Origin of the sequence: Cupriavidus sp. P-10 (genome assembly GCF_003402535.2) — a bacterium.
In the GTDB taxonomy this organism is placed as follows: domain Bacteria; phylum Pseudomonadota; class Gammaproteobacteria; order Burkholderiales; family Burkholderiaceae; genus Cupriavidus.
The window spans coordinates 3,341,696-3,396,618 of record NZ_AP025170.1; the positions used below are offsets into that span (position 1 = coordinate 3,341,696).

Consider the following 54,923-nt stretch of genomic DNA (forward strand, 5'->3'; position numbering starts at 1 on the left):
AGCCCGTTCTTCTATCTGGTGCCGGCTGCAGGACTCGAACCCGCCACCTGATGATTACAAATCAACTGCTCTACCTGATGAGCTAAGCCGGCATGTCTGGTGCAGACCGCGATTCTACTGCATCGCAGCCAACTTTGGGATGGCTTACTTCACCACCTTCAACGCTGGCTTCTTGCCGCCGATGCGAGGCACCGGGGGCGGTGTTTCGTCGTCGCCCGGGCCGGAGTCGACGGTAGCTGCCGGGGTTTCGGCTTCTACCGGCGCCAGCTTGGGCGGCGGGTTGTTTTCGCGTTCGGTGGCGGCCTGCGTTTCCGGCAGGCTGCGCTCGACCGGGAAGGCCATGCCCTGCCCGTTTTCGCGGGCGTAGATGGCCAGCACGTTCTCGACAGGGACGTCGATCTTGCGCGAGACACCGCCGAAGCGCGCGCTGAAGGTGATCCACTCGTTGCCCATGTCCAGGCCGCTGGTGGCGTCGAAGCTCACGTTGAGCACGATCTCGTTGTTCTTCACGAACTCGCGCGGCACGTTGGTGTTGGCGTCGACGAACACGGCGACGTACGGCGTGAAGCCGTTGTCCGTGCACCACTCATAAATGGCGCGGATCAGGTAGGGCTTGGTGGAGGTTTCAGGCATTGTGCTTCCAGTGGCGCCGTGGTGGCCCGAGGGCGGTTGCCTTCGGGCCGGTGCCGGTTAGCGGCGCATCACCTTCTCGGACGGGGTGAGCGCTTCGATGTATGCGGGACGGCTGAAAATGCGTTCAGCATACTTCAGCAGCGGCGCGGCGTTCTTCGACAGCTCGATGCCGTAGTGGTCCAGGCGCCACAGCAGCGGCGCGATGGCGACGTCGAGCATCGAGAACTCTTCGCCCAGCATGTACTTGTTCTTGACGAAGATCGGCGCGAGCTGCGTCAAACGGTCGCGGATCGCGGCACGGGCGCGCTCGTGGTTCTTCTCCGCAGCCTTGCCCTTTTCGTTCTCGAGCGTGTACACGTGCGTGAACAGTTCCTTTTCGAAGTTGAACAGGAACAGGCGGGCGCGGGCGCGCTGGACCGGGTCGGCCGGCATCAGCTGCGGGTGCGGGAAGCGCTCGTCGATGTATTCGTTGATGATATTCGACTCATACAGGATGAGGTCGCGCTCGACCAGGATGGGTACCTGGCCGTACGGGTTCATCACCGAAATATCTTCGGGCTTGTTGAACAGGTCGACGTCGCGGATTTCAAAATCCATGCCCTTTTCAAACAGGACAAGGCGGCAACGTTGGGAAAACGGGCAAGTCGTACCCGAATACAACACCATCATGGTTGGATTCCTTGGGCTTAGCCGAAGCAGGGTCGGACGGTAAGGTCTGACATTCTGCCAAAATCGGGCACCGAAAAGCAAATAAGTGGCATTTGATGCACTTACTCGGAACCGGATCCAATGAAAAAGGCCAGAGCGATGCTGCTTTCGCAACCTCCGCATCTGGCCTTCGGGCAGTGGCGACCCGGGCCGGGCCGCCGACGACTTACTTCACATCCTTCCAGTAAGCCGCGTTCAGGCGCCACGCGAAGACGGTGAACACGCCCAGGAACAGCAGCACCCATACGCCCAGGCGCTTGCGGTGGTTCTGCGCGGGCTCGGCCATCCAGTCCAGGAAACTGACCAGATCGGCAGTGGCCTGGTCATACTCGACCTTGCTCATCTTGCCCGGGCTCAGTTGCTCGAAGCCGGCGAACTTGTGCACCTTCTCGCCATGCTCTTCCACTTCCGTGAACTTGGCGGCGCGCTGGCCCTGCAGTTCCCAAAGCACGTGCGGCATGCCGACGCTCGGGAACACCAGGTTGTTCCAGCCGGTGGCGCGGCTGTCGTCACGGTAGAAGGTGCGCAGGTAGGTATAGAGCCAGTCGTCGCCGCGGGCACGCGCAATCACCGACAGGTCCGGCGGCTGCGCGCCGAAGAAGGCCTTGGCTTCCTTCGGCTGCATGGCGATGGTCATGGTCTCGCCGACCTTGTCCGCGCTGAACAGCAGGTTCTGGCGGATCTGGTCGTCGGTGAGGCCGATGTCCTTCAGCCGGTTGTAGCGCATCATCGATGCGCCGTGGCAGTTCAGGCAGTAGTTGACGAACAGCTTGGCGCCGCGCTGCAGCGACGACAGGTCGGCAGTATTCACCGGTGCCGGCTCCAGCGGGAAGCCTCCCTCTGATGCCATGGCGGGCGCGCCGGCAAAGCAGGCGCCGGCCAGCGCGATGATCGAAAGCAGCTTTTTCATCTTGTGTCCTTGTGCTCTTGTCGGGGTTCGCGTCGCTCAGTGCGGATGGAACGTGACACGCTCCGGCACCGGCTTGAACTCGCCGGCACGGCTCCACAGCGGCATGGTCAGGAAGAAGGCGAAGTACAGCAGCGTACCGAGCTGCGACACCTTCTCACCAACCGGCGACGGCGGTTGCACGCCGAGATAGCCAAGCACCAGGAACACCACCACAAAGACGATCAGGATGGTCTTGTGGAAAGCAGGACGATAGCGGATGGACTTGACCGGCGAGCAGTCCAGCCACGGCAGGAAGAACAGGATCACGACCGAGCCGCCCATCACCAGCACGCCCCAGAACTTGGCGTCGATGAAGTAGAAGCCCACGGCCAGGATCACGGCGATGGCAACCGCACCGACCTTGACGCGTGCGTCCTTGCTGCGCAGGAACACCATGCCGAGCAGCAGCGCGAAGAACACCCACAGGATCGGCAGGAAGTTCGACGTGGTGGCGCGCAGCATCGAGTAGAACGGCGTGAAGTACCAGACCGGCGCGATATGCGGCGGGGTCTTCAGCGGATCAGCCGGGAAGAAGTTGTTGTGTTCCAGGAAATAGCCGCCCACTTCCGGGAAGAAGAAGATCACCGCCGAGAAGATGAGCAGGAAGCCGGCAACGCCCAGCGTATCGTGCACCGAGTAGTACGGGTGGAACGGGATGCCATCCAGCGGGATACCATTCTCGTCCTTCCTGGCCTTGATCTCGACGCCGTCCGGGTTGTTCGAGCCCACTTCGTGCAGCGCGATGATGTGCGCGATCACCAGGCCCAGCAGCACCAGCGGCACCGCGATGACGTGGAACGAGAAGAAGCGGTTCAGCGTGGCATCGCTCACCACGTAGTCGCCGCGGATGAACAGCGACAGGTCCTGGCCGATCACCGGAATCGCGGAGAACAGGTTCACGATCACCTGCGCGCCCCAGTAGGACATCTGGCCCCACGGCAGCAGGTAGCCCATGAAGGCTTCCGCCATCAGGCACAGGAAGATCAGGCAGCCGAAGATCCAGACCAGCTCACGCGGCTTGCGGTACGAACCGTACAGCAGCCCGCGGAACATATGCAGGTAGACCACGACAAAGAAGGCCGAGGCACCGGTCGAATGCATGTAGCGCACCAGCCAGCCCCACGGGACTTCGCGCATGATGTATTCCACGCTGGCGAAGGCCACGGGAATGCCGGCGGCGTTGAGCGTGCCGTCCGGCTTGTAGTTCATCACCAGGAAAATGCCCGTGACGATCTGGATCACCAGCACCAGCAGCGCGAGCGAACCGAAGAAGTACCAGAAGTTGAAGTTCTTCGGCGCGTAGTACTTGGAAAGGTGGTCTTCCCACAGTTGCGTTGCCGGGAAGCGGGCGTCGATCCAGCCCATCAGGCCGGTTGTCTTGACTTGTTTTTCGGCCGCCATGATCAGGCTTCTCCTTTCTCATCCTTGCCGATCACGATCTTGGTGTCAGTCAGGAATTGGTAGGGGGGAACATCGAGATTTTGCGGAGCCGGCTTGTTCTTGAAGACGCGCCCGGCCAGGTCGAACGTGGAGCCGTGGCAAGGGCAAAGGAAACCGGGATCGGCGCCGAGCTGGGGGTTCGCACCGGAAGCAAAGGGGCCGGAAGGCGAGCAGCCGAGGTGGGAACAGATGCCGACCACGACCAGGACGTCCTTGTGTTCTGCGCGCGAACGGGTTTCGTTCCTGCAGTAGTCCGGCGTCTGCATGGTGAAAGGAATCTCGGAATTCGGATCGGCCACCTCGCCGTCCGTCTTCTTCAGCGAGGCCAGCTGTTCGTCGGTCCGCTTCATGATCCAGACCGGCTTGCCGCGCCATTCGACAGTCATCATCTCGCCCGGCTTCAGCGCACCGATATCTGCTTCGACTGGCGCACCCGCGGCCTTGGCTTTCTCCGATGGTGCAAAGGTACTGACGAAAGGAACCGCTACCGCCACGCCTCCGACGCCGCCAGCGACGGATGTCGCGATCAACCAATTGCGGCGACCTTTATCCACGCTCTTCACGTCTTGCTGGTCACTCATTCCAAACCCCAGGGGAAGTCAATTTAGATTTTGCGTCAACCATAAAGTGTACCTTAGACATCTGCGCACTAGATAGGCGCAAATTGCCTTATCCATGCGCGATAATCGGACATGCATGCCGGAAATCCGCCTCCAGACTTGCTTTCCGGGCAGTGATGCGGCAGGCTGATAGCTTGATACCGTTCATCGCTAGCAACAAGAAGGAGAACCCCCCATGGGCATGATCTCGGAATTCAAGACCTTTGCAATGCGCGGCAACGTCATCGACCTCGCGGTCGGTGTGATCATCGGCGCTGCATTCGGGAAAATTGTGGATTCTGTGGTCAATGACCTGATCATGCCGGTAGTGGGCCGTATAGTCGGCAAGCTGGACTTCTCTAATATGTTTGTCACGCTGGCCGATCCGCCGCCTGGAACGCCAATGACATTGGATGCGCTGAAGAAGGCTGGCGTGCCCGTATTTGCCTATGGCAATTTCCTGACTATCGTTGTCAACTTTCTAATCTTGGCCTTCATCATCTTCATGATGGTGCGCGCGTTCAACAAGATGCGGGAGAAGGAACCGCCCCCCCCGCCAGCCGCACCGCCTGAGGAAGTTGCGCTGCTGCGCGAGATCCGCGACGCCCTCAAGACGCGCTGAGTCCAGAACGATAAAACGGCCCCGATGGGGCCGTATTGTTTTGCGTCAGACAGGATTGGGAATATCGATGAATGTGTGCCGCAATCCGAAGCGTTGCGCCACATGCTCGCCCAGTGAGCGGATGCCGTAGCGCTCGGTTGCGTGATGGCCGGCGGCGAGATACGCCACGCCGCTCTCACGCGCGAGGTGCGTGGTCTGCTCCGAGACCTCGCCACTCAGGTAGGCATCGACGCCCGCCGCCACCGCCGCATCGAAGTAGCCTTGCGCCCCGCCCGTGCACCAGCCAATCGTGCGGATCATCTGCTCCGGCTCGCCAATGGCCAGCGGCTCTCGCCCGAGCACGCCACCAACGTGCGCCGCCAGCGCGGACAGCGGCATCGGCGCGGGCAAGGTGCCGGTCCAGCCGAGCTGGTCATCGCTGAAACGCCCGGTCGGCGTGAAGCCGAGCTGCAGCCCGAGCTGCGCGTTGTTGCCGAATTCCGGATGGTTGTCCAGCGGCAGGTGGAAGGCAAACAGGTTGATGTCTGCGCCCAGCAGCCGCTTCAGGCGTGCGTGCTTCTGCCCGACCACACGCGCATCCTCGTTTTTCCAGAAATAGCCGTGATGGACGAGGATGGCGTCGGCGCCGGCTTCGGCCGCGGCCTCGACCAGTGCCAGGCTCGCCGTGACGCCAGTGACGATGTGAGTGACTTCCGGGCAACCTTGCACTTGCAGCCCGTTGGGACAATAGTCCTTGTAACGGGAAACTTCCAACAGGTCGTTCAAGTACAATTCAAGCTCTTTTGTTTTCATTTTCTGCTCAAAACTCCAATATGTTGCGGCGCTTTTGGCTGTTCTTTGCCCAGGCTGTCACCGTCGTGCTGGCGGTCTGGTTCGTCGTGGCAACGCTCAAGCCTGATTGGCTGCAGAGGGGGCGCGTCGCGGTCCAGTCGGGCTCGCCTATCGTCGCGCTCAAGGAAGTGGTGCCCAACGTTTCCGGCCCCGCCGCCGAGGGGTCCTACAGCGAAGCCGCGCAGCAGGCCATGCCGGCCGTGGTCAATATCTTTACCAGCAAGAACGGCAACAAGCGCTCGCCCAACCCGCAAGCCGAGGACCCGTGGTTCCGCTTCTTCTTCGGCGACCGCCTGCCTGAGCGGCAGGAGCCGGTGTCGAGCCTGGGATCGGGCGTGATTGTCAGTGCCGAGGGTTACATTCTAACCAACCACCACGTGGTGGATGGCGCTGACGAGATCGAGATTGCGCTGACCGACGGCCGCAAGGCCAACGCCAAGGTGGTCGGCTCCGACCCGGAGACCGACCTGGCCGTGCTGAAGGTGACGCTGAAGGACCTGCCCGCGATCACGCTGGGCCGGCTGGAGAACGTGAAGGTCGGCGATGTGGTGCTGGCCATCGGCAACCCGTTCGGCGTCGGCCAGACGGTGACGATGGGCATCGTGTCCGCGCTGGGGCGTAGCCACCTGGGTATCAACACCTTCGAGAACTTCATCCAGACCGACGCGGCGATCAACCCGGGCAATTCAGGCGGGGCGCTGGTTGACGCACAGGGCAACCTGCTGGGCATCAATACAGCGATCTACTCGCGTTCGGGCGGCTCGCTCGGGATTGGCTTTGCGATCCCGGTTTCCACGGCCAAGCAAGTGATGGAGTCGATCATTTCCACTGGCAGCGTCACACGCGGCTGGATCGGCGTCGAGCCGCAGGATATGACGCCGGAGATTGCCGAGTCCTTCGGGCTGGATGCGAAGGAAGGGGCACTGATCGCCGCGGTGGTCCAGGGCGGTCCGGCGGACAAAGCGGGAGTAAAGCCGGGGGATGTGCTGACGAAGGTGGATGGCCTTTCAATCACTGACACGACGGCCCTTCTCAATGCCATTGCACAGCTCAAGCCTGGCGTGGACATCAAGATGACCGTGATCCGCCGGGGCAAGCCGACGGACCTGACGGTGACGATCGGCAAGCGGCCACCGCCGCCGCGTCGCGCGTTGCCGTTTGATGAGGAAGAGTGAGGCTGGTCCCATTACAACCAGAGAACCAGAAACCCGCCAGACCATGGCGGGTTTTTTTGTGCCCTGCCCGCGGCAAGTCCGGTCGGCTCGGCGTGCATGACGGATAGCGACAACCCGGCTCGGGTAGAAAGAACCGCGCAACCGCGCGGGCAACGCTCAAAGGGTGCGCGGCACGCCAGACACCGGCCTGCCGGCGCCGAGGGCGCAAGCCAAGAGCCTTCGTCCGCGCGTTGCGAGCCCCAAAAGCCTAGTCAACGCGCACACGATCGAGTGCCCTCAACGCCGCCACACAGCGTTGCGGCTAAACCGTCAATGTCGAGCCAGAATGCACAGCTTTAGAAAAGACAAAAGGCCGGCATCCGTAAGGATGCCGGCCTTCTGCAAGCCAATCTCAAGCGGGCTTACGCCCGCAACAGATTAGAACTTGTGGCGCAGACCAACCACAGCACCGAACTGATCCTTGTTCGGCTGAACGTTGGTGGTCGTGGCGGTGTTGAAGCCGTTCACGCCCAGGGCCGAGCCCTTGTCGTTCAGAGCGTACGACAGCGAGGTGTACACGTCGGTACGCTTCGACAGCGCGTAGTCGGCCGTGATCACGAACTGCCACGGATCTGCGTCGCTCTTGCGGAAGTCCTGGTAGTAAGCAGCGCCCGACAGCGAGAACGCCGGGGTCAGTTGGTAGCCCAGACCCAGCCAGTACAGGTTCGAAGCCGTAGCCGTGGTGACAACACCGTTGTCGACCGTCGTGCCGCCCGTCAGAGGAGCGCCATCGAAGGCCTTGGCCCAGCGATAGCCAGCGTAGACCTTGGCCGGACCGAAGGCGTAGTTGGCGCCAACGGTAGCACGGCGGGTCTTCTGGCCGCTTTGGTCAACACCAGTGGCCGACACGGTGCCGTGGATTTCGTCGTAGGCAGCACCAACCGAGAACGGGCCGGCTGCGTAGTTCAGCAGCGCGCCGTACTGTTGGCCGCGGCGGAACGCGCCAGCGGTTTCTTGGCCGTTGTTGTTGAAGCTGTAGAAGGCCGATGCGGTCAGGCCACCGAAGGTACCGACGTACTTGACGGTGTTGTCAGCACGCGAAGCAAACTGGGCGTCTTGCGCCAGGATGCCGTAGCGCGACGAGATGGCCATCGGGTCATAAATCAGACCGAAGTCATAGAACGAGGTCTGTTGACGGCCCAGCAGCAGCGAGCCGAACTGGCTTTGCAGACCGACGTAGGCTTGACGACCGAACAGACGACCGCCTTGTGCCGAGGTGCCGTTGTCGAGGTCGAAGCCGCTTTCCAGGACGAACACGCCCTTCAGACCGCCGCCCAGGTCTTCGACGCCACGCAGGCCCCAGCGCGAACCGGACTGGTTGCCCGACGCCATACGGAACAGGTCGTCGCCAGCGGCGTTAGCATTGGTGTTGTACTCGAGGCCGACGTCAGCCACGCCGTACAGGGTCACGCTCGATTGGGCATACGCGCCACCAGCGGCCAGAGCGGCGACGGCAGCAGCAAACAGTTTCATCTTCATATCGACACTTTCCTTGTCAACTGATTGGGAAATCTTGGTTGCCCAAGTGCTTGGGCGACGTATTTACATTCACGTCTGCTGCGTATTATGTGCCAGCCCCCCCGGCCCTCAGAAGGCTTTTTCGGCGTAAACCTCGCTTAGCGGCGGTTTTTGTTGTGATCGAACAACACGATCGGACAAAAAAATCCCCGTTTTGGTGCAAAAACGGGGCCGGTGGCTCGCGCTACCTACCTCAGCGGTATTAGTCCGGCTGCGTTTCCCCTGAAGCCTCGGCCTGCGCGGCAGGAGGACGGCCGACGAAGCGGGCCATCAGCAGCCCGAGTTCATAGAGCAGCACCAGTGGCACGGCCAGAAGAAGCTGTGACAGCACGTCCGGCGGCGTCACGATGGCGGCAATGATGAACGCCCCGACGATCACATAGGGACGGATCTGCTTCAGTTTTTCCAGCTCGACCACGCCGAACCGGACCAGCACGATCACCACCACCGGCACCTCGAAAGTGATGCCGAAGGCCAGGAAGGTTGTCATGGCGAAGCTGAGGTACTTGTCGATATCCGTCGACATGTCCGCACCCAGCGGCGCGTTGTAGTGCGCCATAAAGTGGAACACGGTCGGGAATACCAGGAAGTAGGCAAACGCGACGCCGCACAGGAAAAGGATGTAGCTGCTCGATACCAACGGCAGGATCAGGCGCTTCTCATGCTGGTACAGCCCGGGCGCGACGAACTGCCAGACCTGGTAGAGCACCCACGGTAGCGCGATCAGGAAGGCCACCAGCAGCGTGACCTTCATCGGCACGAAGAACGAGCCGGTGACGTCGGTCACGATCATCTTGCCGCCCTTGGGCAGCGACTCCATCAGCGGCGCCGCGAACAGGTTGAAGATGACCGGCGCCCAGTACACCAGGCAGACAAAGACCAGGATGATCCCGGCCACCGCCTTGACCAGGCGCTGGCGCAGCTCGATCAGGTGGGAAATAAAGGTTTCCTGCTGCGACTCGTCTTGCGGGTCTTGGGGATCTGGGGACCGGGTGTCGCTCATGGCGTGAACCGCTCAGCCGCGCAGGCTGGCAAGTTGGGATCGATGTGCCGCTCGGCGCGGCGCGGTTGGGCGGGCATGGCGACGGCAGCGGCGGCCCTGGCATGGGCCGGCAACCAGTCGCCGCGCAACGTGATCACTCGAAGAAGGAACGGGACGGCCGGCTGGCCGGGCGGTGGCGCTTCACGCGCGCGGCGCCCGACTGCGCCCAGACCCGGACGTTGTGCTGGCGCTTGAACCACAACGGCCGCGCGCCCTGCTTCACGCGCCAGCTCTTGCGGCCATTGTGCGCCTTGTGCGCCGCGTCCCAGCTGGGCACGAAGCTGTCGCCGCCGGCGCTGACACCTTCGGTGCTCGCCCCGGCGCCGCCGAGGGCTTCGTTCAGCGCCTGGGACTGCTCGCTGACTTCCTTGTGGATGGTGCGCTCGACGTCGCGCGCCGCGTCCTCGAATTCAGTGCGCATCTTGCGCAATTCTTCCAACTCGACTTCGCGGCTGACCTCGGCCTTGACGTCATTGATATAGCGTTGCGCCCGGCCCACCAGGGCGCCCACGGTACGGGCGACCTTGGGCAGCCGCTCGGGACCGATCACGATCAGTGCCACGGCACCGATCAGCGCCAGCTTGGAAATGCCGAGATCAATCATGCGGACATCATGCGGAAGACAGCGGAGACGCGGGGCTGCGCGCAGGCAGCCACGATCAAGGGAAGAGGATGGCGCACCGTTGGCTTACTGCTGCTGACGGGACTTTTCCTTGGCTTCGACGTCGATGGTGGTGGAATCGCGCAGTTCCTTGGATTGGGCAGCCTGGGCCGACTTGTCTTCGCCGTCCTTCATGCCATCCTTGAAACCCTTGACCGCGCCGCCCAGATCCTGGCCCATATTGCGCAGCTTCTTGGTGCCGAATACAAGCATGACGATCACCAGCACGATCAGCCAATGCCAAATGCTAAACGAACCCATCTCTTGCTCCTGATGAAGCCTCGGGCGCAGTCATAGTTGCCCGGACCCGTTGTTCCGTCCCGTTATTGCCGCGCCGGGCGACGGTTGCCGGCGCAGCATCTGCCCTGGGCGTTGCCGCCGCGGGCGCTCCCATGCCAAGGCTGCCCGTTCAGGGCAGCGGTCCCTTCCACTCGTGGCGCGGCCCACCCAGCACATGGAGGTGCAGATGGTGGATCTCCTGGCCGCCGTCCGGTCCGGTATTGATGACCGTCCGGAAACCGTTGGCACAGCCTGCCGCGCGCGCCAGTTCAGGCACCTTCAGCATCATTCTAGCAAGCACCTCCCCTTCGCCGGCGCCGCAATCGGCCAGCGAGTCGACATGCGACTTGGGGATGACCAGCAAGTGTACCGGGGCCTTGGGATGGATATCGTGGAAGGCCACCATGTCGTCGTCCTCATACACCTTGCGCGACGGTACCTGGCCAGCCACGATCTTGCAGAAGATGCAATTATCCTGAACGTTCATGAAATTTTCATTGCGACGAACCCTGCACCCCGAAGGTACAGGATCCACCCGGCATCAGAACTGGAGATCCGGGTACATCGGCTTGCTGTCGTTGAGGTACAGCCAGCCCTTGACGATACGATACAGCATCCACAGGGAGAGCACGGCCCAGACCGCAAACGCCAACGGCATCAGCACCACCGTGGCGAACAGCACGCCACCGAGCACCGCCCACACCACCGACCACCAGAACGAGCGGATCTGCCATGCGAAGTGGGATGCATAAAGCGAACCGCGCGCATCGTCGCGCTTGACGTAGTCGATGACGATGGCGATCAGCGCGGTAATGCCGCCGGTGAGCCAGAAGATCGCGTACAGCGCGTACAGGATATGCAGCAGCTTGCGCAGGCTGCCCTGCTGTTCGCCGCTGGGACCGGTAATCTGCGCGGTGTAGTCGTTCGCCATGGTTGCCCTTGTTCTGCGATGGCCTGCCTCGCGGCAGGCGGGAGACTGGCCAGCACAGCACTGGTCAGCCGGTCAGCCCTCTTCCTTGCGCCGGGCCTTTTCTTCCAGGCCGGAGAGACCTTCGCGCCGTGCCAGTTCGTTGACGACATCGTCGGGGCCCAACCCGAAGTTTGCCAGCAACACCAGGGTGTGGAACCACAGGTCCGCCACTTCATAGACCAGCTTCCCGGCCTCGCTGCCGCTCTGGCCTGCGGCGCGCGCATCCTTGGCCGCCATCACGGTCTCGGTGGCTTCCTCGCCGATCTTCTTCAGGATGGCGTCGTCGCCCTTGCTGTAGAGCTTGGCAACATAGGATTTGGCGGGGTCGCCGCCATTGGCGGGCTTGCGCGATTCGAGCACTTCGGCCACGCGCGCCAGCACGTCGGTGCTGGTCAGTCGGGAGTCGCTCATGGCTTGGCGTAGATCTGGGCAGGGTCCTTCAACACAGGCTCGACGGTATGCCAGTCGCCGGCTTCCGCATCGCCCTCGAATTTCTGGAAGAAGCAGGAATGGCGCCCGGTATGGCAGGCGATGCTGTCGACCTGCGTGACCTTGAGCAGCACCACGTCCTCGTCGCAGTCCAGGCGGATCTCATGCACCTTCTGCACGTGGCCGGATTCTTCGCCCTTGTGCCACAGGCGCTTGCGCGAACGCGACCAGAACACGGCCTCGCCGAGTTCCACCGTGCGCTGCAGCGCGTCGCGGTTCATGAACGCGAACATCAGCACGTCGTTCGAACCCATTTCCTGCACGATCACCGGCACCAGGCCGTTATCGTCCCACTTGACCTTGTTGAGCCACTTCTTTGCCATGATCAGATCCGCACGGGAATGCCCTCGCGGGCCATGAATGCCTTGGCTTCGCCCACGGTATGCTGGCCGTAGTGGAAGATGCTGGCGGCCAGCACCGCGTCGGCGCGGCCCTTGGTGATGCCGTCGGCGAGGTCCTGCAGCCCGCCGACGCCGCCCGAGGCGATCACCGGCACCGGCACCGCGTCGCTGACGGCGCGGGTCAGTTCCAGGTCGAAGCCGCTCTTGGTGCCATCGCGGTCCATGCTGGTCAGCAGGATCTCGCCGGCGCCGCGTGCGGCCATCTCCCGGGCCCACTCGACCGCGTCCAGGCCGGTCGCCTTGCGCCCGCCGTGGGTGAAGACTTCCCAGCGCGACGGCTCGCCCGGCGCCGAGCTGCGCTTGGCGTCGATCGCCACCACGATGCACTGCGAACCATATTTGGCCGTGGCGTCGGATACCAGCTGCGGATTGGCGATGGCCGACGAATTGACGCTGATCTTGTCCGCGCCGGCATTGAGCAGGCGTCGCACGTCTTCGACCGTGCGCACACCGCCGCCGACTGTCAGCGGAATAAAGACCTGCGACGCCACTTCCTCGATGATGTGCAGCATCAGGTCGCGCCCGTCGCTGGTGGCCGTGATGTCGAGGAATGTGATCTCGTCGGCGCCCTGCTCGTCATAGCGGCGCGCGATTTCCACGGGATCGCCCGCATCGCGCAGTTCGACGAAATTGACGCCCTTGACCACCCGCCCGTTGGTGACGTCCAGGCAGGGGATGATACGTTTGGCTAGCATGAGAATCCTTGTCCGCCGCCGCGCCGGCAAGGCACCGGTGCGACAGCGGCTGCGCACGCGGCGCGTTGGCTTGCGTTAGGCTTACTGGCCGTCGCGCAGCTTGTCGGCACGGGCCTGCGCATCGGCAAAGTTGAGATCACCGGAGTAGATCGCGCGGCCGCAGATGACGCCTTCCACACCTTCGCCCTCGACCGCGCACAGGTTGTCGATATCCGCCAGGTTGGACAGGCCGCCGCTGGCGATCACCGGGATCGACATCGATTTCGCCAGCTTGACGGTGGCATCGATATTGATCCCCTGCAGCATGCCGTCGCGGCCGATGTCGGTGTAGATGATGGCTTCGACACCGTAGTCTTCGTACTTGCGCGCCAGGTCCGCCACTTCATGGCCGGTCAGCTTGCTCCAGCCGTCGGTGGCGACCTTGCCATCCTTGGCATCGAGGCCGACGATGATGTGGCCGCCGAAGGCCGAGCAGGCGTCCTTCAGGAAGCCGGGGTTCTTCACCGCCGCGGTGCCGATGATGACGAACGACAAACCGTCGTCTAGCCAGCGTTCGATGGTGTTCAGGTCGCGGATGCCGCCCCCCAGTTGCACCGGGATCTCATCGCCGACTTCGGCGATGATGGCCTTGATGGCCGCCTCGTTGCGGGGCTTGCCCACGAACGCGCCGTTCAGGTCCACCAGGTGCAGGCGCCGAGCGCCCTGCTCCACCCAGTGGCGTGCCATGGCGGCGGGATCTTCGGAAAAGACGGTGGCCTGGTCCATGTCGCCTTGTTTGAGGCGTACACACTGACCGTCCTTCAGGTCGATGGCCGGAATGAGCAACATATGCGTGACGAGCGTGGTTGAGTAAGTGAGGTTGAGCGAGACCGGCGGAGCCGGTCAGGTCGGGGTCGATGTTCGATCGGAAACTGGTCGCTTTACGGGTTGCGTGAAGGGTCCGGTGACGGGTCTGTCTGGTTCTCGGTCGAACAATCGTCAAACAAGCGATTCGGGGTGTCCGGTGCGCCTTAGGGATTCCAGTGGACGAAGTTCCGGTACAGCTGCAGGCCCAGGGCCGCGCTCTTCTCGGGGTGGAACTGCGTCGCGAAAATATTATCGCGGGCTACCGCGCTGGTAAACACGACTCCATACTCCGTTTCACCGGCGATATGGGCCGGATCCTGCGCCTGCACATAGTAGCTGTGGACGAAATAGAACCAGCTGTCGTCCGGAATCCCGGCCCACAGCGGGTGCGGCTTCGCCTGGCGCACCCGGTTCCAACCCATCTGCGGCACCTTGAAACGCGAGCCGTCGGGCTGCGTCATGCCGTCCAGCGCAAAACGCACCACCTGGCCGGGCATCAGGCCCAGCGCCGGTGTGCGGTCCGCGCCAGCACGACTTTCGGTGCTGAACTCGAACAGCATCTGTTCGCCGACGCACACACCCAGCATCGGCTTGCTGCCGGCGGCCTCGACCACCGCTTCCTGCAGGCCCGAGGCGCCCAGTGCCGACATGCAGTCCGGCATCGCGCCCTGGCCGGGCAGCACCACGCGATCCGCGTTGCGGATGCCTTCGGGCGCATCCACCACCCGTACGTCCGCTTCCGGTGCCGCGGCACGCAGCGCCTGCGCCACCGAGCGCAGGTTGCCCATGCCGTAATCCACAATTGCTATGGTAGTCATGATTTCAAAACAGGCAACAATGTCTTCAGCCCGTCAACAATGAATTCAACGGCCAGCGCCGACAGGATCAGCCCCATCAGGCGCGTGCCGATATTGATGCCAGTGCGGCCGATCACCCGGGCGATCGGGTCGGCCGCGCGGAACACCAGGTACACCACCGAGCCCAGCAGCACGCCGATGCCCACCAGGATCAGCAACTGGTACCAGTGCTGGGTCTTGCCGGCATAGACGATCACCGTGCTGATCGAGCCCGGCCCGGTCAGCAGCGGCAGCGCCAGCGGCACCACCGCGATGCTGGACTTTACCTCGGCCTCATCCTCTTCTTCCGGCGTAGCCTTGGTGCGGCTGGTCTGCGCGTTCAGCATGTTCATGGCCATCATGATCATGATGAGACCGCCACCCACCTGCAGCGAAGCCACCGAGATATTGAAGAACTCGATGATCTGCTGCCCCAGCAGCGCCGACACCGCCACCACGATCGCCACCGAGATGGACGCGATCTTGATGGTACGCAGCTTTTCCGCTTCAGTCTGCTGGCTCGTCAGGCTGATGAAGAACGGGATCGCCCCGATCGGGTTGATCAGCGCCAGCAGCGAGATAAACGACTTGAGCGTATCCATCGGTTGCGGGTCGCCAGCATCGCTGGCCGGAATTCAGGCAGGAAAAAAGTGGGCGGGCGCCGCAACCAGCCGGCACGCCTACGGGTTCAGGAAGCTCAGAGCGTACCCTTGGTCGACGGGATCGTGTTGGCCGCGCGCGAATCCAGCTCAACCGCCATGCGCAGTGCCCGGCCAAAGGCCTTGAACACGGTTTCGCACTGATGGTGGGCATTGATGCCGCGCAGGTTGTCGATATGCAGGGTTACGCCCGCATGGTTGACGAAGCCGCGGAAGAACTCGATGGTCAGGTCGACGTCGAAGCTGCCCACGCGCGCACGCGTGAACGGCACGTGGAACTCCAGGCCGGGGCGGCCGGAGAAGTCGATCACCACGCGCGACAGGCATTCGTCCAGCGGCACGTAGCTGTGGCCGTAGCGGGTGATGCCTTTCTTGTCGCCGATGGCCCTGGCGACCGCCTGGCCGAGCGTAATGCCAACGTCTTCCACCGTATGGTGGTCGTCGATATGCGTGTCGCCGGTGGCTACGACCTCCAGGTCGAACATGCCATGCCGGGCGATCTGGTCAAGCATGTGGTCGAGGAACGGCACGCCCGACGCCAGCTTCTGGCGGCCGGTGCCGTCGAGATTCAGGGAAACGCGAATTTGCGTTTCCGAAGTATTGCGGGTGACCTCTGCAACACGCATGGTGTTAATCCTGCAGCGACGCTGCGAATGCCTCAAGGAACTGCGCGTTTTCTTCGGGCGTGCTGACCGTGACGCGCAGACAATTGGCCAGCAACGGGTGCATTTTACTCACGTTCTTGATCAATACCTTCCGCGCCAGCAGGCGGTCGAAGGTCTGTGCCGCATCCGGCACGCGCGCCAGCAGGAAGTTGGCGGCGCTGGGGAACACCGTGACGACGGCGTGCACGGCCATGCCGTCGGCCACGCGGGTGCGCTCGGCGCGCAGTTGCGCGGCCTGTTCGTCCAGCACCGACACATGCTCCAGCGCGAACAGCGCGGCGGCCTCGGTCAGCACGTTGACGTTGTAGGGCGGTCGCACCTTGTCGATCTGCGCCAGCCACGCCGGCGCACCGGCCAGGTAGCCCAGGCGGATGCCGGCCAGGCCGAGCTTGGACACGGTGCGCATCACCAGCAGGTTGCCGAAGTCCGTCAGGCGCGGCATCCAGCTTTGCTGCGCGAACGGCTGGTAGGCCTCGTCGACCACCACCACGCTGTTGCAGACCTCGCCTTGCGCGGCACGGAGGATGGCCTCCATGTCGGCCGCGTCGAACAGGTTGCCGGTGGGGTTGTTCGGATACGCCAGGTAAATGATGGCGGGCTGGTGCTCGGCCATCGCCGCCAGCATGGCGTCGCGGTCGAGCGTGAAATCCGCGCGCAGCGGCACGCCGACGAACTCGAGGCCGGCAAACTGCGCCGACATCGCGTACATGACGAAGCCCGGCACCGGCGCCATCACCTTGGCGCCCGGCTTGGCCGCGGCCAGCGCCAGCATGCTGATGATCTCGTCCGAGCCATTGCCCAGCAGCACGTCCATGCCGGCGGGCACGGCCATCACGTCCTTCAGTCTGGTGCGCAGCGCTTCGCTGCTGGGCACCGGGTAGCGGTTCAGCGCCACCTCGCCCAGCCGCGCGGCCAACTGCTGGCGCAGCTCGGGCGGCAGGCGGTAGGGATTCTCCATGGCGTCGAGCTTGACCAGACCGTGCGAATCCGGCACGTGGTAGGCGCCCATGGCGCGCACGTCGTCACGGATGATGCGTTCGATCAGAGAGGGCTCTACGGCTGACATGGAAACTCCAGGTTTGACTGCGTTGGTTCAGTAGATCAACTGCGCTTGAAACGGTATTCCGCGCTGCGGGCGTGGGCCTGCAGGCCTTCGCCGTACGCCAGTTCGGCGGCGATCTGGCCGAGCATCTGCGCCCCGCCCTCGCTCACCTCGATCAGGCTCGAGCGCTTCAGGAAGTCATAGACGCCCAGCGGCGACGAGAAGCGCGCGGTACGCGAGGTCGGCAGCACGTGGTTGGGGCCGGCGCAGTAGTCGCCCAGCGACTCGCTGGTATAGCGGCCGAGGAAGATGGCGCCGGCGTGGCGGATCTTCTCGCTCCACTGGCGCGGGTTCTCCGCGGAGATTTCCAGGTGCTCCGGCGCGATCGCGTTGGCAATCTCGCAGGCTTCTTCCATGTCGCGCACCTTGACCAGCGCGCCACGGCCGGAGATCGACGCGGCGATCACGTCGCGGCGCGGCATGGTCGGCAGCTGGCGCTGGATGCTGGCTTCGACGCGGGCGATGTAGTCGGCGTCCGGGCACAGCAGGATCGACTGCGCCAGTTCATCGTGCTCGGCCTGCGAGAACAGGTCCATCGCGACCCAGTCGGGGTCGGTGGTGCCGTCGCAGATCACCAGGATCTCGGACGGACCGGCGATCATGTCGATGCCGACGGTGCCGAATACGCGGCGCTTGGCCGCGGCCACGTAGGCATTGCCCGGGCCGACGATCTTGTCGACCTGCGGCAGCGTGGCGGTGCCGTAGGCCAGCGCGCCCACGGCCTGCGCGCCGCCGATGGTGAAGACGCGGTCGACGCCGGCGATCTGCGCGGCGGCCAGCACCAGCTCGTTGCGCACGCCGCCGGGCGTGGGCACGACCATGATGATTTCCTTCACGCCGGCCACGCGCGCCGGGATCGCGTTCATCAGCACCGACGACGGGTAGGCGGCCTTGCCGCCCGGCACGTAGATGCCGACGCGGTCCAGCGGCGTCACCTTCTGGCCCAGCATGGTGCCGTCGGCCTCGGTGTACTCCCAGCTATGGCTGCCGCACTCGATCTTCTGCTTCTCGTGGTAGGCACGCACACGCGCGGCGGCGGCTTCCAGCGCGGCGCGGCGCTTGGGCTCGAGGTCTTCGAGCGCGGCTTCGAGCTCGGCCTGCGACAGTTCCAGCGCCGCGATCGACGGCGCTTCCATGCGATCGAAGCGTTTGGTGTATTCCAGCACCGCGGCGTCGCCGCGCGCCTTCACGTCGGCCAGGATCTGCGCCGCGGCGCGGTCGATGGCCTCGTCCTCGCCGGCCTCGAAGGCCAGCACCTGGCGCAGCGCCTCGGCAAAGCGCGGCTCGCTGGAATCAAGCCGGCGGATCGGCAGGTTTTCCATTTCGGATGCGGTTGCGTTCATGACTTCTTTTCCTTCTCGGTCGGCATCGGGCTGGTGTGGCGCGATGTGGCCTTACACCAGTGCCGCCGAAGCGCGTTCGAAAGCGTCGAGGATCGGCGCCAGCCGCTCGCGCTTGAGTTTGAGCGCGGCCTGGTTCACCACCAGCCGCGACGAAATTTGCACGATCTCTTCCACTTCGACCAGGTTGTTGGCGCGCAGCGTGCTGCCGGTGCTGACCAGGTCGACGATGGCATCGGACAGGCCCACCAGCGGGCCCAGCTCCATGGAACCGTACAGCTTGATCAGGTCGACGTGAACGCCCTTTTTCGCAAAATGCTCGCGCGCGGTCTGCACGTACTTGGTTGCCACCGCCAGGCGCGCACCCTGGCGCACCGCGTTGGCGTAGTCAAACCCGGCCGGCACCGCCACCGACATGCGGCAGCGGGCGATATTGAGGTCGATCGGTGCGTACAGGCCGGCCATGCCGTGCTCCATCAGCACGTCCTTGCCGGCCACGCCGAAATCGGCGGCGCCGTACTGCACGTAGGTCGGCACATCCGAGGCGCGCACGATCACCACGCGCACGGCGGGGTCGGAGGTCGGCAGGATCAGCTTGCGCGAGGTCTCGGGATCCTCGGTCACCCGGATGCCGGCGGCTTCGAGCAGCGGCAGCGTTTCGGTAAAGATGCGGCCCTTGGACAGCGCCAGCGTCAGCTGGTTGGGGGAAGCATTGAAAGTGGGGCTCATCGGCTCAGTCCTCGTGCTCAGGCAATGCGGCGGATCTTGGCGCCCACTGCAGACAGCTTGTCTTCCATGCGGTCGTAGCCGCGGTCCAGGTGGTAGATACGGTCGATCACGGTGTCGCCCTCGGCGACCAGGCCGGCGATGACCAGGCTGGCGGAGGCGCGCAGGTCGGTCGCCATCACGCTGGCGCCGGACAGGCGCGCCACGCCGTTGACCACCGCGGTGTTGCCTTCGACGACGATGTCGGCGCCGAGGCGGTTCAGTTCCTGCACGTGCATGAACCGGTTCTCGAAGATGGTCTCGGTCACGCGCGCGGTGCCTTCGGCCACGGCGTTCAGCGCCATGAACTGGGCCTGCATGTCGGTCGGGAAGGCGGGGTATTCGGAGGTGCGGAAGCTCACCGCCTTCGCGCGGCGCGGCATCGCCAGGCGGATCCAGTCGGCGCCGGTCTCGATGCGTGCGCCGGCTTCGCGCAGCTTGTCGAGCACGGCGTCGAGCAGGTCCGGGCGCACGTCGCGCAGCACCAGTTCGCCCAGCGTCGCGGCCGCGGCGCACAGGAAGGTGCCGGCCTCGATGCGGTCGGCGATCACGCTGTGGCGGGCGCCGTGCAGCTTGTCGACGCCCTGCACCACCAGCCGGTCAGTGCCGATGCCATCGATCTTCGCGCCCATCTTGACCAGCAAGTGGGCCAGGTCGCTGACTTCGGGCTCGCGCGCGGCGTTTTCCAGCACGGTCTCGCCTTCGGCCAGCGTGGCGGCCATCAGCAGGTTCTCGGTGCCGGTCACGGTGATCATGTCGGTGACCACGCGCGCGCCCTTCAGGCGCCGGGCGCGGGCATGGATAAAGCCATGCTCGATGCTGATCTCCGCGCCCATCGCCTGCAGGCCCTTGATGTGCTGGTCGACCGGCCGCGCACCGATGCCGCAGCCGCCGGGCAGCGAGACCCGGGCCTCGCCGAAGCGCGCCACCAGCGGCCCCAGCACCAGGATCGACGCGCGCATGGTCTTGACCAGCTCGTACGGCGCCTCGAGCGAGTTGACGTCGGCGCCGTTGAGCGCGACGGCAGCGCCATCCTGCTCGGCGCGCATGCCCATCAGGCGCAACAGCTTGAGCGTGGTGCGCACGTCCTGCAGGTTGGGCACGTTATCCAGCGAGACGGTATCCGCCGTGAGCAAGCCCGCGCACAGGATCGGCAGCGCGGCATTCTTGGCGCCCGAAACGCGGACTTCGCCCCGCAGCGGACCGTTGCCCTGGATCTGGAATTTGTCCATGTTGTGTCGGTTCTGGCCGGGCTTGCGCCCGGCGTCATTGTTCTCGGACCGCGCATGCGGCGCGGTGCGGCACGGCCGGCTTACTTGCCCTCGCCTGCCTGCCACTCGGCGGGCGTCAGCGTCTTCATCGACAGTGCATGGATCTCGGCGCGCATGCGGTCGCCCAGCGCGGCATAGACACGCTGGTGGCGCTGGATCAGCCGCTTGCCTTCGAACTCGGTGCTGACGATGGTGGCAAAGAAGTGCTGGCCGTCGCCCTCGACTTTTAGATGTTCGCAGGGCAATCCTTGGGCAATGTATTCCCTGACTTGTTCCGGTGTAGGCAGCATGGGGTTCTCTTCAGCGTATTCAGTAAGTGCGCAGTGTCAGTGCGGTCGCGCTCAGTGGCGCAGCTTGTAGCCGGACTTCAGCAGCCGCAGCGCCAGCGCCGCCAGCACCACGAAGGCCGATCCCACCACCGCCAGGCTGAACAGCGGCGACACGTCCGAGACGCCGAAGAAGCCATAGCGGAAGCCGTCGATCATGTAGAAGAACGGATTGGCATGGGACACCGCCTGCCAGAAGGCCGGCAGCGAATGGATCGAATAGAACACGCCGGACAGGAAGGTGGCCGGCATGATCAGGAAGTTCTGGAACGCGGCGAGCTGGTCGAATTTCTCGGCCCAGATGCCGGCGATCAGGCCGAGCGTGCCGAGGATGCCCGCGCCCAGCAGCGCAAACACCACGATCCAGCCGATGTTGGCGAAATGCAGGTTGGCAAACCATGCCGTCACCAGCAGCACGCCCAAGCCCACGGTCAGCCCGCGGATCACCGAGGCCAGCACATAGGCACCAAACATCTCCCAGTGCGATAGCGGCGGCAGCATCACGAACACCAGGTTGCCGGTGATCTTGGACTGGATCAGCGACGACGAACTGTTGGCAAAGGCATTCTGCAGCACGCTCATCATCACCAGGCCAGGCACCAGGAAGGCGGTATAGCTGATCTGGTCATAGATCTTGACCCGGTCTTCGAGCACATGGCCGAAGATCAGCAGGTATAGCACCGCAGTCAGCACCGGCGCGGCCACGGTCTGGAAGCTGACCTTCCAGAAGCGCAGCACTTCCTTGTACAGCAGGGTCCGGAAGCCGACCAGGCTGCCCACGGCCATCGGGCCCAGGCGCGCGTCATCCACCATTTCGATTTCGCCAGGCTGCTTCATGCCGCGGCCTCCATGGAGGGGTCGGGCAGCGCGCCCGGCATGTGCCCCTCGCGGCGCATGATCTGGACAAATACGTCTTCGAGGTCGGCCTTGTTGATTTCCATGTCTTCGATGTCACAGCCCGCTTCGCGGCAGGCGGCCAGGATCGGCTCTACCGCCTGGTAGCCCGACAGCCGCAGCCGCACCGCGCGCTCGCCCGGGTTGGCCGGCATGCGCAGCGGTTCCAGCGCCGGCGGCAGGCTGCCGCGCGCGAAAGTCAGCACCAGTTGCAGGCCGGCGAACTGCGTCAGCAGGCTGCTGGTGCGGTCCAGCGCCACCACTTCGCCGAACTTGAGCATGGCGATGCGGTCACAGAGCGCCTCGGCCTCTTCCAGGTAGTGCGTGGTCAGGATGATGGTGTGGCCTTCCCGGTTCAGGCGCGAGATGAACTTCCACAGCGTCTGGCGCAGTTCGACGTCGACGCCGGCGGTGGGTTCGTCCAGTACGATCACCGGCGGGCGGTGCACCAGCGCCTGCGCCACCAGCACGCGGCGCTTCATCCCCCCGGACAACTGGCGCATATTGGAATCGGCCTTGCTGGTCAGGTCCAGGTTGGCCATGATCTCGTCGATCCAGTCGTCGTTGCGGGTCAGCCCGAAATAGCCGGACTGCAGCCGCAGCGTCTCGCGCACCGTGAAGAACGGGTCGAACACCAGTTCCTGCGGCACCACGCCAAGCATACGCCGCGCCATCCGGTAGTCGGAAACGACATCGTGACCCAGCACACGGACGTGGCCGGAGTCGGCGCGGTTCAGGCCGGCGAGGATCGAGATCAGCGTGGTCTTGCCGGCGCCGTTCGGCCCGAGCAGGCCGAAGAATTCGCCGCGTTCGACGGTGAAGCTGACGCCCTTGAGCGCCTGCAGGTTGCGGTAGCGCTTGCGAACGTCGTGGATTTCAATGGCTTTCATGGCCGATTGTTTGTGGCGTGTCCGGCTTTTTTTGGGCCGTCCGCCTGAAAAGGGGAGCTACTGCGTGCCCGGATATCCTGGGCCGGTCTGGCATGCACCGGAATCAGGCGGGGGATGGGCGAACAACCCGGAATTATAGGGGATGCGGGGTGGGTCCCGCTTGATCCCCACCGGATCGTCCGCTGGGCGCGGCGACAGCACCAGGCCGTCGCCGGGGCATCGCGGTCGGGCGCCAAGGTTGCGCCCGGCGATGCCGGATCAATGTCGGTGGTGGTGGCCCGGGTGGGGAAGCGCCTCGGCGCCGGTCGCCAGGCCCAGCAGGCCGTCGACACCATAGAGGTTGGCCAGCTGCGACAGTTGCGCCGGCACCGCGCGCAATGACAGCGCCAGGTTGCGCGCGGCTGCGGCACGATGCCACGCCAGCAGCACGGCAACAGCGGAGGAATCCACCTGCGCCAGGCCGGTGCAGTCGACCTGCACCTGGCCCTGCACTCCGCCCTGCGCCACGCGTGCCAGCCCGTCGCGCAGCACGGCGGCGGCGTTCTGGTTGGTCAGCGAGGTGCCCAGCGAAAGCATGGTGGCGTCAGGAAACGAATTTGGCGTGGATGGATGGCAATGCGGCGCAAACAAAAGCTCCCGCGCTGAGGCGGGAGCCAGTGCCGCGAACGGCCATTGTAGTGCAGATCGACGCGCAGTGCTGCATTGCAGCGGCACGCGCTCGCCGCGGCTTAGCTCTTGGCGTTGGCCAGCTGGCGGTTGCGGTCCTGCAGCGTCTTGATCACGCCCTCGACGCCCTGCTGGCCGACGATGGTGTTGAAGCTGCCCTTGTAAGCCTCGGTCAGCCACGCGCCCAGCACGTTGATGTCGTAGACCTTCCAGCCATTCGCGGTCTTCTCCAGGCGGTAGTCCATCTGGATCGGCTCGCCCTTGTTGATGACCTGGGTGCGGATGGTGGCATCGGTGTCCTCAGGCGTGCCGCGGTACGGGCGGTACTGCACGGCCTGGTCGCGGATCTGGGCGATGGCGCCGGCGTAGGTGCGGATCAGCAGGGTCTTGAACTCCTCGGTGATCTGCTTCTGCTGCTCGGGCGTCGCCTTCGACCAGTTACGGCCCATCGCGATCTGCGTGGTCTTCTGGAAATTGGCGTTCGGGATGATCTTCTGCTCGACCAGCGCGGTGATCTTGGCGATATTGCCGGCCTGCATGTCCTTGTCTGCCTTGACGGTCGTCATCACGTCGTTGACCACGGCCTTGACCAGCCCGTCCGGCGTCGCAGCGTCCTGGGCCGGCGTCTGTGCGTGGGCAGCGCCGGCGAAGGCAACTACCGTAAGGAAGGGGACCAACAGTCGCTTAATCATGGATTTTTCCTTCTTTCTCATTGACGTTTTCCGGCGGGGCCACCGGCCGGGCGCCGCCTGCCGGCAGCGGCCTTGCGGTGATTGGAACATAAGCAAGGCCCGCAGGTTGCACGGACCAGGCCTTCCCCGCCACTTCCAAACAAATTGTTTCAGCCCTCACAGGGCATTCACAGCCTGGCGCCCGCCCGTTGGGATTGGCGCCACAACGTGGTCAACGGATCCGGATCACACCTGGGACGAGACGCTGCATCGGCTCCACCGCCGGCACCGGCAGGCTCTGGCTTTCCGGCTGGATGTCGCCCTTTGGCGGCGTGGCGGCGGGTGCGGAGGCATCGGCCGGCGGCGTGGCCGCGGGCGCGGACGCGTCCGCCGGTTGTGTGCCGGGTGCCGGTGCCGCAGGCGTGGTGGCGCCGGCAGGCTTGTCATCCTCGGTGCCCGCCGGAGCGGCCGGCGCTGCGGGTGCGGCGCCCTCGCTGTCCACGTCGTCGTCGGCGGCTTCCGGCGGATTGCCGTCGTAAACCAGGTACTGGCGCCGCTGCAGGTAGGAGTCGCGCAGGAACGAGTATTTGTCCAGCGCTGCCTGTTCCAGCAGGTTGCTCGCGCCCAGCAACTGCGCACGGCCCGCGACGATGCGCACGCCGGTCAGCGAGTTGCGCAGCGATACCGGGTAGAGATAGGCCGACGGGTCGAACTGGCGGTCCACCAGCATGCCGCCGGTGTCGCGCACCGAGCTCGGACCGAACAGCGGCAGCACCAGGTACGGGCCCGGGGGCACGCCCCACACACCCAGCGTCTGCCCAAAGTCTTCCTTGTACTTGGGCAGGCCGGCCGGCGTGGCGATGTCGATCAGGCCGCCCAGGCCAAGCACGCTGTTCATCGCCACGCGCATGGAGTCTTCCGCCGCGCGCGTAGGCTTGCCCTGCAGCAGATTGTTCGCCGCCGAATAGACATCGCTGATGTTGGAGAAGAAGTTCTCCACCGCGCGCTGCACCGGCGTCGGCGTGTAGTCGGCGTAGAACTCGGCCACCGGGCGCAGGATGCCCTTGTCGAAGTCCTCGTTGATCTTCGAGACTTCGCGGTTAAAGGGCTCCAGCGGATCCTTAGGGTTGGCCGTGGGGCCGGTGGCACAGCCGGCGAGCAGCGCCGCGGCTGCCGCCGCGGCCATCAGGCCAGCCACCGGACGGCGCGCGGCGCGGCCCGGTTTGACGGGGGGAACAACGCTCATTTGGCATCCCCACCCAGCGCCGGTGCGCTCGCGCCGGCCGCGGGCGAGCCGCTGGCCCCGCCGGCATCCGCCGCCTTGTTGTACAGGAACTGGCCAATCAGGTTTTCCAGCACCACCGCGGACTGCGTCATGGTGATGCGGGCGCCATCGGCCAGCATGGCGGTGTCCCCACCGGCTTCCAGGCCGAGGTACTGCTCGCCCAGCAGGCCCGAGGTCAGGATCTTGGCCGAGGTGTCCTTGGGAAACTGGTAGCGCTTCTCCAGGTTCATCTCGACGGTGGCCTGGTAAGTCTTGTCGTCGAAGCGGATCGCCGCGACGCGGCCAACCACCACGCCGGCGCTCTTGACCGGCGCGCGCGGCTTGAGCCCGCCGATGTTGTCGAAGCGGGCCTGCACGCTGTAAGTGTCCTGGAAGGTGAAGGCGCTCATGTTGCCCGCCTTAAGGGCCAGGAACAGCAGGGCCACAAACCCCGCCGCCACGAACAGCCCCACCCAGAAATCGAGTGTGATCTTTTTCATCGGATTCTCTTCTTCAACCCCGTAGTGTCTTGTCGCTGTCTTTTTTCGTCTGTATCGCCCGCGCCGCTGGTCCAGCCTCAGTTGCTGAACATCAGCGCGGTCAGCAGGAAATCCAGCCCCAGTACCGCCAGCGACGCGATCACCACGGTACGGGTGGTCGCGCGCGAGACGCCCTCGGGCGTCGGCTTGGCCTCGAAACCCTGGTACAGGGCAATGAACGTCACGGCGATGCCAAAAATAAAGCTCTTGATGACGCCGTTGAGTACATCGGCGCGCACGTCCACGCCGCCCTGCATCTGCGACCAGAAGGCACCGGCGTCGACGCCGATCAGCTGCACGCCGACCACATAGCCGCCCAGGATGCCCACTGCGCTGAAGATCGTCGCCAGCACCGGCATGGCAATCACGCCCGCCCAGAAGCGCGGCGCGACCACGCGCTGCAGCGGGTTCACCGCCATCATTTCCATCGCGGTCAGCTGCTCGCCCGCCTTCATCAGGCCGATCTCGGCGGTCAGCGAGGTGCCGGCGCGGCCCGCGAACAGCAGCGCGGTCACCACCGGCCCGAGTTCGCGCACCAGCGACAGCGCCACCAGCAGGCCCAGCGCCTGCTCCGAGCCGTAGCGGTTCAACGTGTAGTAGCCCTGCAAGCCCAGCACGAAGCCGACGAACAGGCCCGACACGGCGATGATCACCAGCGACAGGTTGCCGACAAAGAAAACCTGGTCGGTCACCAGCCGGAAGCGGCGCAGCAGCGCCGGCGACAGCCCCAGCACGGTAAGAAACATGCGGGTGGCATGGCCCAGGCCCGTCACGTTGCGGCGCACGGCCGCACCGATGGTGGTAAAGAAACCGATCACCGCGCGCCTCCGGCAAAGTCCTCGGCCAGTGACGGTCCAGGATAGTGGAACGGCACCGGACCGTCGGCCTCGGCGTGGACGAACTGGTGCACGAACGGGTCGGAGGAGGCGCGCAGCGCCTCGGGCTCGCCCTGCGCGGCGATGCGCCCGTCGGCAATGAAATACACGTAGTCGGCGATCTGGAAGGTCTCGTGCACGTCGTGCGAGACGATGATCGTGGTCGCGCCGAGCGCGTCGTTCAGGCTGCGGATCAGGCGAGCGGTCAGGCCGAGCGAGATCGGGTCGAGGCCGGCGAAGGGCTCGTCATACATCAGCAACGCGGGATCGAGCGCGATCGCGCGCGCCAGCGCCACGCGCCGCGCCATGCCGCCGGAGATCTGCGACGGCATCAGGTCGCGCGCGCCGCGCAGGCCGACCGCGTTCAGCTTCATCAGCACCAGGTCGCGGATCATCGAATCCGGCAGGTCGGTATGCTCGCGCAGCGGGAAGGCCACATTGTCGAATACCGACAAGTCGGTAAACAGCGCGCCGAACTGGAACAGCATGCCCATCTGGCGCCGCACGGCATACAGGCCGCGGGTGTCGAGCTGGTGGATATCGGTGCCGTCGAAGCGCACCGTGCCCGCCTGCGGGCGCACCTGGCCCCCGATCAGCCGCAGTACCGTGGTCTTGCCGCACCCCGAACCGCCCATGACCGCGATCACCTTGCCACGCGGGAATTGCATGGTGAGGCCGGACAGGATCGGCTTGCCGTGGTCCGCATAAGCGAAATCCACCGCATTCAGTTCGACGAGGTTTTGAGCAGAATCGGTCACGTTGGCACCGGTCGGGACAGGGGCGCATTATAAGGTGTACTACCTAGGCGCGCTGTATCCTATGGCACACGCTATGTTGACCGGATTGGAACAATCGCCGCGCTACCGGCTTCGCTGACGTACGTGTCAGCGCCCTTTCCTCAGGGTTCGCGTGTATGTGAGACGTCCTTGAGAATGACCTGCCACTGGATCGATTCGGAGCGGATTGCGGTGGCAAATGCTTCCGGCGAGTCGCGCAAGGGTGTCAGTCCGGCCGCCATCAGGCGCGAACGGACCTCGCGCTCGGCCATCACGCCGTCAAGCTCGAGCGCCAGCCGCGCAACGATGGCACGCGGAGTCTTGGCCGGGGCCATCACGCCGAACCAGGCGGCCGCCCCATAGCCCTCCAGCCCCGATTCCTGCAGCGTCGGCACCAGCGGCGCCAGCGTCGAGCGCGCTACGCCGGTGACACCGAGCAGCCGGAGCGCGCCGCTGCGGACCTGTCCCTGCACAGCGGCAAACGAACAGAAGCAGGCGCTGATACGGCCCGCCAGCATCTCCTGGACGACGGCGGCCTCGCCCTTGGCGGTGACCAGCGGCACACCGTTGCCGATGCCGCGCACGGCATATTCCGCATACAAGTGGGACGGACTGCCGGACTGGCCGTAGCCATAGCTGTAGGAACCCGGGTTGGATTTCACCGCGGTCATCCATTGCTCAGGCGTTCGCATTGGCAGCCGGGCGTCGATCACCAGGAACAGGGGCGTAGTGGCCACGCGGGCCACGGGCGTGAAATCTCGCACCACGTCGTACGGGACCGGCTCCAGCCCGGGCTGGATCAGGATATTGGCCTGGTGGAACAGCAGCGTGTGCCCGTCTGAACTGGCCTTTGCAACGACATCGCCGGCGGTGGTGCCGGCCGCGCCGGGGCGGTTGTCGACCTCCATCGGCACGCCCAGCCGGTCCGATAAACGCTCGGCCAACATGCGGGCGACGGCGTCTGCCACCCCGCCCGCCGGGAACGGCACGATCAGGCGCATCGGCCGGTTCGGGAACGACATGCTGCGTTCCAGCTGCGGCCCGGCTACAGCCGTCACGGGCACGGCGAACGCGAGCGTGGCACAGCCCAGGACATACAGGCACAGGAAAGGCCGGAGCCAGCGCCGGAGTACCGCCAATGCGGACGGCCACGACACCAGCTTCGCCTTACCTCGCCAAAGCTGCAGCATATTGCGCACTTCGGTCATCAATTTCCTCCCACCCATCCCCTGAGGGGACGGCGAGCTGGTTCTGGGGAAAAAGGATTCGCGAGGCGGTTTCCGTTAGTTGTTTTTAGAAAATTGTAAGTACATTGCCCGGACGCCCACAGGCACGTAAACCATAGCCGGGAGAACCCTGAAGGCCTTGTCCAGCCTTGCCAAACCCGCCATGGCCACGTCCGGCCGCCGCCCCGCCTCCGCCGCGAACCGCATGGCCCGCCGGCTATAATCGCGCGATGAAGATGTTTCCCCTGCGGCCCATGGAGGCCGCCGACCTGCCTGCCGTGCTGGCCGTGCAGGCCGCCTGCTATACCGGGGTGCTGCTGGAAAGCCGCGACGCACTGGCCAGCCGGCTGGCGCTCTCTCCCACCACCTGCTGGGTCGCCGACGATCCGCGCCAATCCGGCACCCTGGCCGCCTACCTGTTCACCCATGCCTGGCCCGAAACCAGCCTGCCGCCGCTCGATGGCGTGCTCAACGACGTCTGGCGCCTTGCGCCGGCGCCGCTGACCTGGTTCGTCCACGACATGGCCGTGGCGCCCGCCGGCCGCGGCGGCGGGCTGGCGGCACGCCTGTACGCGGCGGCGCAGGCTGCTGCGGTGGCGGCCGGACTGAAGCACTCACGGCTGATTGCCGTACAGTCGGCGGCGCCGTGGTGGCGCAGGCTCGGGTACGCGCCGGTGGCGGCGGAGACCGCTTCGCGGCACGCTGACAAGCTGGCAGGCTATGGTGCCGCCGCGGTCCTGATGGAAAGGACGCTGGCCGGCTGAGGCCCACCGCGGCGCGGCATCCGCAACGAAAAAAGCCCGCCGGCTTGCGCCAGGCGGGCTTTTTGTTGCGGCAGTGACCTGCGGATCAGCGCGGCAGGTCGGTGTGCCCCATCAGGAAGGCATCGACCGAACGCGCGGCCTGGCGGCCTTCGCGGATGGCCCACACCACCAGCGACTGGCCACGGCGCACGTCGCCGGCGGCGAACACCTTGGGTACGTTGGTGTGGTAAGCACGCTCGCCTTCGGTGGCGGCCTTGGCGTTCTTGCGTGCATCGGTGTCGACGCCGAAGGCTTCCAGCATCGAGCCCACCGGGTTGGTGAAGCCCATTGCCAGCAGCACCAGGTCGGCCGGCAGGATGAACTCGCTGCCTTCCACTTCCTGCATGCGGCCGTCCTTCCATTCGACGCGGCAGGCCTTCAGCGCGGTGACCTTGCCGTTCTCGCCGATGAATTCCTTGGTGGCGACCGACCAGTCGCGCTCGCAGCCTTCGTCATGCGACGACGAGGTGCGCAGCTTGATCGGCCAGTACGGCCACACCAGCGGCTTGTTCTCTTCTTCCGGCGGCTGCGGCAGCAGTTCGAACTGGGTCACCGAGGTGGCGCCGTGGCGGTTGGACGTGCCCACGCAGTCGGAGCCGGTATCGCCGCCGCCGATCACGATCACGTTCTTGCCTTCGGCGCGGATGTCGTTGGCGCCATCGCCAGCCACTTCCTTGTTCTGCGGAATCAGGAATTCGAGCGCGTAGTGGATGCCGGCCAGGTCGCGGCCCGGCACCGGCAGGTCACGCGGCACTTCCGAGCCGCCCGCCAGCACCACGGCGTCGAACTGGTCCATCAGGGCCTGGGCCGAGATGGTCTCGCGAGCGTAGTTCTTGATGCCGGCCGGCAGTTCACCGTCGGTCACCATCACGCCGGCGCGGAAGGTCACGCCTTCTGCCTGCATCTGTTCGATGCGGCGGTCGATCAGCGACTTCTCCATCTTGAAGTCGGGGATGCCGTAGCGCAGCAGGCCGCCAACGCGGTCGTTCTTCTCGAACACGGTCACGTCATGGCCGGCGCGTGCCAGTTGTTGCGCGGCGGCCATGCCGGCGGGGCCGGAGCCGACCACGGCGACGGTCTTGCCGGTCTTGTGGCGCGGCAGTTGCGGCGCAACCCAGCCTTCTTCCCAGGCCTTGTCGATGATGGCGTGCTCGATCGACTTGATGCCCACCGGCAGTTCATTGATGCCGAGCGTGCAGGCAGCCTCGCACGGTGCCGGGCAGATGCGGCCGGTGAACTCGGGGAAGTTGTTGGTCTGGTGCAGGACCTCGATCGCCGACTTCCAGTCCTGGCGGTACACCAGGTCGTTGAAGTCGGGGATGATGTTGTTGACCGGGCAGCCGTTGTTGCAGAACGGGATGCCGCAGTCCATGCAGCGTGCACCCTGGAGCTTCGCTTCGCTGTCGGACAGCGCGAACACGAATTCCTTGTAGTGCTTCACGCGCTTGACTACCGGTTCGTAGCCTTCATTCTGGCGCGGAAATTCGAGAAAGCCAGTCGCCTTACCCATGTTGCGTCCTTGGTCATGCTGCGCGGGACCGGCGGCTTCGCCGGCCCCGCTGTGGGGTCAGAATCTTGTCGGGGCCGCGGCGGCTGCCGCGCCCCGTCGCTACGTTGGTCCGCTGCCGATCAGGCCGCGATGGCTTCGCGGTCGCTGTCGCGGGCTGCCTGTTCCTTGGCGTACATCTCGCCCAGCGCGCGCTTGTACTCGGTCGGGAAGACCTTGACGAACTTGCGGCGTGCCGTGGTCCAGTCAGCCAGCAGCGCCTTGGCGCGCTCGGAACCGGTGTAGCGGAAGTGCTGCTCGATCAGGTTGCGCAGGATGACTTCATCCAGCACGCGCTTGCCGTCGACCTTGTGCCACGAAGCCTGCGGCTGGCCCTTTTCCTGGTCGGCCGAGGCCAGCACCGCTTCCAGCGCCACCATCGAGGTGTTGCAGCGCTTGTCGAACAGGCCGTCCTCGTCATAGACGTAGGCCACGCCGCCCGACATGCCGGCCGCGAAGTTGCGGCCGGTGCCGCCCAGCACCACCACCGTGCCGCCCGTCATGTACTCGCAACCGTGGTCGCCGGTGCCTTCCACCACGGCAACCGCGCCGGAGTTACGCACCGCGAAGCGCTCGCCGGCCACGCCGTTGAAGAACGCTTCACCGGCGATGGCACCGTACAGCACGGTGTTGCCGACGATGATGTTGCGGGTCGGGTCGCCGCGGAACTCATGCGGAGCGCGCACGATCACGCGGCCGCCCGACAGGCCCTTGCCGACGTAGTCGTTGCCGTCGCCCACCAGGTCCAGCGTGACGCCGTGTGCCAGGAACGCGCCGAACGACTGGCCGGCGGTGCCTTGCAGCTGGATGTGGATGGTGTCGTCGGGCAGGCCTTCGTGGCCATATTGCTTGGCGACCACGCCGGACAGCATCGCGCCCACCGTACGGTTCACGTTCTTGACCGGCTGGATGAACGAGACGCGCTCGCCCTTCTCGATCGCCGGACGGGCCTTGGCGATCAGCACGTGGTCCAGCGCCTTGCCGGCTTCCGCCGACAGGCCGTGATCCTGCACGTCGGTGTGGTACAGCGGCACGTCCGCGCCCAGCGACACCTGGTGGAAGATGCGGCCGAAGTCCAGGCCGCGCGCCTTCCAGTGCTCGATGCCAGCCTTGGTGTCGAGCAGGTCGGCGCGGCCGATCAGCTCGTCGAAGGTGCGGATGCCCAGCTGGGCCATGATCTCGCGGGCTTCTTCGGCAACGAAGAAGAAGAAGTTGACCACATGCTCCGGCTTGCCCTGGAACTTCTTGCGCAGCTGCGGATCCTGCGTGGCCACGCCCACCGGGCAGGTGTTCAGGTGGCACTTGCGCATCATGATGCAGCCTTCGGCAACCAGCGGTGCCGTGGCGAAGCCGAACTCGTCGGCGCCCAGCAGCGCGCCGATGACGACGTCGCGGCCAGTCTTCATCTGGCCGTCGGCCTGCACGCGGATGCGGTTGCGCAGGCCGTTGAGCAGCAGCGTCTGCTGCGTTTCGGCCAGGCCCAGCTCCCACGGCGAGCCGGCGTGCTTGATCGACGACCACGGCGAGGCGCCGGTGCCGCCGTCATGGCCGGCGATCACGACGTGATCGGCCTTGGCCTTGGACACGCCCGCGGCCACGGTGCCGACGCCCACTTCGGACACCAGCTTGACCGAGATATCCGACGACGGGTTGACGTTCTTCAGGTCATGGATCAGCTGTGCCAGATCCTCGATCGAGTAGATGTCGTGGTGCGGGGGCGGCGAGATCAGGCCGACGCCCGGCACCGAGTAACGCAGCTTGCCGATGTAGTCCGAGACCTTGTGGCCCGGCAGCTGGCCGCCTTCGCCCGGCTTGGCGCCCTGCGCCATCTTGATCTGGATCTGGTCGGCCGAAGCCAGGTACTCGGCGGTCACGCCGAAACGGCCCGACGCCACCTGCTTGATCTTCGAGCGCAGCGAATCGCCGTCCTGCAGCGGCAGGTCGGCCTCGATCACGTCGCCCAGCAGGCTCTTCAGGCTGTCGCCCTGCTTGATGGGGATGCCGCGCAGCTCGTTCCGGTAGCGCTTCTCGTCCTCGCCGCCTTCGCCAGTGTTGGACTTGCCGCCGATGCGGTTCATCGCCACGGCCAGCGTGGCATGGGCTTCGGTCGAGATCGAGCCGAGCGACATCGCGCCGGTGGCGAAGCGCCGCACGATTTCCTTGGCGGGCTCGACTTCTTCCAGCGGAATCGCCTTGGCCGGATCGACCTTGAACTCGAACAGACCACGCAGCGTCATGTGGCGCTTGCTCTGGTCGTTGATGATGTTGGCGTATTCCTTATACGTCTGGTAGGCGCCCTTGCCGTCGTCAGCGCGCACCGAGTGCTGCAGCTTGGCGATCGAGTCCGGGGTCCACATGTGCTCTTCGCCGCGGATGCGGAAGGCGTACTCGCCGCCGGCGTCCAGCATGTTCTCCAGCACCGGGTTGTTGCCGAAGGCGTCCGTGTGCAGGCGCAGCGCTTCCTCGGCCACCTCGAAGATGCCGATGCCCTCGACGTTCGACGGCGTGCCGTGGAAGTACTTCTGCACCAGCTCGCGCGACAGGCCGATGGCTTCGAAGATCTGCGCGCCGGTGTACGACATGTACGTGGAGATGCCCATCTTGGACATCACCTTGAACAGGCCCTTGCCGACCGCCTTGACGAAGTTCTTGACCGCCTTCTCGGGCGACAGGTCGCCCGACAGGCCGCTGGCCATGTCGGCCAGGGTTTCCATCGCCAGGTACGGGTGCACGGCTTCGGCGCCGTAGCCGGCCAGCAGCGCGAAGTGGTGCACTTCACGCGCGGTGCCGGTCTCGACCACCAGGCCGGTCGACGTGCGCAGGCCCTTCTCCACCAGGTGGTGGTGAATGGCGGACGTGGCCAGCAGCGCGGGGATGGCGACATGGTCGGCATCCACCGGGCGGTCGGTCACGATCAGGATGTTGTAGCCCGAACGCACCGCATCCACGGCTTCGGCGCACAGCGAGGCCAGGCGCGCTTCAATGCCTTCCTTGCCCCAGGCGGTCGGGTAGCAGATGTTCAGTTCGTACGAACGGAACTTGCCGCCGGTGTAGTGCTCGATGTTGCGGATCTTGGCGATGTCCTTGAAATCCAGCACCGGCTGGGACACTTCGAGGCGCATCGGCGGGTTGATGTTGTTCAGCTCCAGCAGGTTCGGCTTCGGGCCGATGAACGACACCAGCGACATCACCATGTTCTCGCGGATCGGGTCGATCGGCGGGTTGGTGACCTGGGCGAACAGCTGCCTGAAATAGTGGTACAGCGTCTTGTTCTTGGACGACAGGATCGCCAGCGGCGAGTCATTGCCCATCGAGCCGGTCGCTTCTTCGCCGGCCAGCGCCATCGGCGCCATCAGGAACTTGACGTCTTCCTGGGTGTAGCCGAAGGCCTGCTGGCGGTCCAGCAGCTTGGCCACCGGCTTCTTCTCGGCGGCAACGTCTTCCGGCTTGGCGTCGATCTCGTCCAGCTTGATGCGGACCGCGTCGATCCAGCTCTTGTATGGCTTGGCGTTGGCCAGGTTGTCCTTCAGTTCCTTGTCGTCGATGATGCGGCCCTGCTCCATGTCGATCAGGAACATCTTGCCCGGCTGCAGGCGCCACTTCTCAACGATGCGCGACTCGGGGAACGGCAGCACGCCGGCTTCCGAGGCCAGCACCACGACGTCGTCCTCGGTCACGTAGAAACGTGCCGGGCGCAGGCCGTTGCGGTCCAGCGTGGCGCCGATCTGGCGGCCATCGGTGAAGCAGATCGCGGCGGGGCCGTCCCACGGCTCCATCATGGCGGCGTGGTATTCGTAGAAGGCGCGACGGTTGTCGTCCATCAGCGTGTGCTGTTCCCAGGCTTCCGGGATCATCATCATCATCGCGTGGACGAGCGGGTAGCCAGCCATCGTCAGCAGTTCGAGACAGTTGTCGAACGATGCCGTATCGGACTGGCCCGGGTAGATCAGCGGCCACAGCTTGGGCAGGTCGTCGCCCAGCACCGGCGACGAGATCGCGCCGGTACGTGCGTTGATCCAGTTGACGTTGCCCTTGACCGTATTGATTTCGCCGTTGTGGGCGACCATGCGGTACGGGTGGGCCAGTTCCCAGGCCGGGAAGGTGTTGGTCGAGAAGCGCTGGTGCACCAGGGCCAGGGCCGACACGGCGCGCTGGTCCTGCAGGTCCAGGTAGTACTCGCCGACCTGGTTGGCCAGCAGCAGGCCCTTGTACACCACGGTACGGGCCGACATCGACGGCACGAAGTATTCCTTGCCGTGCTTGAGCTTGAGCGCCTGGATGGCATGGCTGGCGGTCTTGCGGATGACGTAGAGCTTACGTTCCAGCGCATCCGTGGTCATGATGTCGCGGCCACGACCGATGAAGATCTGGCGGATCACCGGCTCGGTCTTGCGCACCGTGGGCGACATCGGCATGTTGGCGTCGACCGGCACGTCGCGCCAGCCCAGCACGACCTGGCCTTCCAGGCGGACCGTGCGCTCAAGTTCCTGTTCGCAGGCCAGGCGCGAGGCGTGTTCCTTGGGCAGGAAGATCATGCCCACGCCGTATTCGCCGTTGGGCGGCAGGCTCACGCCCTGCGCGGCCATCTCTTCGCGGTAGAACTGGTCCGGAATCTGGATCAGGATACCGGCACCGTCGCCCATCAGCGCGTCAGCGCCGACCGCACCCCGGTGGTCCAGGTTCTCCAGGATCTTCAGGCCCTGGGAAACGATCTCGTGGGACTTCTTGCCCTTGATGTGCGCGACCATGCCGACGCCGCAGGCATCGTGCTCGTTGGCCGGGTCGTACATGCCTTGCGCCTGCGGACGCAGGTCGAGGGCGGAGGAAGACTCGCTGATTTGCTCGCTGGTCTGCGCTTGGGCCGAAGGGTTCTTCATTTGGTCCACGGGCTGAATTCCGGTGATGGCTGCGCGAACTGCTGGACTACCGGAACGGGACCGCGCGCTTTCTTTAAATCCACCCAAACCGGTGGACCGGCGGGAAGGGAAATGGGGACGAAGCTGTCTGCGGGCCGCAGCGGCGTACACGAGCGTGACGCGCCGCACAATGACTGTGGGTGGAGCAACTATATGGGAATCCTGAAAGCCTCGCAAAAATTTTAAATGGGGTCAGAACACATTTAATATCGCACCGTTTCGGTGATGGATTTAAATGGGGACACATTATTTTTGCGTGGATGGCGTCACGTCGCGCGATGACTCTTGCATCTTTTTGGGGCGCCCCTTTGGGAGCGGTTGGACGCGCCGCGTTGCGCCCCTCTCAAGTTGCGCCAGGAATGCCTCGTCGCCGAGTGGCCAGCCACTATGCGCATGGCTTCGAAGGGCTTGCAGCGTGCGACCAGAAAGTCCCTCGGCGGTCAGCATGCGATAGTTCGACTGGCGTTCAAACGGGGTATTACCCAGCTCCCAATATGCGGAGTGGTCACTCACAAATGGGCTCGCCTCGATGCCGGCGTGGTGGTGGTAGCTACTCCAGCGGTCCGCCTCGGGGGTCGATACCTCTCCCGCGCGCAGCGCGTTGCCTTCGACATACAGCATGGCCGGCAGCATCCACGGCGCTGGTTCGAAGACCGCCGAGCGGAAGCGTCCCTCCCACAGCGTGCCGGTGCGGTTGGCGACGCGATTGAAGTAACGCGCATAGCGGCGGCCGACCGCCTGCATGGTCAGGCTCAGCGAGTCCGGGCCCTTCGGCGTGGCCACGAGGTGGACATGATTGGGCCGCAGCGCATAGGCGTGGACCGCGAGGTCATGCTCGCGCGCGGCCATGCGCAGGCAGTCGAGGTAGTGCAGGTAGTCGTCGGGACCGAGGAACACGTCCTGGCGGTTGTTGCCACGCTGCAACACCAGGGCGGGAAGTCCGGCGGGGGAGAAACGGGGAAGGCGGGCCATGGCAGGTCATGCAAGCATCGATGCCCCCATGATAGCCTGATCCGTCCCCAATTTATCGGAAGGGCCGGTGCCCTTCCGTGCGCGTCAGTTGCCCTCGCTGACCGCGAAGATGCGCCGGTGCTCGCGGATCGCATAGCGGTCCGTCATGCCGGCGATGTAATGCGCGATCAGCCGAGGCTGGTCGGCACCGTGTCCGGCCTGGTACTGCGGCGGCAGCAGGCGCGGATCGGACATGAAGACCCCGAACAGGTCACCGACGATGCGCTGGGCCTTGGCCGACATGCGCATCACCAGGTAGTGCCGGTACAGGTGCCGGAACAGGAAGCGCTTCAATGCCGCCGCTTCCTCATGGAGTTGGGGACTGAAGCCCACCAGGGGGCCGGCGGCCCGCACCGCGTCGATGTTGCGCGGGTTGGCGGCGGCGATATTGCGGCTGGTGGTCTCGATCAGGTCGACGATCAGCGTGTTGATCATGCGCCGGACGGTCTCGTTGATGGCGCGCCGGCCGTTCACGCCCGGGAAGGCATCGGCCACCTCGGCGCGGTGGCGGGCCCACATCGGGACCTCATCCAGCTGCTCCAGCGTCAGCAGGCCGGAGCGCAGGCCGTCGTCGATATCGTGGTTGTTGTAGGCGATCTCGTCGGCCAGGTTGGCCAGTTGCGCCTCCAGCGACGGCTGCGTGCCCTCCAGGAAGCGCCGGCCCAGTTCGCCCAGCGCCGCGGCATTGACGCGCGAGCAATGCTTCAGGATGCCTTCGCGGGTCTCGAAGGTCAGGTTCAGGCCATTGAAGCCGCCGTAGCGCTCCTCCAGCTCGTCCACCACCAGCAGGCTCTGCAGGTTGTGCTCGAAGCCGCCGTGGTTCTTCATGCAGGCGTTCAGGGCGTCCTGCCCGGCATGGCCGAAGGGCGTGTGGCCAAGGTCGTGCGCCAGCGAGATGGCCTCGACCAGGTCTTCGTTGAGGCGCAGGTTGCGCGCGATCGAGCGGGCGATCTGCGCCACCTCCAGGCTATGGGTCAGCCGGGTGCGGAACAGGTCCCCTTCATGGTTGACGAAGACCTGGGTCTTGTATTCGAGCCGCCGGAACGCGGTGCTGTGGATGACCCGGTCCCGGTCGCGCTGGAATTCGCTGCGCGACTGCGACGCGGGTTCGGCGTGCACCCGCCCGCGCGTCTGCGCGGAGCGGGCGGCGTACGGGGCGAGGTGGCTTTCAAAGTCGGTCATGCGGCAATCCGTTGGCTGGAGGTTTGGGGGCCTGGGTTGCGAGGCATAACCGGTCAATCAAGCGACCGTGGCCTCGGTGGGAGGTTTAAGCACTGCATGCTGCAGCGTGGCACGCAGGTCGGCGTCCGGCACCGTGGTGATGAACGCCTCGCCGAGTTTCTTCAGTAGGATGAACTTGATGCTGCCTGCCTCGGCCTTCTTGTCGACCTTCATCATTTCGATATAGCGGTCGGTGCCCAGTTCCGGCGCCACCACCGGCAGGTTGGCTGCCAGCGTCAGTTCGCGGATGCGGGCGCGGGTCTCGGTGTCGATAAAGCCCAGCCGATGCGACAGGTCCGCGGCCATCACCATGCCGCAGCCAACTGCCTCGCCGTGCAGCCAGGCGCCGTAGCCCATGCCGGCCTCGATCGCGTGGCCAAAGGTGTGGCCAAAGTTGAGGATGGCGCGCAGTCCACCCTCGCGCTCGTCCTGCGCCACCACGCCGGCCTTGATTTCACACGAACGTTGCACCGCCACCGCCATCAGCTCGGGGTCGCAGTCGTTCAGCGCCTTGATGTTGCGCTCGATCCAGGCAAAGTACCCGGCGTCGGCAATGGCGCCGTGCTTGATCACCTCGGCCATGCCCGCGGCCAGTTCGCGCGGGGGCAGCGTGCGCAGCGTGTCGATATCGGCGATCACCGCGTTGGGCTGGTGGAACGCGCCGATCATGTTCTTGCCGAGCGGATGGTTGATGCCGGTCTTGCCGCCCACCGACGAATCCACCTGCGACAGCAGCGTGGTCGGCACCTGGATAAACGGCACGCCGCGCATATAGCAGGCGGCGGCAAACCCGGTCATATCCCCCACCACTCCGCCGCCCAGCGCGACCAGCGTGGTCTTGCGATCGGCGCCGGCCTGCAGCAGCGCGTCGAAGATCAGGTTCAGCGTTTCCCACTGCTTGAAGGCCTCGCCGTCGGGCAGCGTGACCGTGCGCACGGTCTTGCCGAGCGACTTCAGGCCGGCCTCGACGCGCGCCGCGTACAGCGGCCCCACGGTTTCATTGGTGACGATGACGGCGTGCTGGCCGCGCACGTGCGGACGCAGCAGTTCGGCGTTGTCGAGCAGGCCGGTACCGATATGGATGGGGTAGCTGCGCGCTCCCAGGTCGACTTCAAGCGTGATCATGGATGAGTGGGATCCTGCGGCGCCGGTTGCGCGGGATCGATCGCAAAGCCGGCCATTTCAAGTTGCATCAACACCATATTAGCAAGCTGCGCCACCGAAGGCTTGCCGGTTTCAATGATGAAATCCGCCACCTCGCGGTAGAGCGGATCGCGCTGGGCGTAAAGCGCCTCGAGCTTGCCCTTCGGGTCTTCGGTCTGCAGCAGCGGGCGGTTGCGGTCGTGGCGGGTGCGCAGCCACAGGTCGTGGGGACTCGCGCGCAGGTAGACCACGGTGCCGCGGGATTTCAGCACCTCGCGGTTTTCGGCGCGCAGCACCGCGCCACCGCCGGTAGCCAGCACGATGCCCTGGCGCGCGGCCAGTTCGCGGATCATCGCGGCCTCGCGGTCGCGGAAGCCCGCTTCGCCCTCGACCTCAAAGATGACCGGGATGCGTACGCCGCAGTGTGCCTCGATTTCGTGATCGGAATCGAAAAACGGATAGTGCAGACGCCGCGCCACCGTACGGCCCACGGTGGTCTTGCCGGCGCCCATCAGGCCGACGAAAAAGAGATTGGGTCGATCGGATTCCGGTCGGTCGGAGTCCTGTCGATCGGGGTACGGGCGCGGTGCCGACCCTGTCGCAGAGGCTGTCACGGGACTGTCGCTCGGGAGCGCGGCGCCTGGGCCACCCTCCCCGGTTAGGAACTGCATCATCTTCTTATGTTGTGGTGCGCACGGCAAGTGCCAGATGCAGCATCAGCCACATCTCCGCGTGGCCTGCCGCGCATGCCGGCCTCCTCCTGGCCTGGCTGTCACCGGTCTACTCCGGCGGCAACAAAAAAGGCCGCATCGGTCGATGCGGCCTGCCAGTCTACTGTATCCGGCGTCGAACACCCGACGCGATCACCGCAGCGACACGCTTTCGTTCAGGATCCGCGGCGTCAGGAACACCAGCAGCTCGGTCCGGTTGCGCACCTTGGCGTTGTTCTTGAACAGGTAGCCCAGCACCGGGATATCGCCCAGCAGTGGCACCTTGTCGGTGTCATTGGACTCGGTCTGGGTATAGATGCCGCCGATCACCACGGTGCCGCCGTTTTCCACCAGCACCTGGGTCTGCACGTGCTTGGTGTCGATGGCAAAGCCCGACGTGGTCTGGATGCCGACGCTGTCCTTGTTCACGTCCACGTCCAGCAGCACATTGCCTTCCGGCGTGATCTGCGGGGTCACTTCCAGCTTCAGGTTGGCCTTGCGGAACTGCACCGAAGTGGCGCCGCTGGAGGTGGCGGCCTGGTATGGCAGCTCGGTGCCCTGCTCGATCAGTGCCTTGATGTTGTTGGCGGTGACCACGCGCGGACTGGAGATGATCTTGCCCTTGCCATCCGCCTCCAGCGCCGACAGCTCCAGCGCCAGGAAGCGGGTGGCGGCGCTGTTGAACAGGCTGACCGCGATGTTGGCCGGGTTGGTGCCGTTGATCGAGGCGGCCGGCAGGCTCAGGAACGGGCCGTTGTCCGAGGTCGAGCCCGGCAGCACGTTGTTGTAGGTGTTGCCAACCTTCGCGTTGTTGTACTGGCCGGCGAAGCCCAGCTTCACACCCAGGTTGCGGCTGAAGGAATCGGTGGCCTCGACGATGCGCGCCTCGATGATGACCTGGCGCACCGGGATGTCGATCTTGCCGATAAAGCCCTGCACCTCCTCCAGCTTGCTGGCGATATCGGACACGAACAGTTGGTTGGTGCGGGCATCGGCCGTCAGCGAGCCGCGCTTGGACAGCATGCGCGCGCTCGCGCCCGCGCCGCCGGCCACACCGGCCGCGCCAACCGGGGTGGCGGCGCTGCCGGCGCCGCCGGCACTCATGCCCAGCAGCATCCGGCGCACGTCTTCGGCACGCTGGTAATTGAGCTGGAATACCTGGCTGCGGATCGGCTCGAGGTCATTGATCTGCTGCTGCGACTCCAGCTCGAGCTTTTCCTTGGTCTGGAGTTCTGCCTTGGGCGCCACCCACAGCACATTGCCATTGCGGCGCGAGGCCAGCCCCTTGGCATCCATCACGATCTGCAGCGCCTGGTCCCACGGCACGTCCTTCAGGCGCAGCGTGATATTGCCCTGCACGCTCTCGCTGGTGATGATGTTCAGGTTGGTGAAATCCGCGAACACCTGCAGCAGCGAACGGATATCGATGCTCTGGAAGTTCAGCGACAGGCGCTCGCCACGGTAGCCCGGACCGCTGATCAGCTTGGTCGGATCTTCCTTGACGGGCCGCACCTCGACCACGAACTGGGTGTCGGTCTGGTAGGAACTGTATTCCCAGTGGCCGCGCGGCTCGATGGTCAGGCGCGCGTTGCCGTTGGTGTCGGAGGCATGCATGGTCTGCACCGGCGAGCCGAAGTCGCTGACATCGAAGCGCCGCCGCAGGTGGTCAGGCAGCGTTGTGCCGAGGAAATCGACCACCACGTTCTTACCCTGCTGCGCGATATTGATGCCCGAGTCGCGCGAGGACAGATCCACCACCACGCGCCCGGCGCCGTCGGCACCGCGCCGGAAGTCGATATGGCGCACCGACGGCCGCCCCGCCGCGGCCACAGGCGTCATCGTCGCAGCCGGGGCAAACGTTGGCGCGGCGTTCTTGACCGCCGGCGCCACATTGTCCAGTGCCACCACGAAGACATTGCCGCGCTGGTCGGTGCGATAGGTGGCATTGCGCGTGAGGTCGAGGATCACGCGGGTACGGTTGCCGATCTGCAGCACGTTGGCGGCCTTGACCAGCTTGCCGCCGTAGTCATACTGCGCGCGCCCGTTGGCAATGCCGGTATCGGCAAAATCGATCGCGAGCCGTGCCGGATTCTGCGTGGTGAAATCCACCGGCTTCTGCGCCATCGGCCGTTCGAGTTCGACCGTAAACACCGTCTGCTCGCCGACCGTGCTGATGTCCACCGTCTTGATCCGGTTGCTTTGTGCCAGTGCCGCCGGTGCTGCAATCAGCAGCAACAGCGCCATGGCCGCGCTTGCGGCGCCCGCGAGCGCGCGATACCAGCGCGCGGGGGTCATGCCGACACCTCCAGCTTGAGGCTGGTCATTTTCTCTTTCCACTCGGATACCCCCTCCCGGACTAATTCGCGCAACACGATCTCCTGATCGGTGATGCGGACCACCCGGCCGTAACTCTGGCCGAGATACTGACCCACCTTGATGTGGTGGATCTTGTTATCGACTCGTACGATGCCGAAGGTCTCCCCCTGCTTCTTCATCATCCCGAGCATCTTGAAATTCTCGAGGGGGTAGTCCTCCAGCGGCTCGCGGCGCCGCCCGGCCTCGGGCGAATCCGACAGCGTCTTGTTCAGTTCGCCGATCTTGGCCTGGGCGAACGGCTCCGGCGCGTTGGCCGCGGCGTATTCGCGCGCCACGTAGAGCCGGGCTTCGGGCAGCGGCTCGGGCGGCTTGGCCCGGGCATTGCGCGTGGCGTCCATCCACTGGCGCAGCGCGTCTTCGTCGCTGGCACCGCAGGCGCCGAGCAGGCCGACGGCGAGCATGGCGGCGGCGAGTACGCGTGGCGATACCTGCGCGCGCGAGCAGGCCAGACCGCGGGTACGATGGGTGCGGCTCATTTGGCACCTCCTGCCTTGGCTGCAGCGGCAGCCGCAGCGGCCTTGCGTTGCGCGGCCTGCTCGTCGGGATCGAGCGCGCGGTACGCCATCGCCACCGCCTCCATCGACAGGCCGCCCTCCTTGGTATGGGCCAGCTGCAGGCTCTGCATCGATACGATCCGCGACAGCGCGGCCACGTCGGCGTTGAATTGCGCCACCTCGTGGTAGCGGCCGGTCACGCGCAGATTCACCGGGATCTCGGCGAAGTAAGGCTTGAGCACCGCCGCCTGTGGCTTGAACAGTTCGAACTGCAAGCCGCGCGCCACGCCGGCATGGTTGACGTCAGCCAGCAGCGCGTCCATCTCGGTCTTGTTCGGCAGCTGCCGCTCCAGCAGTGCCACGCGTTGCTCGACCTGCTTCTTCTGCTCGCGCAGTGCGTCGAGGTTGGCCACCTGCGCCACCTTGGACTGGTACGCCTGTTTCAGGTTTTCCTGCTCCAGCCGCTGGTGGTCGAGCTCATCGAACTTGCTGCTCCAGTAGAACTGCCAGCCCAGCAACAGCACCAGCGCCGCGGCCATCACGGCGAACAGTACGCGCGGCGCGGCTGGCCATGTTTCCGGCTCGTTGAAGTTGAGCCCGCGGAACTGGCTCGTCAGGTCGGCCAGGTTGATTTCGGTATTGAGCGCCATGGTCAGGCTGCCTTTCCGGATGCGGCTGGGGCTGCAGGAGCAGGAGCGGGTGCTGCGGCGGGACTGGCCGGCGCGTTGCCCGGCCTGCCTTTCTTGCCATCGGCGCCGGGCGGCGTTTCTGGCGCGCGGTACGCGAAGCGCATCGAGAAATCGAACAGCCGGCGCTGCTCGCGCAGGTTGTTGGTCATGGTGACCGCCTTGGACTCGATCAGCTCCGCTTTGTCCAGCCACGGCACGCCGCCAAGGTTGCGCAGCAGTTCGGAGATGCGCTCGTTGGACTGTGCCACGCCGGCGATGGTGAAGGCCTCGCCGGCCTGCTTCAGGCTGGTCAGGTAGACGCCTTCGGGCACCTGGCGCACCAGTTCCTCCAGCAGCTGGACTGGGCGGTTGCGCTCGGTCTGCAGGCTTTCCACCGCCTTCTGGCGCTGCAGCAGCGCGTCGATATCCTTCTTGAGGTTATTGACCTCGCGGATCTGGCCGTCGAGCCTGGCGTTCTCCGCGCTCAGCACCTGGTTCAGCGCGACCACGGAATCGATTCGCCCGTCGATGTAGAGCCCGCCCAGCAGCACGACCGCGGCTCCCGCCGCGGCGGCGCCGACCAGCGTGGAATAGACCTTCTTGCGCCGCGCCGCCTTGCGGGCTTCGTGGTAAGGCAGCAGGTTGACCGAAGGCAGCGTGTTCGTAGACATTCGATTGCCTCCGGTGCGTTATTGCAGGCCGCGCAGAGCCAGGCCGGCACTGACGATATACGCCGGCAGGTCACGCTGCAGGTAGCGCTCGTTGACCTTGGCGTTGGTCGCCATGTTGGCGAACGGATTCGCCAGCGTGGTGGTGATCTTGGTCTGCTGCTGGATCGCCGCCTGCACGCCCAGCAGCGATGCATGGCCGCCCGACAGCAGGATCTCGTCGACACGTCCCAGGCTGGAACTGGCGATGAAGTTGCCGATCGCGGCCTGCACTTCCAGCGCCAGCGCGTCCAGCGATGGCTTGAGCAGTTGCGCGCGCCACGCTTCGGGCAGCGTGTTCTTGCGCTTCTTGATCTCGGCCTTGAGCGCGTCGAGCGTGAACATGCGCGCCGCGCTCTGCGTGAGCTGGTCGCCGTAGCTGTTCAGCGGCTGCTCGTAGAGTTCTTTCCAGCCCTGGTAGAAGATCGCCTTGGAGCGGCTGCCGCCGAGGTGGACCACCGCCACCACGGGCAGTGCGCGGGCATCGGCCTCGGACATCTCCTGGGGCACGCCCAGCATCTGCACGATCGAGCGTTGCACCGCGTACTCTTCGACGTCCATCACCTGCGGCTTGAGCCCGGCCATTTCGGCGGCGGTCACGCGCTCCTGCACGCGGTCGCTGTTGGCCGCGGTGACGCGCACGCCGATGCCGCCCTCGGTCTCGCTGGGGCCGATCACGGCGAAGTCGAAGTTGACCGCCTGCGATGGCGGATAGAGCCGGTGCGCCTCGGACTCGACCTGCGAATACAGTTCGTCCTCGGACAGGTTGTCCGGCAGGCTGACCGTCTGTGATTCGGTCAGCATGGACGGCACGCCCAGCACCACGTCTTTCGAGCGGATGCCGGCCTTGCCGAGCGCACGCCTGAGCGCGATCCCGACGGCTTCAATGTTGATGACGTTGCCATCGGCAACGGCATTGCGGTCCAGCAGTTCGCTGGCGCACTTTTCCAGTCGATAGTCGTGCTTGCCGCCACCGACGGACAATTCGACTACCTTGATACTGGACGACCCGATATCCACGCCGACCGTAGTCCGGCGCAGAAGCCCCGACAAAATGCCCCGTCGCAAGGTGACCCCCCTGACTTTGAACTCGCCCACGGCTTGTACGCTCTAATCGGGCGAGCCTTGTTTCTTGACCGAAACACTTGCTCTTATGTTGGCCGATTCTCACAAAAACCGGCATCGGTGGCAATGTGCCGGTCTGACCACGGTTCCTTTTTCAGAAGGCTCTCGCCAATCCGTTGCCAAAACCCCACGGTCGTCGGGTTCCCTTCCGCCTAAGCTTGCTGCATGCAACTTCGCCCTGCATGCCGGCTTCCGCCGTATTACATCTTGTAACAGCGCGGTAGCGACGCGCGGGCCACTGCGCGGTCGGAGCGCCCGATGCCGGAAGATATAATGCCCGGCACCCCTGACTAGGTATTTTCCTTATGGCCACAGCACAACAGAAGCCGTCCCACCCTGCGCGCCGCCCGCTTTTGGCGCGCTTCATGTTCTGGGCGGTGGGGCTGGTTGTTGCCGGTGCCGTCGTGATCGCACTGCTGCTTGGCTATGCGCTGCTGGTGGCCGCGCCTAACCTGCCCTCGCTGGACACCATCACCGACTACCGGCCCAAGATTCCGCTGCGCATCTACACCGCGGACAATGTGCTGATCGGCGAGTTCGGCGAAGAGCGCCGTAACTTCGTGCCGATCGCCGAGATCCCCGACGTGATGAAAAAGGCCGTCCTGGCGATCGAGGACGACCGCTTCTACGAACACGGCGGGGTCGACTTCGTCGGCGTGATGCGCGCGGGCCTGGCCAACCTGCGCGGGGGCCTGTCGCAAGGTGCGTCGACCATCACCATGCAGGTGGCACGCAACTTCTTCCTGTCGAGCGAGAAGACCTACACCCGCAAGATCTACGAAATGCTGCTGGCGTACAAGATCGAGGCCAACCTGAACAAGGACCAGATCCTCGAGCTGTACATGAACCAGATCTACCTGGGCCAGCGCGCATACGGCTTCGACAGCGCCGCGCGCGTGTACTTCGGCAAGTCGGTGCGCGACGTGACGCCGGCCGAGGCCGCCATGCTGGCGGGCCTGCCCAAGGCGCCGTCGGCGTACAACCCGGTGGTCAACCCGCGCCGCGCCAAGGTGCGCCAGGAATACATCCTGCAGCGCATGCGCGACCTGCGCTACCTCACCCCCGAGCAGTACGACACAGCGGTGCGCGAGGAACTGAAGGTGCGCACCGAGGGCAACGAGTTCTCGACCCACGCCGAGTACGTCGCCGAGATCGTGCGCCAGCTGATGTACGCGCAGTACCGTGAAGAAACCTATACGCGTGGCCTGACGGTCTACACCACGCTGACCAAGCCCGACCAGGATGCGGCGTACGAAGCCGTGCGCACCGGCATCATGAACTACGAGCGCAAGCACGGCTACCGCGGCCCCGAGGCCTTTATCGACCTGCCTTCCGATTCGGCCGAGCGTGAGCAGGCCATCGACGATGCGCTGGTCGAGCACCCCGGCAGTGGCGACCTGCGCTCGGCCGTGGTCACCAGCGTGTCGTCGAAGCAGGTCAGGGCCACGCTGCTGTCGGGCGAAGTGGCAACCATCGAAGGCTCGGCGCTGCGCTTCATCTCGCCGTCGATGTCGGCGAACGCGCAGCCCAAGATGAAGATGCGCCCGGGCGCGATCATCCGCGTGACGCAGGATGAGAAGGGCAACTGGTCGGTCACGCAACTGCCGGAAGTGGCCGCCGCGTTCGTGTCGCTGAACCCGCAGGACGGCGAGATCCGTTCGATGGTGGGCGGCTTCGACTTCAACCGCAACAAGTTCAACCACGTGACGCAGGCCTGGCGCCAGCCGGGTTCGAGCTTCAAGCCATTCATCTATTCGGCGGCGCTGGAGAAGGGCTTCTCGCCGGCCACGGTGATCAACGACGCGCCGCTGACGATCGGCCCCGATACCGGCGGACAGGTATGGGAGCCGAAGAACTACGACGGCCGCTTTGAAGGCCCCATGACCATGCGCCGCGCATTGGCCAAGTCCAAGAACCTGGTCTCGGTGCGGATCCTGCGCGCGATCGGCACGCAGTATGCGCAGGACTACATCACGCGCTTCGGCTTCGAGGCCGACAAGCACCCGGCCTACCTGCCAATGGCACTGGGCTCTGGCGCCGTGACGCCGCTGCAGATGGCGGGCGCGTACTCGGTATTCGCCAACGGCGGTTACCGCGTCAACCCGTACCTGATCCAGAAGGTTGTGGACGCGCGCGGCAATGTGATCTCCGAAACCCATCCGCAACGCGCCGGCAGCGACGCCGTGCGCGTGCTCGACGCTCGCACCGCGTTTATCGCCGATACCATGCTGCGCGACGTGGTCCGCTTCGGCACCGCCAACAGCGCCAAGCAGCGCCTGGGCCGCAACGACCTGGCCGGCAAGACCGGCACCACCAACGATGCGGTCGATGCCTGGTTTGCCGGCTACACGCCCAACCTGGTGGCGATCGCCTGGATGGGCTACGACCAGCCCAAGAGCCTGGGCGTGCGCGAGACCGGTGGCGGGCTGGCGCTGCCGATCTGGGTCGGCTACATGAGCAAGGCGCTCAAGGGCGTGCCCGAGTCGCCGGAGCGGCCGGCGCCCGAAGGCGTGCTGATGGTGGGCGGCGACTGGACCTTCGAGGAGAACGCGGGCGGTGCCGGCGTGGCCTCGGTCGGCCTGGGCGATCCGTGGCCGGGCAAGCCGGACGAATCCACGACGACACCGTCGCCGGATACCGAGCAGGAAAAGAAGAAGATCCTGGAAATGTTTGGCGGCGCCTGATCGCTCGCCAGCCCCCAGAAAGCAGAAAAGCCGGCCATGGGCCGGCTTTTTCCTTGCGCAACGCGTGCTGGCTTCAGCCCAGCTTGAGCGTGGTGCCGGCCTGCTCGCTCACATAGCCCGACAGCGCCGCGTACAGCTCGCCGCCGTTGCGCGTGTCGACCCAGCGCTCGCCGTCGCGGCGGAAATGGAAGCCGCCGGAGCGCGCCGCCACCCACAGTTCCTGCATCGGCGCCTGGCTGTTGATGATGATCTTGGAGCCATTCTCGAACTCCAGTTCCATCACATTGCCGGTGCGGCTGATTTCCACATCGGCATCGGCTGCGTCGGCGGCCGCTTCGACCGCGGCTTCGATGCGGTCCAGCTCCTGCGTGGCCAGGACCAGGAACTCGCTTTCGCTCAAGGGGGGCATGCTAAACTCCGAGACCGCCGTTGCCGCCGCTGCCCGAATGGGGCGTACGTGGCGCGAACGGCGTTTTTTGTTGAGATTTCATGTAGTGCAGTGCTTGGACGACCCGGCCCGCCATGCGTCATTGGCGTCAGTGCGCCGGAATCCGCCAACGCCGTGCCAACAGCCTAAAGGACGACCGATGCTGCGTCGTGTTGCGATTGTATCGGCGTTTGCCGCCACCCTTGCGATGCCCCTGCTGGGCGGATGCGGCATCCGCGGGCCGCTGACCTACCCCAAGGTGCCGCCTGAGCCGACCCCGCCGACCGTGGCCGATCCCGGCCTGGGCCGCGCCGATGCGGTGCCGGTTCCGGCGCCCGCTCCGGCACCTGCGTCATCGCCCGCCGCCCCCACTACCCGATAACCATGACCGCATTCTTTCATCGCCAGGACGGCACGCTTGCCGTCGAGCAGGTGCCGCTGGCGCAGATCGCCGCTGAATTTGGCACGCCCACCTATGTCTATTCGCGCGCGGCGCTGACCGCCGCGTACCAGGCCTACGCCGCCGCCTGCCAGGGCCGCAAGGCGCAGGTCCAGTACGCCATGAAGGCCAACTCCAACCTGGCGGTGCTGCAAGTGTTCGCCAAGCTGGGCGCGGGCTTCGACATTGTCTCGGGCGGCGAACTCAAGCGCGTGCTGGCCGCCGGCGGCGACGCGCGCAAGGTGGTGTTCTCGGGCGTGGGCAAGAGCGCGGCGGAGATGGAACTGGCGCTGGCGCACGACGTGCGCTGCTTCAATGTCGAGTCGATCCCCGAGCTGGATCGCCTGAACGAGGTTGCCGGCCGTGTCGGCAAGCGCGCGCGCGTGTCGCTGCGCATCAACCCGGATGTCGACGCCAAGACCCATCCGTATATTTCCACCGGCCTGAAGGGCAACAAGTTCGGCATCGCCTTCGAGGACGTGCTGCCGACCTACCGTGCCGCGGCCGCGCTGCCGCACCTGGAAGTGACCGGCATTGACTGCCATATCGGCTCGCAGATCACCGAGGTCGAGCCCTACCTCGAAGCGCTGGACAAGGTGCTGGACGTGGTCGAGGCGCTCGGGCGCGAGGGCATCAACCTCGAGCACATCGACGTCGGCGGCGGCCTGGGCATCACCTATACCGACGAGACGCCGCCGGACATCACCGGCTTTGCCACCACGCTGCTGGAACGCGTGGCCGCGCGCGGCCACGGCCACCGCGAGGTGCTGTTCGAGCCAGGCCGTTCGCTGGTGGGCAATGCCGGCGTGCTGCTGACGCAGGTGGAATTCCTCAAGCCTGGCGAGGCCAAGAATTTCTGCATCGTCGATGCGGCCATGAACGACCTGGCGCGTCCGGCCATGTACGAGGCTTACCACCGCATCGAGCCGGTCGCGCTGCGCGACGGCGCGACGGTGACCTACGACATCGTCGGCCCGGTGTGCGAGTCGGGCGACTGGCTCGGCCGCGACCGCGCGCTGGCGGTGCAGCCGGGCGACCTGCTGGCCGTGATGTCGGCGGGCGCGTACGGCTTCACCATGAGCTCGAACTACAACACCCGCCCGCGCGCCGCCGAAGTGATGGTGGACGGCGCGCGCGTGCACCTGGTGCGCGAGCGCGAACTGGTCGAGGACCTGTTCCGCGACGAGCGCCTGCTGCAGGACTGATCTCCACCGCGCAGCCGGCGATGCGGCCGGCTGCGGCCGGCTGCCGTACGTCAGGCCCTGCCCTTGCGCGCCCACCACCAGGCCCGCATCCCCAGCAGCACGAACACCACCGCGGCATAGATCGAGACTTCGCCGAAGTCGTTCTTGCCCGCCTTGTGCCACCAGTAGTGCAGGATCGCCAGCACGGCCGTCGCATAGACCAGCTTGTGCAGCGCCTGCCAGCGCTTGCCGCCCAGGCGGCGCACCATGCCGTTGGTCGACGTCAGCGCCAGCGGCACCATCAGCACGAAGGCCGTGAACCCCACCGTGATAAAGGGACGCTTGTACACGTCCTTGATCATGTAGGCCAGGTCAAAGCCGCGGTCCACGCCGATCCACAGCAGGAAGTGCTGCAGTCCATAGAAGAACGCAAACAAACCCAGCATGCGGCGCAGCCTGATCAGCCAGTTCCAGCCGGTCAGCCGGCGCAGCGGCGTGATCGCCAGCGTCAGGCACAGCATCACCAGTGTCCAGGTGCCAGTGGAGCGGGTGACGAATTCCAGCGGGTTGGCGCCGTATTGTCCGGTTGCGCCCAGGTAAAGCAGCCGGATGAACGGCAACAGCGCCAGCAGCCACAACATGAGCTTGATGGCGCGCACGCGCTGCGGCGACAAGGCAGCCAGGCCGGCCGGCTTGCGCGCCACCCCGCCCGCGGCGGTCGCGGCGTTGGTTGTGGAAGCCATGCGTTCACCCTGCATCAGAAGTTCTTTTTCAGGTCCATGCCCTGGTACAACGATGCCACCTGCTGGCCGTAGCCGTTGAACGGCAGCGTCTTGCGCTTGGGCGCGAACAGCGCGCCAAAGCCGCCGCCGCGGTCTTCGCCGATACGGCGCTCGGTGGCCTGGCTCCAGCGCGGGTGGTCGACGTCGGGATTCACGTTGGAATAGAAACCGTATTCCTGTGGTGCCGCCAGGTTCCAGCTGGTGGGCGGCTGCTTGTCGACAAAGCGGATCTTCACGATCGACTTGGCGCTCTTGAAGCCGTATTTCCACGGCAGCACCATGCGCACCGGCGCGCCGTTCTGGTTCGGCAGCACCTCGCCATACAGGCCGAACGTCAGCAGCGCCAGCGGGTGCATCGCCTCGTCCATGCGCAGGCCTTCGCTGTAAGGCCAGTCGAGCACGCTGCTGCTGACGCCGGGCATCTGCTTCTTGTCGGCAAGCGTGATGAACTGCACGTATTTCGCGCCGGGTTGCGGCTCGACGCGCCTGATCAGCTCGGCCAGCGGATAGCCGATCCAGGGGATCACCATCGACCATCCTTCGACGCAGCGCAGGCGGTAGACGCGCTCCTCCATTGCCGCGACTTTCATCAGCTCATCGAGATCGTAGACCTTGGGCTTCTTCACCAGCCCTTCCACCGACACCTGCCATGGGCGTGGGCGCAGCGTGCCGGCGTTGCGGGCCGGGTCGGACTTGTCGGTGCCGAACTCGTAGAAGTTGTTGTAGGTGGTCACGTCCTCGTAGGGCGTACGCTTCTCGGTGATGACGTAGGCGTTGTTGGGCGTGGCGGCCAGCTTAGGGCCGTGCTGTCCCTGCGCCCAGGCGTTGCGGGCAAACCATGGCGCCAGCGTGGCGCCGGCGGCGCTCGCGGCTGCCACCGCGAGCATGCGGCGGCGCGACTCGAAGACATCGCGGGGGGTGATCTCGTCGGTGGCGATATCGCCACCGCGAAGCCATTTGGGTGAAGGAATCAACATGGTTTTCCTCGTTTCCTGGCGCTTGCAGGATTGGACTCAGGGCTTGGTCGTGGCGTGCGGACCAATCCTGACAAAATTTTCGGTGCGGCGCAGGCGCCATGCCGGCGGCTAGCCGCCCTGGTATTGCTGGTAGACCGCCTGCGCCAGCGTCAGCAGCCGGGCGCGCTCCAGCGGGCCGGCCAGCGCAAAGCCGAGGTCGCGGTCGACCCAATAGAACGCCATCGGCGCCGGCCCGGCCGGCCGCCGTGCACCTTCGCGCGGCATGCGCTCGACGCGGAAGCCCGTGTCGGGCGTGCCCTGCGCCATGCGCCGCAATTGCAGCGACAGGCGCGTGCCGTCGTCGGCTTCATACATCAGGATGGCGGACGGGCCACCCTCGGCCACGCCCAGCCGTCCGCCGATCAGGTGGAAGCCCTGCGCGCGCAGGTCGGGCACCTGCAGCGCCGTGCCGAGGCGCTTGGATAACCATGCGATCAGGTGCGCCTCATCGCTGGCGGCGACTTCCACGGGGTGGCGCATTTCCGGCGCATAGACCACGTGCGTGGCCAATGCCTCGCGCGCAAAGCGCTCGCCGGGGGCCATCGCCACGGTGGTGCTGCCCATGCGATCGTGGGCGAGCCAGCCGAGCGCGCCCCCGAGCGCCAGCAGTGCCACCGAGGCACAGGTCGCGGCCAGCGCCATGGTCCAGCGCGGCGCGCGCCGGCGCCCAGCCTGGCGCGGCTCGCCATGCAGGGCGGGCGGCAGCGCGGCCAGCGGCACCGGTTCGTTCAATACGGGATCCAGCATGCCGTGCAGCGCATCGGCCTGGCGGCGCCACGCGGCGACCTGCGCCGCCGCGTCCGGGTGCTGCGCCAGGTACGCCTCCACCGCGGCGCGGCGCGCGCCGGACAGCTGGCCGTCGGCGTAGGCATGGAGATCGGCTTCGTGGATCGCGGACATCATTTCACCCGCTGCAGTGAGCTGGCGGCAGCCACCGGCTGGCCGGTAGCGCCGCCATCGAGCAGCCGCCGCATTTGCTCGCGCGCACGTGCCAGCCGCGACATCACCGTGCCTTGCGGAATGTCGAGCACGCGCGCCGCCTCGGCATAGGTCAGTTGCTCCAGGCTGACCAGCAGCAGCACCGCGCGCTGGGCTTCGGGCAACTGCGCCAGCGCCTGCAGCAGGTCGCGGCGCAGGCCAGGGTCGACCGCGGGCGCGCTGACCTCGGGGAGGGTATCGGTGGCCACCACCAGGTCCTTGCGCCGCAAGCTGTTCAGGCGCAGCCGATGCATCAGGGTCAGCAGCCACGGCAGGAGGCCGTCCGCGCCGTCGCCCCACCAGGCGCCGGGGCGCAGGCGGAAGCGCCAGCGGTAGCGTAGCGCGCGCTCGAGCGTGTCCTGCACCAGGTCGTCGGCCTGTGCCGCGTCGCCGGTGAGGCCGCGCGCGTGGCGCCGCATCCGCGGCGCCAGCGCTACGAGCTGGCCTTCAAAGCCTTCCATGCCGTGGCTGGCGTCAGCGCTTCAGCGGTCAGGGCTTGGCGACGTGCCAGACATTGTTGAGGTTGTCGCCGGTCTTGTCGCCAGGCTTGGCGTCCTTGGCAAAGCGATACAGCGGCATGCCGCGGTAGGCCCACTGCTTGGCACCGTCATCGCGCGTGATGATGGAGTACTGGCCCGACGCGTTGGTGCCCGGCGCTGCCATCAGTGGCGGCCAGTTGGTTGCACAGGGACCGTTGCAGGCGCTCTTGCCGCTGTTGGCGGTGTCGCGGTCGAAGGTATACAGCGTCAGGCCCTGCGGATCGGTCAGCACGCCATCGGTCACCTTCACCGTGGGCGGCAGGGTGCCGGCGCTGCCGCCGCCCAGGCCCATGCCGGAACAGCCGGCGAGCAGGACGGCCGCGCAGCCGAGCGCCAGCGCGGCGGGACGAACGAGGGATGCTGCAGAGGTAAGACGCACACGTGCCATGATCTTTTTCTCCATGCTAACCGGTGCCGCCAGCCGGCACCGCTCCTCAAGTAAACACCGGATGTGATGCCTTTATTCCGTCACGTTGCAAAAAAGTCGAAAAAAAACCTGCCCGGAGGCAGGTTTTTTTGCATCGCACCATGGTGCGTCGTGCATAGCGGTCAGAGTTCGCCGTAGCTGTGCAGGCCCGAGAGGAACATATTGACGCCAAGGAAGGCGAAGGTCGTCACCAGCAAGCCAACCAGCGCCCACCAGGCGGCCACGGTGCCGCGCAGGCCCTTCATCAGCCGCATGTGCAGCCACGCCGCGTAGTTCAGCCACACGATCAGTGCCCAAGTCTCCTTCGGGTCCCAGCTCCAGTAACCGCCCCAGGCTTCGGCCGCCCACAGCGCGCCGAGGATCGTGGCAATGGTAAAGAAGGCAAACCCGACCGCGATGGCCTTGTACATCACGTCATCGAGCAGTTCCAGCGACGGCAGCCGCTCGGCAAGGATGCCCCGCTGCTTGAGCAGGTACGCGACTGACACCATCGCGGCCAGCGCAAAGGTGCCATAGCCGATAAAGTTGGCTGGCACGTGGATCTTCATCCACCAGCTTTGCAGCGCCGGCACCAGCGGCTGGATTTCCTGCGCATTGCGGCTGACCGTGTACCACAGCAGGAAGCCCACCGCGGCCGACACCACCAGCATCACGAACGGGCCCAGCGCGCGCGTGGCGTAGCGGCCTTCGTAGTACAGGTAGAACAGCGAAGTGATCAGCGTGAACAGCACGAACACTTCATACAGGTTCGAGATGGGGATATGGCCGATGTCGGTGCCGATCAGGTACGACTCGTACCAGCGCACCAGCATGCCGGTGAAACCCAGCACGATGGCGGCCCAGCACAGCTTGCTGCCGATGCTGTAGCCAGTGTTCGAGCGCGTTGCCAGCCCGACCCAGTAGAACAGCGTGGACAGGAACACCAGCGCGCTCATCCACAGGATGGCCGACTGGCTCGACAGGAAGTACTTGAGGAAGAAGGCCTGGTCCGCGCGCGCCAGCTGGCCCTGGTACAGCTGGATCGCAGACAGCGACAGCACCGCCAGCCCCAGCATCAGGGGCCGT

At 65.4% G+C, this 54,923-nt stretch carries 57 protein-coding genes and 1 tRNA gene (1 of these 58 cut by a window edge); 6 read left to right on the forward strand and 52 right to left on the reverse strand.

Going from position 1 to position 54,923, the window contains the following annotated elements; genetic code table 11:
* Positions 1–16: 16 nt before the first annotated feature.
* From CTP10_RS15330 to petA, 6 genes are all read right to left on the reverse strand, one after another.
* Positions 17–92 (reverse strand) — tRNA-Thr (locus tag CTP10_RS15330).
* 52 nt (positions 93–144) lie between these two features.
* Complete coding sequence (locus CTP10_RS15335; protein ID WP_116320282.1) at positions 145–633, reverse strand: ClpXP protease specificity-enhancing factor; 489 nt, start codon at positions 631–633, stop codon at positions 145–147.
* A gap of 57 nt (positions 634–690) precedes the next feature.
* The gene (locus CTP10_RS15340) at positions 691–1,302 is read right to left on the reverse strand and encodes a glutathione S-transferase N-terminal domain-containing protein (RefSeq protein ID WP_010812311.1); all 612 of its coding nucleotides are present in this window, start codon (positions 1,300–1,302) and stop codon (positions 691–693) included.
* A 205-nt stretch (positions 1,303–1,507) separates the two neighbouring features.
* Positions 1,508–2,251 (reverse strand): cytochrome c1, encoded by a 744-nt coding sequence (locus tag CTP10_RS15345; protein ID WP_116320283.1) that lies wholly within the window; start codon positions 2,249–2,251, stop codon positions 1,508–1,510.
* Between the two features lie 36 nt (positions 2,252–2,287).
* Complete coding sequence (locus tag CTP10_RS15350) at positions 2,288–3,691, reverse strand: cytochrome b (RefSeq protein WP_116320284.1); 1,404 nt, start codon at positions 3,689–3,691, stop codon at positions 2,288–2,290.
* 2 nt (positions 3,692–3,693) lie between these two features.
* Complete coding sequence (petA, locus tag CTP10_RS15355; protein WP_116320285.1) at positions 3,694–4,311, reverse strand: ubiquinol-cytochrome c reductase iron-sulfur subunit; 618 nt, start codon at positions 4,309–4,311, stop codon at positions 3,694–3,696.
* A 214-nt stretch (positions 4,312–4,525) separates the two neighbouring features.
* Between petA and mscL the strand changes: the two genes are divergently transcribed.
* Positions 4,526–4,951, forward strand: a complete 426-nt coding sequence (mscL, locus tag CTP10_RS15360) for a large conductance mechanosensitive channel protein MscL (protein ID WP_116320286.1) — start codon at positions 4,526–4,528, stop codon at positions 4,949–4,951.
* Positions 4,952–4,996: 45 nt separating this feature from the next.
* On the opposite strand, the gene CTP10_RS15365 is transcribed toward mscL, so the two are convergent.
* Positions 4,997–5,743: a Nif3-like dinuclear metal center hexameric protein gene (locus CTP10_RS15365; RefSeq protein WP_116320287.1), complete on the reverse strand. Its 747-nt coding sequence runs from the start codon at positions 5,741–5,743 to the stop codon at positions 4,997–4,999.
* A gap of 20 nt (positions 5,744–5,763) precedes the next feature.
* Between CTP10_RS15365 and CTP10_RS15370 the strand changes: the two genes are divergently transcribed.
* Entirely contained in the window at positions 5,764–6,957 is a 1,194-nt protein-coding gene (locus CTP10_RS15370; RefSeq protein WP_116320288.1) for a Do family serine endopeptidase, read from the forward strand.
* Positions 6,958–7,374: 417 nt separating this feature from the next.
* Here CTP10_RS15370 and CTP10_RS15375 read toward each other — a convergent pair whose 3' ends face one another.
* The 27 genes from CTP10_RS15375 to CTP10_RS15505 form a co-directional block, all read right to left on the reverse strand.
* Positions 7,375–8,475, reverse strand: a complete 1,101-nt coding sequence (locus CTP10_RS15375) for a porin (protein ID WP_116320289.1) — start codon at positions 8,473–8,475, stop codon at positions 7,375–7,377.
* A gap of 241 nt (positions 8,476–8,716) precedes the next feature.
* Positions 8,717–9,517, reverse strand: coding sequence for a twin-arginine translocase subunit TatC (tatC, locus tag CTP10_RS15380; protein ID WP_116320290.1), 801 nt, complete (start codon positions 9,515–9,517; stop codon positions 8,717–8,719).
* A gap of 133 nt (positions 9,518–9,650) precedes the next feature.
* Complete coding sequence (tatB, locus tag CTP10_RS15385) at positions 9,651–10,160, reverse strand: Sec-independent protein translocase protein TatB (RefSeq protein WP_116320291.1); 510 nt, start codon at positions 10,158–10,160, stop codon at positions 9,651–9,653.
* 84 nt (positions 10,161–10,244) lie between these two features.
* Positions 10,245–10,478 carry a Sec-independent protein translocase subunit TatA gene (gene tatA / locus CTP10_RS15390; protein WP_116320292.1) on the reverse strand — a complete coding sequence of 78 codons (234 nt, stop codon included), beginning with the start codon at positions 10,476–10,478 and terminating at the stop codon, positions 10,245–10,247.
* 148 nt (positions 10,479–10,626) lie between these two features.
* A complete protein-coding gene (locus CTP10_RS15395) occupies positions 10,627–10,983 on the reverse strand; it encodes a histidine triad nucleotide-binding protein (protein ID WP_116320293.1) in 357 nt (118 codons plus the stop codon).
* Positions 10,984–11,037: 54 nt separating this feature from the next.
* Positions 11,038–11,427, reverse strand: a complete 390-nt coding sequence (locus CTP10_RS15400) for a DUF4870 family protein (RefSeq protein ID WP_116320294.1) — start codon at positions 11,425–11,427, stop codon at positions 11,038–11,040.
* Between the two features lie 72 nt (positions 11,428–11,499).
* Positions 11,500–11,877, reverse strand: a complete 378-nt coding sequence (locus tag CTP10_RS15405; RefSeq protein ID WP_116320295.1) for a phosphoribosyl-ATP diphosphatase — start codon at positions 11,875–11,877, stop codon at positions 11,500–11,502.
* Entirely contained in the window at positions 11,874–12,278 is a 405-nt protein-coding gene (hisI, locus tag CTP10_RS15410) for a phosphoribosyl-AMP cyclohydrolase (RefSeq protein ID WP_116320296.1), read from the reverse strand. Before hisI ends, CTP10_RS15405 begins: the two co-directional genes overlap by 4 nt.
* A gap of 2 nt (positions 12,279–12,280) precedes the next feature.
* Positions 12,281–13,051, reverse strand: a complete 771-nt coding sequence (gene hisF, locus CTP10_RS15415; RefSeq protein ID WP_116320297.1) for an imidazole glycerol phosphate synthase subunit HisF — start codon at positions 13,049–13,051, stop codon at positions 12,281–12,283.
* 81 nt (positions 13,052–13,132) lie between these two features.
* Positions 13,133–13,879: a 1-(5-phosphoribosyl)-5-[(5-phosphoribosylamino)methylideneamino]imidazole-4-carboxamide isomerase gene (gene hisA, locus CTP10_RS15420; RefSeq protein WP_116320298.1), complete on the reverse strand. Its 747-nt coding sequence runs from the start codon at positions 13,877–13,879 to the stop codon at positions 13,133–13,135.
* Positions 13,880–14,061: 182 nt separating this feature from the next.
* On the reverse strand, positions 14,062–14,715 hold the full coding sequence (gene hisH / locus CTP10_RS15425; protein ID WP_199414607.1) for an imidazole glycerol phosphate synthase subunit HisH: 654 nt from the start codon (positions 14,713–14,715) through the stop codon (positions 14,062–14,064).
* Positions 14,712–15,335, reverse strand: a complete 624-nt coding sequence (locus CTP10_RS15430) for a YchE family NAAT transporter (RefSeq protein ID WP_111521347.1) — start codon at positions 15,333–15,335, stop codon at positions 14,712–14,714. Before CTP10_RS15430 ends, hisH begins: the two co-directional genes overlap by 4 nt.
* A gap of 95 nt (positions 15,336–15,430) precedes the next feature.
* The gene (gene hisB, locus CTP10_RS15435) at positions 15,431–16,018 is read right to left on the reverse strand and encodes an imidazoleglycerol-phosphate dehydratase HisB (RefSeq protein ID WP_116320300.1); all 588 of its coding nucleotides are present in this window, start codon (positions 16,016–16,018) and stop codon (positions 15,431–15,433) included.
* A 4-nt stretch (positions 16,019–16,022) separates the two neighbouring features.
* Positions 16,023–17,123, reverse strand: a complete 1,101-nt coding sequence (hisC, locus tag CTP10_RS15440; protein WP_116320301.1) for a histidinol-phosphate transaminase — start codon at positions 17,121–17,123, stop codon at positions 16,023–16,025.
* A gap of 35 nt (positions 17,124–17,158) precedes the next feature.
* Entirely contained in the window at positions 17,159–18,502 is a 1,344-nt protein-coding gene (hisD, locus tag CTP10_RS15445) for a histidinol dehydrogenase (protein WP_116320302.1), read from the reverse strand.
* 51 nt (positions 18,503–18,553) lie between these two features.
* Positions 18,554–19,228: an ATP phosphoribosyltransferase gene (gene hisG, locus CTP10_RS15450; protein WP_116320303.1), complete on the reverse strand. Its 675-nt coding sequence runs from the start codon at positions 19,226–19,228 to the stop codon at positions 18,554–18,556.
* Positions 19,229–19,245: 17 nt separating this feature from the next.
* A complete protein-coding gene (gene murA / locus CTP10_RS15455) occupies positions 19,246–20,496 on the reverse strand; it encodes a UDP-N-acetylglucosamine 1-carboxyvinyltransferase (RefSeq protein WP_116320304.1) in 1,251 nt (416 codons plus the stop codon).
* Positions 20,497–20,576: 80 nt separating this feature from the next.
* The gene (locus CTP10_RS15460; RefSeq protein ID WP_116320305.1) at positions 20,577–20,825 is read right to left on the reverse strand and encodes a BolA family protein; all 249 of its coding nucleotides are present in this window, start codon (positions 20,823–20,825) and stop codon (positions 20,577–20,579) included.
* Between the two features lie 51 nt (positions 20,826–20,876).
* Positions 20,877–21,698: an ABC transporter permease gene (locus CTP10_RS15465; RefSeq protein ID WP_116320306.1), complete on the reverse strand. Its 822-nt coding sequence runs from the start codon at positions 21,696–21,698 to the stop codon at positions 20,877–20,879.
* Positions 21,695–22,645, reverse strand: coding sequence for an ABC transporter ATP-binding protein (locus tag CTP10_RS15470; protein ID WP_116320307.1), 951 nt, complete (start codon positions 22,643–22,645; stop codon positions 21,695–21,697). Before CTP10_RS15470 ends, CTP10_RS15465 begins: the two co-directional genes overlap by 4 nt.
* Before the next feature lie 258 nt (positions 22,646–22,903).
* Positions 22,904–23,221 carry an STAS domain-containing protein gene (locus CTP10_RS15475; protein WP_116320308.1) on the reverse strand — a complete coding sequence of 106 codons (318 nt, stop codon included), beginning with the start codon at positions 23,219–23,221 and terminating at the stop codon, positions 22,904–22,906.
* Positions 23,222–23,373: 152 nt separating this feature from the next.
* On the reverse strand, positions 23,374–24,003 hold the full coding sequence (locus tag CTP10_RS15480; protein ID WP_116320309.1) for an MlaC/ttg2D family ABC transporter substrate-binding protein: 630 nt from the start codon (positions 24,001–24,003) through the stop codon (positions 23,374–23,376).
* A 211-nt stretch (positions 24,004–24,214) separates the two neighbouring features.
* Positions 24,215–25,228, reverse strand: a complete 1,014-nt coding sequence (locus CTP10_RS15485; protein WP_442875093.1) for an MlaA family lipoprotein — start codon at positions 25,226–25,228, stop codon at positions 24,215–24,217.
* The gene (mlaD, locus tag CTP10_RS15490) at positions 25,225–25,746 is read right to left on the reverse strand and encodes an outer membrane lipid asymmetry maintenance protein MlaD (protein ID WP_116320310.1); all 522 of its coding nucleotides are present in this window, start codon (positions 25,744–25,746) and stop codon (positions 25,225–25,227) included. Before mlaD ends, CTP10_RS15485 begins: the two co-directional genes overlap by 4 nt.
* Before the next feature lie 77 nt (positions 25,747–25,823).
* A complete protein-coding gene (mlaE, locus tag CTP10_RS15495; protein ID WP_116320311.1) occupies positions 25,824–26,603 on the reverse strand; it encodes a lipid asymmetry maintenance ABC transporter permease subunit MlaE in 780 nt (259 codons plus the stop codon).
* A complete protein-coding gene (locus tag CTP10_RS15500) occupies positions 26,600–27,418 on the reverse strand; it encodes an ABC transporter ATP-binding protein (RefSeq protein ID WP_116320312.1) in 819 nt (272 codons plus the stop codon). The genes mlaE and CTP10_RS15500 overlap by 4 nt, the downstream gene beginning before the upstream one ends.
* 140 nt (positions 27,419–27,558) lie before the next feature.
* Positions 27,559–28,644 carry a Bug family tripartite tricarboxylate transporter substrate binding protein gene (locus tag CTP10_RS15505; protein ID WP_116320313.1) on the reverse strand — a complete coding sequence of 362 codons (1,086 nt, stop codon included), beginning with the start codon at positions 28,642–28,644 and terminating at the stop codon, positions 27,559–27,561.
* A 248-nt stretch (positions 28,645–28,892) separates the two neighbouring features.
* Here CTP10_RS15505 and CTP10_RS15510 point away from each other — a divergent pair, with 248 nt between their 5' ends.
* On the forward strand, positions 28,893–29,426 hold the full coding sequence (locus CTP10_RS15510) for a GNAT family N-acetyltransferase (RefSeq protein ID WP_116320314.1): 534 nt from the start codon (positions 28,893–28,895) through the stop codon (positions 29,424–29,426).
* Between the two features lie 85 nt (positions 29,427–29,511).
* On the opposite strand, the gene CTP10_RS15515 is transcribed toward CTP10_RS15510, so the two are convergent.
* From CTP10_RS15515 to pilM, 11 genes are all read right to left on the reverse strand, one after another.
* Positions 29,512–30,975: a glutamate synthase subunit beta gene (locus CTP10_RS15515; RefSeq protein WP_116320315.1), complete on the reverse strand. Its 1,464-nt coding sequence runs from the start codon at positions 30,973–30,975 to the stop codon at positions 29,512–29,514.
* Positions 30,976–31,094: 119 nt separating this feature from the next.
* Positions 31,095–35,897, reverse strand: a complete 4,803-nt coding sequence (locus CTP10_RS15520; RefSeq protein ID WP_442875094.1) for a glutamate synthase-related protein — start codon at positions 35,895–35,897, stop codon at positions 31,095–31,097.
* A 276-nt stretch (positions 35,898–36,173) separates the two neighbouring features.
* Positions 36,174–36,899: a transposase gene (locus CTP10_RS15525; RefSeq protein WP_116320316.1), complete on the reverse strand. Its 726-nt coding sequence runs from the start codon at positions 36,897–36,899 to the stop codon at positions 36,174–36,176.
* An 84-nt stretch (positions 36,900–36,983) separates the two neighbouring features.
* The gene (locus CTP10_RS15530; RefSeq protein ID WP_116320317.1) at positions 36,984–38,120 is read right to left on the reverse strand and encodes a deoxyguanosinetriphosphate triphosphohydrolase; all 1,137 of its coding nucleotides are present in this window, start codon (positions 38,118–38,120) and stop codon (positions 36,984–36,986) included.
* 57 nt (positions 38,121–38,177) lie between these two features.
* On the reverse strand, positions 38,178–39,284 hold the full coding sequence (gene aroB / locus CTP10_RS15535; protein WP_116320318.1) for a 3-dehydroquinate synthase: 1,107 nt from the start codon (positions 39,282–39,284) through the stop codon (positions 38,178–38,180).
* Complete coding sequence (locus tag CTP10_RS15540) at positions 39,281–39,814, reverse strand: shikimate kinase (RefSeq protein ID WP_116320319.1); 534 nt, start codon at positions 39,812–39,814, stop codon at positions 39,281–39,283. The genes aroB and CTP10_RS15540 overlap by 4 nt, the downstream gene beginning before the upstream one ends.
* Positions 39,815–40,165: 351 nt before the next feature.
* A complete protein-coding gene (gene pilQ / locus CTP10_RS15545; RefSeq protein ID WP_116320320.1) occupies positions 40,166–42,307 on the reverse strand; it encodes a type IV pilus secretin PilQ in 2,142 nt (713 codons plus the stop codon).
* Positions 42,304–42,864 carry a pilus assembly protein PilP gene (locus tag CTP10_RS15550; RefSeq protein WP_116320321.1) on the reverse strand — a complete coding sequence of 187 codons (561 nt, stop codon included), beginning with the start codon at positions 42,862–42,864 and terminating at the stop codon, positions 42,304–42,306. The genes pilQ and CTP10_RS15550 overlap by 4 nt, the downstream gene beginning before the upstream one ends.
* Positions 42,861–43,532 carry a type 4a pilus biogenesis protein PilO gene (locus CTP10_RS15555; RefSeq protein WP_116320322.1) on the reverse strand — a complete coding sequence of 224 codons (672 nt, stop codon included), beginning with the start codon at positions 43,530–43,532 and terminating at the stop codon, positions 42,861–42,863. Before CTP10_RS15555 ends, CTP10_RS15550 begins: the two co-directional genes overlap by 4 nt.
* A gap of 2 nt (positions 43,533–43,534) precedes the next feature.
* A complete protein-coding gene (locus CTP10_RS15560) occupies positions 43,535–44,221 on the reverse strand; it encodes a PilN domain-containing protein (RefSeq protein WP_116320323.1) in 687 nt (228 codons plus the stop codon).
* A gap of 18 nt (positions 44,222–44,239) precedes the next feature.
* Entirely contained in the window at positions 44,240–45,310 is a 1,071-nt protein-coding gene (gene pilM, locus CTP10_RS15565) for a type IV pilus assembly protein PilM (protein ID WP_195431139.1), read from the reverse strand.
* A 377-nt stretch (positions 45,311–45,687) separates the two neighbouring features.
* On the opposite strand from pilM, the gene CTP10_RS15570 reads away from it, so the two are divergent.
* On the forward strand, positions 45,688–48,066 hold the full coding sequence (locus CTP10_RS15570) for a penicillin-binding protein 1A (protein WP_116320325.1): 2,379 nt from the start codon (positions 45,688–45,690) through the stop codon (positions 48,064–48,066).
* A 73-nt stretch (positions 48,067–48,139) separates the two neighbouring features.
* On the opposite strand, the gene cyaY is transcribed toward CTP10_RS15570, so the two are convergent.
* The gene (gene cyaY, locus CTP10_RS15575) at positions 48,140–48,475 is read right to left on the reverse strand and encodes an iron donor protein CyaY (RefSeq protein WP_116320326.1); all 336 of its coding nucleotides are present in this window, start codon (positions 48,473–48,475) and stop codon (positions 48,140–48,142) included.
* Positions 48,476–48,653: 178 nt separating this feature from the next.
* Between cyaY and CTP10_RS15580 the strand changes: the two genes are divergently transcribed.
* Together CTP10_RS15580 and lysA are read left to right on the forward strand one after the other, a co-directional pair.
* On the forward strand, positions 48,654–48,875 hold the full coding sequence (locus CTP10_RS15580; RefSeq protein WP_116320327.1) for a hypothetical protein: 222 nt from the start codon (positions 48,654–48,656) through the stop codon (positions 48,873–48,875).
* A gap of 2 nt (positions 48,876–48,877) precedes the next feature.
* A complete protein-coding gene (lysA, locus tag CTP10_RS15585) occupies positions 48,878–50,137 on the forward strand; it encodes a diaminopimelate decarboxylase (protein ID WP_116320328.1) in 1,260 nt (419 codons plus the stop codon).
* Between the two features lie 50 nt (positions 50,138–50,187).
* Here lysA and msrQ read toward each other — a convergent pair whose 3' ends face one another.
* The 6 genes from msrQ to ccsB all read right to left on the reverse strand — a co-directional run.
* On the reverse strand, positions 50,188–50,859 hold the full coding sequence (msrQ, locus tag CTP10_RS15590; protein ID WP_376790616.1) for a protein-methionine-sulfoxide reductase heme-binding subunit MsrQ: 672 nt from the start codon (positions 50,857–50,859) through the stop codon (positions 50,188–50,190).
* A 14-nt stretch (positions 50,860–50,873) separates the two neighbouring features.
* Positions 50,874–51,875 carry a protein-methionine-sulfoxide reductase catalytic subunit MsrP gene (gene msrP / locus CTP10_RS15595; RefSeq protein WP_116320330.1) on the reverse strand — a complete coding sequence of 334 codons (1,002 nt, stop codon included), beginning with the start codon at positions 51,873–51,875 and terminating at the stop codon, positions 50,874–50,876.
* Positions 51,876–51,983: 108 nt separating this feature from the next.
* Positions 51,984–52,817 carry an anti-sigma factor family protein gene (locus tag CTP10_RS15600; RefSeq protein WP_116320331.1) on the reverse strand — a complete coding sequence of 278 codons (834 nt, stop codon included), beginning with the start codon at positions 52,815–52,817 and terminating at the stop codon, positions 51,984–51,986.
* A complete protein-coding gene (locus CTP10_RS15605) occupies positions 52,814–53,353 on the reverse strand; it encodes an RNA polymerase sigma factor (protein ID WP_116320332.1) in 540 nt (179 codons plus the stop codon). Before CTP10_RS15605 ends, CTP10_RS15600 begins: the two co-directional genes overlap by 4 nt.
* Positions 53,354–53,381: 28 nt before the next feature.
* On the reverse strand, positions 53,382–53,819 hold the full coding sequence (locus tag CTP10_RS15610; RefSeq protein ID WP_116320370.1) for a COG4315 family predicted lipoprotein: 438 nt from the start codon (positions 53,817–53,819) through the stop codon (positions 53,382–53,384).
* 161 nt (positions 53,820–53,980) lie between these two features.
* On the reverse strand, positions 53,981–54,923 hold the 3' portion of the coding sequence (ccsB, locus tag CTP10_RS15615) for a c-type cytochrome biogenesis protein CcsB (RefSeq protein WP_116320333.1). 278 nt of this gene lie beyond the right edge of the window; only the last 943 of its 1,221 coding nucleotides appear in the window; its start codon lies off the right edge, out of view; it ends in the stop codon at positions 53,981–53,983.

Excerpts from the sequence above, each read along its gene's own strand:
- hisI (WP_116320296.1), bottom strand. The coding sequence starts at position 12,278 with ATGGCAAAGAAGTGGCTCAACAAGGTCAAGTGGGACGATAACGGCCTG.
- lysA (WP_116320328.1), top strand. The coding sequence starts at position 48,878 with ATGACCGCATTCTTTCATCGCCAGGACGGCACGCTTGCCGTCGAGCAG.
- mlaD (WP_116320310.1), bottom strand. The coding sequence starts at position 25,746 with ATGAAAAAGATCACACTCGATTTCTGGGTGGGGCTGTTCGTGGCGGCG.
- aroB (WP_116320318.1), bottom strand. The coding sequence starts at position 39,284 with ATGATCACGCTTGAAGTCGACCTGGGAGCGCGCAGCTACCCCATCCAT.
- cyaY (WP_116320326.1), bottom strand. The coding sequence starts at position 48,475 with ATGCCCCCCTTGAGCGAAAGCGAGTTCCTGGTCCTGGCCACGCAGGAG.
- tatC (WP_116320290.1), bottom strand. The coding sequence starts at position 9,517 with ATGAGCGACACCCGGTCCCCAGATCCCCAAGACCCGCAAGACGAGTCG.
- CTP10_RS15550 (WP_116320321.1), bottom strand. The coding sequence starts at position 42,864 with ATGAGCCGCACCCATCGTACCCGCGGTCTGGCCTGCTCGCGCGCGCAG.
- CTP10_RS15480 (WP_116320309.1), bottom strand. The coding sequence starts at position 24,003 with ATGATTAAGCGACTGTTGGTCCCCTTCCTTACGGTAGTTGCCTTCGCC.
- CTP10_RS15530 (WP_116320317.1), bottom strand. The coding sequence starts at position 38,120 with ATGACCGACTTTGAAAGCCACCTCGCCCCGTACGCCGCCCGCTCCGCG.
- CTP10_RS15605 (WP_116320332.1), bottom strand. The coding sequence starts at position 53,353 with ATGGAAGGCTTTGAAGGCCAGCTCGTAGCGCTGGCGCCGCGGATGCGG.
- CTP10_RS15400 (WP_116320294.1), bottom strand. The coding sequence starts at position 11,427 with ATGGCGAACGACTACACCGCGCAGATTACCGGTCCCAGCGGCGAACAG.
- CTP10_RS15510 (WP_116320314.1), top strand. The coding sequence starts at position 28,893 with ATGAAGATGTTTCCCCTGCGGCCCATGGAGGCCGCCGACCTGCCTGCC.
- CTP10_RS15405 (WP_116320295.1), bottom strand. The coding sequence starts at position 11,877 with ATGAGCGACTCCCGACTGACCAGCACCGACGTGCTGGCGCGCGTGGCC.
- CTP10_RS15375 (WP_116320289.1), bottom strand. The coding sequence starts at position 8,475 with ATGAAGATGAAACTGTTTGCTGCTGCCGTCGCCGCTCTGGCCGCTGGT.
- murA (WP_116320304.1), bottom strand. The coding sequence starts at position 20,496 with ATGGACAAATTCCAGATCCAGGGCAACGGTCCGCTGCGGGGCGAAGTC.
- CTP10_RS15470 (WP_116320307.1), bottom strand. The coding sequence starts at position 22,645 with ATGAAAGCCATTGAAATCCACGACGTTCGCAAGCGCTACCGCAACCTG.
- CTP10_RS15600 (WP_116320331.1), bottom strand. The coding sequence starts at position 52,817 with ATGATGTCCGCGATCCACGAAGCCGATCTCCATGCCTACGCCGACGGC.
- CTP10_RS15525 (WP_116320316.1), bottom strand. The coding sequence starts at position 36,899 with ATGGCCCGCCTTCCCCGTTTCTCCCCCGCCGGACTTCCCGCCCTGGTG.
- CTP10_RS15610 (WP_116320370.1), bottom strand. The coding sequence starts at position 53,819 with ATGGCACGTGTGCGTCTTACCTCTGCAGCATCCCTCGTTCGTCCCGCC.
- CTP10_RS15460 (WP_116320305.1), bottom strand. The coding sequence starts at position 20,825 with ATGCTGCCTACACCGGAACAAGTCAGGGAATACATTGCCCAAGGATTG.
- CTP10_RS15350 (WP_116320284.1), bottom strand. The coding sequence starts at position 3,691 with ATGGCGGCCGAAAAACAAGTCAAGACAACCGGCCTGATGGGCTGGATC.
- mscL (WP_116320286.1), top strand. The coding sequence starts at position 4,526 with ATGGGCATGATCTCGGAATTCAAGACCTTTGCAATGCGCGGCAACGTC.
- CTP10_RS15395 (WP_116320293.1), bottom strand. The coding sequence starts at position 10,983 with ATGAACGTTCAGGATAATTGCATCTTCTGCAAGATCGTGGCTGGCCAG.
- CTP10_RS15570 (WP_116320325.1), top strand. The coding sequence starts at position 45,688 with ATGGCCACAGCACAACAGAAGCCGTCCCACCCTGCGCGCCGCCCGCTT.
- CTP10_RS15515 (WP_116320315.1), bottom strand. The coding sequence starts at position 30,975 with ATGGGTAAGGCGACTGGCTTTCTCGAATTTCCGCGCCAGAATGAAGGC.
- hisF (WP_116320297.1), bottom strand. The coding sequence starts at position 13,051 with ATGCTAGCCAAACGTATCATCCCCTGCCTGGACGTCACCAACGGGCGG.
- CTP10_RS15505 (WP_116320313.1), bottom strand. The coding sequence starts at position 28,644 with ATGACCGAAGTGCGCAATATGCTGCAGCTTTGGCGAGGTAAGGCGAAG.
- CTP10_RS15475 (WP_116320308.1), bottom strand. The coding sequence starts at position 23,221 with ATGCTTTCGCTGGGCACCTCGCTGACCAACCAGAACGCCGCCGCCGTG.
- CTP10_RS15365 (WP_116320287.1), bottom strand. The coding sequence starts at position 5,743 with ATGAAAACAAAAGAGCTTGAATTGTACTTGAACGACCTGTTGGAAGTT.
- petA (WP_116320285.1), bottom strand. The coding sequence starts at position 4,311 with ATGAGTGACCAGCAAGACGTGAAGAGCGTGGATAAAGGTCGCCGCAAT.
- tatA (WP_116320292.1), bottom strand. The coding sequence starts at position 10,478 with ATGGGTTCGTTTAGCATTTGGCATTGGCTGATCGTGCTGGTGATCGTC.
- hisG (WP_116320303.1), bottom strand. The coding sequence starts at position 19,228 with ATGAGCCCCACTTTCAATGCTTCCCCCAACCAGCTGACGCTGGCGCTG.
- CTP10_RS15430 (WP_111521347.1), bottom strand. The coding sequence starts at position 15,335 with ATGGATACGCTCAAGTCGTTTATCTCGCTGCTGGCGCTGATCAACCCG.
- CTP10_RS15345 (WP_116320283.1), bottom strand. The coding sequence starts at position 2,251 with ATGAAAAAGCTGCTTTCGATCATCGCGCTGGCCGGCGCCTGCTTTGCC.
- CTP10_RS15370 (WP_116320288.1), top strand. The coding sequence starts at position 5,764 with ATGTTGCGGCGCTTTTGGCTGTTCTTTGCCCAGGCTGTCACCGTCGTG.
- msrQ (WP_376790616.1), bottom strand. The coding sequence starts at position 50,859 with ATGGCTTCCACAACCAACGCCGCGACCGCCGCGGGCGGGGTGGCGCGC.
- hisA (WP_116320298.1), bottom strand. The coding sequence starts at position 13,879 with ATGTTGCTCATTCCGGCCATCGACCTGAAGGACGGTCAGTGTGTACGC.
- CTP10_RS15555 (WP_116320322.1), bottom strand. The coding sequence starts at position 43,532 with ATGGCGCTCAATACCGAAATCAACCTGGCCGACCTGACGAGCCAGTTC.
- CTP10_RS15560 (WP_116320323.1), bottom strand. The coding sequence starts at position 44,221 with ATGTCTACGAACACGCTGCCTTCGGTCAACCTGCTGCCTTACCACGAA.
- hisB (WP_116320300.1), bottom strand. The coding sequence starts at position 16,018 with ATGCGTGTTGCAGAGGTCACCCGCAATACTTCGGAAACGCAAATTCGC.
- CTP10_RS15465 (WP_116320306.1), bottom strand. The coding sequence starts at position 21,698 with ATGAAGCAGCCTGGCGAAATCGAAATGGTGGATGACGCGCGCCTGGGC.
- CTP10_RS15485 (WP_442875093.1), bottom strand. The coding sequence starts at position 25,228 with ATGAGCGTTGTTCCCCCCGTCAAACCGGGCCGCGCCGCGCGCCGTCCG.
- hisD (WP_116320302.1), bottom strand. The coding sequence starts at position 18,502 with ATGAACGCAACCGCATCCGAAATGGAAAACCTGCCGATCCGCCGGCTT.
- hisC (WP_116320301.1), bottom strand. The coding sequence starts at position 17,123 with ATGTCAGCCGTAGAGCCCTCTCTGATCGAACGCATCATCCGTGACGAC.
- pilQ (WP_116320320.1), bottom strand. The coding sequence starts at position 42,307 with ATGACCCCCGCGCGCTGGTATCGCGCGCTCGCGGGCGCCGCAAGCGCG.
- hisH (WP_199414607.1), bottom strand. The coding sequence starts at position 14,715 with ATGACTACCATAGCAATTGTGGATTACGGCATGGGCAACCTGCGCTCG.
- msrP (WP_116320330.1), bottom strand. The coding sequence starts at position 51,875 with ATGTTGATTCCTTCACCCAAATGGCTTCGCGGTGGCGATATCGCCACC.
- CTP10_RS15340 (WP_010812311.1), bottom strand. The coding sequence starts at position 1,302 with ATGATGGTGTTGTATTCGGGTACGACTTGCCCGTTTTCCCAACGTTGC.
- CTP10_RS15580 (WP_116320327.1), top strand. The coding sequence starts at position 48,654 with ATGCTGCGTCGTGTTGCGATTGTATCGGCGTTTGCCGCCACCCTTGCG.
- CTP10_RS15540 (WP_116320319.1), bottom strand. The coding sequence starts at position 39,814 with ATGGGCGCCGGCAAGACCACCGTGGGCCGTACGGTGGCGCGGCGTCTG.
- CTP10_RS15335 (WP_116320282.1), bottom strand. The coding sequence starts at position 633 with ATGCCTGAAACCTCCACCAAGCCCTACCTGATCCGCGCCATTTATGAG.
- tatB (WP_116320291.1), bottom strand. The coding sequence starts at position 10,160 with ATGATTGATCTCGGCATTTCCAAGCTGGCGCTGATCGGTGCCGTGGCA.